The organism is uncultured Paraglaciecola sp., assembly GCF_963977085.1.
Taxonomy (GTDB): domain Bacteria; phylum Pseudomonadota; class Gammaproteobacteria; order Enterobacterales; family Alteromonadaceae; genus Paraglaciecola.
Genome location: NZ_CAXBNC010000007.1, coordinates 230,687 through 277,257 on the forward strand (window position 1 = coordinate 230,687; position 46,571 = coordinate 277,257).

The following is a 46,571-nucleotide window of genomic DNA, read 5'->3' on the forward strand; positions in this document are numbered from 1 at the left end:
CCCACACCCCAATTATTTGCACTTCGCAAACAATATAGCTGAACACTCAACCCCCAAACTTTTTGACCTTGTGTCAAAGCTTCTGGCTTAAAGCAAGATTTTGGAGCGATAATTAGTCGCATAGTGCCCAACACATCTTCATCTATCACTAAAGATAACGTGTGGTATCCCAATGGCAGTTCATTGGGGATATCAATGAGATACTCTTGAAATTCTATTTCTTCAATATGCACTACATTTATTAATTGACCATCTATGGGCACAAAGCGATGTTCAATCACCTCCCCAAGCTCGGTATCAATCTGAGCCACATATTCATCTGTTACGAGTTCAATTGGGAGACGAACCGTAATTTGCGAGAGCTCATCTGTACGCAAGACCTGGACCGGGTTTAAAACAGACAACCAAGTCTTAGTACTATTTTCTTGAACTTGTTTCAGCAACAAATCTGGCTCATTGACTTGATAACCCATAGCTGCCAACAACTTTCTTTTGGTTGCAGGTTCTATGGTTGTTGGGCGACCCCAAGCATCGTTGTAGTTAGATTCAATACCACGATATTCCACCAACTGCTCGAGTAACGAAGATGTCATTAAAATGTATTTCCTGTGCTGTGCTTTTTGACTAGTGCCCACTGACCTCAATGTTTACCACCAATTTAAGTGATAACATTTAACTATGGTATATCGCTCTACTAAAGCGAATTGACCTTGCAAATCATTATCAGCGAAAACCCATCTTTGGTGACTATGAATACGTTTGCAATGACCATATTGTAATTTAATAACATATTTTCGTGAATATTTTGCCTTATTCTGCTATTTAGTCCATAATTTTGTAATTATATTTCAGAAGGGTGTTGCCACCTTTCTTTATAACTTTTTGAACATTGGTTAAGAAAGCTAAGAGGATTAAGACATGACAATTAAAGTAGGTATCAATGGCTTCGGCCGAATAGGTCGATTTGTATTCCGTGCAGCATGTGAACGTAACGACATTGAAATAGTCGGTATTAACGACCTATTAGATGCAGACTACATGGCGTACATGCTTAAATATGACTCTACCCATGGGAAGTTTAACGGCACAGTTGATGTGCAAGACGGTCAATTAGTCGTTAATGGTAAAAACATCCGAGTCACTGCTGAACGTAACCCTGCAGATTTAGCTTGGGATGCAATTGGCGCTGAAGTTGTGGTTGAATCAACTGGCTTGTTTTTAACTGACGAGACAGCACGTAAGCATATTGAAGCTGGCGCTAAAAAAGTGGTACTTTCTGCTCCATCTAAAGATGCTACGCCTATGTTTGTTATGGGTGTTAACCACAGTGAGTATGCGGGTCAAGAGATTGTATCTAACGCATCTTGTACAACTAACTGTTTAGCCCCTTTAGCGAAAGTACTTAACGATAATTTCGGTATTGTTGACGGTTTGATGACAACTGTTCATGCCACTACTGCTACACAAAAAACGGTTGATAGCCCGTCAGCGAAAGACTGGCGTGGTGGACGTGGTGCTTCTCAAAACATCATCCCTTCCTCTACTGGCGCAGCTAAAGCAGTAGGTAAAGTTATTCCAGCATTAAATGGTAAATTAACAGGTATGGCATTCCGTGTGCCTACTGCAGACGTATCGGTTGTTGATTTGACTGTTAATCTTGCTAAACCCGCTACCTACGCAGAAATATGCGCAGTAATGAAAGCGGCTTCTGAAGGTGATATGCAAGGCATTATGGGTTACACCGAAGATGCAGTAGTATCACAAGACTTTATTGGCGATGTACGTACTTCAATATTTGATGCCACAGCCGGTATTGCATTAACTGATACATTCGTGAAATTAGTGTCTTGGTACGATAATGAAATCGGTTACTCAAATAAAGTATTAGATTTAGTCGCGCATATCAGCAAATAAATCTATTGGTGAATCATGAGATCGGCTGATCTTTAATTTGAGCACTAAGATATGATAAAAAGGCGGCTATCTAAGTCGCCTTTTTTGATCCTCAACACAGAAATAGAGTACCGACATGCTACTGACTGAATCCACAAAGATCGTAACAAAAGAGAATATCCAGCTAATTCAAATTGAAAATGACTTTGCCACTGCTGAAGTCGCTTTATTTGGTGGGCATATAATAAGTTTCAAACCCAAACATGATAATCGTGAACGTCTATGGGTCAGTAAAGAAGCCATTTTTGACGGCAAAAAAGCGCTCCGTGGTGGCATTCCTATTTGTTGGCCATGGTTTGGGCCTCATGCAACTCAACCTAATTTAGCCGCTCACGGTTATGTGCGCACCCAAATATGGACAATCCTTAGCACCGAAGAAACAGAATTAGGTACACATATCTCTCTGCAACCCCAATCAAGTATTGATGAAGGATTAGACGGCAAGGCGCAACTCACCTTAACTGTTGTTGTGGGCCAAGAACTAAAAATCCAATTACACACCACTAATATTGGTAATACACCTTTAACCTACAATTGCGCATTGCATAGCTATTTTGCTATTTCAGATATCAAGCAATGCGAGTTGTTAGGATTGTCTGAACAATATTCTGATAAAACTCGAGACTTTCAATTATTTGAAACGCCACACCCCTACAAATTTAATGAAGAAACAGACAGAGTACATCTGCAACAACCAAAGCGACTCAGTATCATCGACAAGCAAATTAAAACCGACATTTTGTCATCTGGTCATGACAGCATAGTGGTTTGGAATCCATGGCAAGACAAGTGCATTAGCATGGATGATATGGCAAGTAATAGCTATTTAACAATGTTATGTGTGGAAACTGCCGTCACTCAAAACCAAGTAGTTAACGCTGGCGACACTCACATACTAGAACAAATCATCATCTAATGAGGGAGAAAATATGATCCGTGCGGTCAAGTATACAGATGCCTCACAACTTGCTGATATCTATAACTATTACGTTATGTTTGGTACTGCGACATTTGAAACTGAAGCCGTTTCAGCAGACGAAATGGCAAATCGGATCCAAAAGATAGAAGGAAATTCACTGCCTTGGATTGTTGCTGAAGATCAAAGAGGTAGCATTATTGGCTATGCGTATGCAAGTAAGTGGAAGGAAAGACATGCCTATAGGCATTCTGTAGAGATAACCGTTTACTTAGACAAAAATCACAGGTCTCAGGGGTTAGGTTCAAAATTATATGCCGCATTATTTGCCCATTTAAAAAGTATCTCTGTTCATGTTGCTATAGCAGGCATTGCTCTACCAAATGAAACCAGTATTGCTTTGCATGAAAAATTTGCAATGAAAAAAGTAGCACATTTTGCAGAAGTAGGTAATAAATTTGGTAAATGGGTAGATGTAGGTTATTGGCAGCTTGTGCTGAATACCATGAAATAATGTTTAAAAAATCAAAAGTAACACTTCATAAGGTTTCCAGAGTCAAGCCAAATATTTTTGGCACACACTGTTCTTTTTACCCCTTATGATGTTGGATTTCAGTGTCTAAAAAGCTCCGCAATAGCTTGTATCGCTAGCTTTGGGCTTGGACTTTTTATGCGGCATTTAAAAATTAACTGTTTAAGCTAGGTAAAATTAGGCTAGACTGAAGTAACTTGAGGCGAAAAAAGACTCTTCTATGTCTAGGTTAATATTTGCTTTGTTTTGTTTTTGGCAATTACCTGTTGCTGCAGAAAAATATATTGTTGCCTCACAACATTTCAATTATTACCCACACTACAATTTCCTGTCAGAAACGGATAAAGGTTTCATTTGGGCTGTTTTACAAGAGTTTAGTAAATTCAGCGGTCACCAATTTACCTATCAAACCTTACCCGTTCTTAGATTACAAAGGGAGTTAGAGAAAGGCAGCATAGATTTCGTTTATCCAGATAACCCACTATTTAACCATGACCAAACCTTCGCTAAAGGTAAGTATTATAGTGATACCATTGCACGAACTTTAGGCGGTACTATGGTAAAGTCATCAAGCTTGGGTGAAAATATCAACACTATTAAACGCTTAGCTATCCCATTGGGTTTTACGCCCCAGTTAGAATGGGCAACGTTGGTAGAAAAAAAGAAAATAAAGCTTATTCCTGTCGCTACCCCTTTAGCAGAGCTACAACTTTTAGCCATAGGTAGGGTGGATGCAGTTGAAGTTGACTACTTTGTCAGCCAATATCAACTGCAAAATAATCCAGAATTTAAGCAGTTTAAATTTGATCCAAGTTTACCTAAATCAGAAGTGGAATTTAAATTATCAACCATAAATAAAACATGGTTAATTGATGAAATTAACCATTTCATACACTCTCACCCCGAATTGATACAGCAATTAAAGCTACAATATGGTATTTCCGAGCCAGAGTTAATTTTACAACAATTAAACCAAGTTAAGCCTCAGGAATAACTTGGTACAAAGTGACCGCAATGAGTCATTGCTATGACCTAACAGGCGATTCAGTAGAAGCGCTAAGATAAGCGACACATAAGTAACATTTAGTCCCGCCAACATAGCATTGAATGCCTTAAACACTTTGTTAACCTCAGCTATCAAAAACCGCCCCATTTTAAGTATTTAGAGGGGCATCACATGACGTTTTTTTAGTGATTATATCATCTTTGTTGTCGCCATCCGCGACGTCGATAACCTCTTCATCATGTATTGTTGTTGCCTCAGCATATTCCGTATAGACACTCTCAGCTTCATGTAAATTTGATTCTGGCGCGCCATCAGGAAAATCCTTAAACGGAAATGGCATGTCGTCAGTATTGAAGGTTAAAAACAAAGTGATCTGATAAATATAGGTACTTAGGTTTTGCCCAAAAGGTCCCATGGCTTCATTAGTTTGACCTTTAAAGAGCACAGTAATAAATTGGAATATGGCCACTAAAGTAACGAGCAACTTTGCCACGCCAGAAATGATGGCAAATACCACCATGAATAAACCTCTTTTCCACGTTTCTAGGTTAGTTAAGCTTGCTTTGGTTTTATCGTCCATTTGCTTCTCCTTAATTAAGGGTTGAGTTGTAGGTTTCCACTTAACTAGAGCAAATATAAAGCCAATATTTTTTATTTTAAAATCAATAGCTTAAGAAAACAAATCAACTTTAGAATATATTAATAACGATATATTGAGTTAAACCACTAAATAATGACGAAAATCACTAAACACTGAATAAACAAGATAATAGCAACTAGAGGTTTAAGGTTATTGCCCATTTAAAAGGGCGTCAGGCTAACTAGTAGCCTCTTTGTTATTGCATACTATTGGGTTTAGTAATAGTAAAGCTTGGCTGACTACAACACGTCTTTTAGTTTTGTGGTCTCTGTTTTTTGCTGTGCTAGAAACAGTTCAGCGGTAGCAATAGCATCATTAAGGGCGTTGTGCGCATAGTAGCTTGGTAACTCATGGGTGTGCCTTAACGCTGCAAGTCTTAAATTTTGTGGATCGTAAGCAATGTCTCTTTGATCTAACTTACGTTTTGCCATCGCTAGGGTATCTAAGATCATTAAAGGGGGTGAAACACCGTATAATTCTAGACAAGCTTGCTTCAAAAATTGTTTCTCAATTCGGGCGTAATGCACCAACATCACCTTCCCTGCCAATGCTTGTAACAACGCTTCGACAACGATGCGTAATGGTTTGCCTTGAGATTTTTGTTGATCAGTAATTTGGTGAATTATCACATTGTCTGCATCAAGGCGCAGTTCAGTGTTAATGATTTGATGGTAACAACTGTTTAGTTTAATTTGTTGTTTATCAATGCTAACAAAACCAACGCTAAGTAGTTTGTCTGTCACGGCATTTAGTCCTGTGGTCTCAAAATCTACAGACACTATGTCCAGATCTGATAAAAAGCTATCTTCACTTGGAAAGGGTACAGACAAAAAATCATAGAGCGCCCCTTTAGGTACTTTTTTTAATAGCCGTTTTCTGCGCGCTTCAAAACCAAAGAAACTACTGAGAAACAAAAAACACCTCCTCAAATAACCGCTGACTGGCGATAGTCTTGCATCGCTTTAATGACCTTAAATGCATCTTTTAAATGTTCTCTTTCTAACTTCGAAATTTGTTTAGGATCAATATAACTATCGACAGATTGTTCCTTACGCAACTGCCTAGCTTGATGCACTAAACGCACAGAAGTCAAAAACTCATAGGCGTCAATTAAGTTTTCAGCTGAGGCTTTAGTCAATGAACGAGTACCTGAACATTGCTTTAATCGCTCTATAGTATTGACCGCGGCAATGCCTTCGCTTAATGCGTAAATACGGGCTAAGTCAACTATCGGGGCAATACCATTGTGTTTTAAGTCTAACGTTGCATTGTGTTTGCCGTCTTGAATTAACACAAAGTCCCTGAAAAACCCCAAAGGTGGCCTTGACCTTAAAGCGTTTGCCGACATATGTGCAATAAATAAGGTACTGCTTTTGGTTTTTACGAGCATCTGCTGACGTACTTTTTCTAGTAAACTAACATCACCATGAATCGTACTTAAATCAAAAAAAACGCTGCTATTTAGCAAGGATTTTGGACTAGGAGTATCAACCCATTTATCAAAATATTGTTGCCATATCTTCTGTGGTTGACGCCATTTTTTGTTGGTCGCCATGATATCGCCAGGGCAGTAGATAAATCCACATTCGGCTAACCCATCACTCACAAAGGTTGCAAGACTCATAAACCATTCATCATCTATTGGTTTCATGGTGTCACAAATAATTAAGGCGTTATCTTGATCAGAGTGGGCAAGTTGTTCCTGCCTTGCTTGAGAGCCGGCAGCTAACCAAGCATAGGGAACAGGTGCCGGACCCAATTTTTGTTCTGCCATCTCAATTAAACGTATGGTAAATGCCATAGTAATTGCACTGATACTTTTGCCAACATGATCGGCATTTGCGCCAAGTTTGGTGAGCTTTACTTGCAATTTATTTAACAACTTACTGACACTAACTAACTCGGCAATAGAGCTCGCTTTATGAATAATGCTGATCATGTTAACGGCGTTGTGTTCTTCGTTATTCACCAAATCAGTTACGCTTACCATGCCAGCCAGCTTACCGAATTGGGTTACTGGTAAATGGTGAATATGTTTACTTGTCATGGCCATCAAAGCGTCGTAGGCATTGCACTTTATATCTATGGTGGCGACGTCTTTAGTCATTATGTCACTTACTAGGTTAAAGATAGGCAAACCGACTGCAACACAACGTCGCCTGATATCTTTGTCAGTCACTATGCCTAATTGCACGTCAGACAAGGGCTCTGCTAGAGCGTTTTCATCAACAACCACTAGGCAAGAATATCCCTGTTCAGTCATTTTAATGGCGGCGTCTTGAATAGTGGCGTTATGAGATATGGTTGCCACAGGATAATGATAAAAGTCGGCCACTGAAGTATGACTTATTGAAGAGGATATAATAGCGTCGTCACTGAGTTTGTTTTTTTTGTCATGAAGTCTTTGTTCAGATGAACTTTCCAAAAACTCAATTACTTGTGGTACATCGGTGAGTAGTGTTTTTAGTGCGATAAAATCTAAGCTGTAAATTAACGCATCTTCATCCACTATGATGGTAAAGGAGGTATTAAATGCAGTTCTTTTTTGGCAGAAAACGTTGCAAACATCACCTTCGCTATATTTTCCAACCAGCACTTCATCTGCCGCTACATAGCGTAAGGCACCTTTACGTAAAACGTACAGTTGAGGGTGGGCCATATCAACAGGAGATAAGTGTTCCCCTACCCGCAAATAACGAATACCTATTTCTCTTACAACTTTGTCGAGTAATGGGTCAGGTAATAAATCAAAGGGGGGAATGCTTCCTACAAAAGCGATAATTTCAGCTAATTCATTATCCATATCAAGACCTTTTGGTAACCTTTCTAAAACTACTTTTAACCCGTATATCGCTAATTTGGGACGGCTCAACCATTAAGTCAACTGCTAAAACGTCGTATAAGACCAAGGTGGTATATCTGAAAAAAAAAAAGCTTGGTAGTGTTGTTGTTAGTTAAAGTTGTATATGAATTGTTATAAGTTGTTTTCAAGTTTGTTATAGAAAGCATTTAACGGCATTTCTCTAAACACTTTTTCTCGAAAATAAAGTTATTACAACAAAAAACGGCGTGTGTAATAAATAAAATAGCATGCAGTGCTAGGAGAATAATATGCAAAAGAAGACCACATATTGGCAGGAAAACCTGCGCCTAATAGCAATCTGTCTGGTCATTTGGTTTATCGTATCATTTGGCTTTGGTTTGTTATTAGTAGAACCACTGAACGAGTTTCGTCTCGGTGGATATAAGCTCGGATTCTGGTTTGCTCAGCAGGGTTCAATATACATTTTTGTAGCTTTGATTTTTTGGTATGGCTATAAAATGAACAAACTTGATAAGAAATACCAGTCTGAGGATGAATCATAATGGATGAGTTAAAACTTTATACCTATATCGCAGTCTTTGGTACGTTCACCTTATATTTCGCTATAGCATGGTGGGCTCGCGCCGCTTCAACCAGTGACTTTTATGTTGCCGGTGGTGGGGTCACTCCGATGCAAAACGGCATGGCAATTGGTGCCGATTGGATGAGTGCAGCGTCATTTATATCCATGGCAGGTTTGATTGCCTTTTTAGGGTACGGAGGGTCTGTATTCTTAATGGGTTGGACAGGTGGTTATGTATTATTAGCCATGTTGCTCGCCCCTTATATGCGTAAACACGGTAAGTTTACCGTTCCTGAATTTATTTCTGATCGTTATTATTCGAAAACCGCGCGTATTGTTGCCGTTGTTTGTCTAATTCTCGCATCGTTAACCTATATCATAGGGCAAATGAAAGGCGTGGGTGTTGCCTTCTCTCGCTTCTTGGAAGTCGACTATGGTTTAGGTTTAGGCATAGGCATGGCTGTTGTATGGTTCTACGCTGTGCTCGGTGGTATGAAAGGCATTACTTATACACAAATAGCGCAATACGTTGTGATGATCTTTGCTTATACCATTCCTGCGGTTTTCATCTCTTTCCAATTAACCGGTAATCCCATTCCACAACTTGGCTTAGGCTCGACACTGGCTGATGGCAGTGGCATTTATTTGCTTGATAAGTTGGACTTGGTGGTAACTGAATTGGGCTTCAAAGAATACACCACAAGCAACATGAATGGTTCATTAGATATGTTCGCCTACACCATGTCGCTAATGATTGGTACTGCAGGTTTACCTCATGTCATCATGCGTTTCTTTACTGTTCCTTCAGCACAAGCAGCCCGTTCATCAGCAGGTTATGCATTAGTTTTCATCGCATTGTTATATACAGTGGCTCCCGCTGTTGGCGCAATGGCGCGTCTTAATTTGATGAATACAATTGAACCTACTGCTGGTCAACATTTAGAATATGAAAAGCGTCCTCAATGGTTTAAAGACTGGGAAAAAACAGGCTTATTAGAATTTGAAGATAAAAATGGTGACGGAAAAATTCAATACTCTGCTGACAAAACAACCAATGAAATGGTGAAAGTGGATAATGACATTATGGTATTGGCCAACCCTGCTATTGCTAACTTACCTAATTGGGTCATTGCATTAGTGGCTGCCGGTGGTTTAGCTGCGGCGTTGTCTACAGCAGCCGGTTTATTACTGGCGATTTCATCCTCCATTTCTCATGATTTAATGAAAGGTGTATTAACCCCAGATTTGTCTGAGAAAAACGAGTTACTGGCTGGGCGAATAGTGATGACACTGGCCATTTTAGTATCGGGTTACTTGGGACTGCATCCCCCAGGGTTTGCCGCAGGAACGGTGGCGCTGGCCTTTGGTTTGGCCGCTGCATCAATATTCCCAGCGCTAATGATGGGGATCTTCTCTAAGAAAATGAGTGGCACAGCAGCAGTAGCGGGTATGTGTTCTGGTATTGGTATAACCATGCTATATGTATTCCAACACAAAGGTATTATGTTTGTTCCAGGCACATCCTTCTTGGGTGATATGGCGCCAAACTGGTTCTTTGGGATATCACCCAATGCATTTGGTGTAGTGGGCGCAATAGTTAACTTTGGTGTCGCATTTGTGGTACTTCAGTTTACAGGACCCGCACCTAAATATGTGCAAGACTTGGTTGAAAACATGCGTAGCCCAGGAGGCACCGCTGCAGTCAGCCACCACTAAGTATTTTCAATAAACATCAAAGGCTAAAGAGTTGTGCTCTTTAGCCTTTGTTTTTAAACTAAAAGTGTTCAGTCAGAACCTGTTAACATAGTTTAAAACTCAAATTGAAACCCTGTTAATTAGTGTGCGACCTTCACAATTTTTTAAAGCATTAAAAAAGATAAAACAATGAATAAACATACAAGAACTGCATTTATGGTGGCGCCAATTTTAGCTGTAATTGGATATATTGCGGCAGATTACTATGAAGAAGGCTTAGCTGAAGAAGAGAAAGTGATCCAGTTAGTTCCTTTTGAAGACTGTGATGTCATTAATCAAAAGTGCATCCTGCGCGCCGGTGATTTCGAAGTAAATGTGTTTGATAAAAACAATTATACAACGGTCAACTCAACGTTTCCCTTAGACAGCGCAACACTGTTTCTTGTAGATGCAAATAATACGCCCACGCCCTATCCATTAGGGATGATACAAAGTCCTTATTATTGGCATTCGGAAACCAATTTGAGAGAGTTAATCGGTCAATCAGGACAAAGTTACACACTTCGCCTTGTAGCAAATATTAAGGGTGGAAGGTATATCTCAGAGTTTTATACAAAAACGAAATAGTTTCTTTGAATTTCCCTCATACCCAGAGCGTCCAAATAAATAACTTGAAGCTAATTATGTATGGCCTAGTTTTTGTTCAAAAATTGGATCAATAATGGCTAAAATATTCTCTTCGAAAGTAGGGCTTGTTGTTTTAGCTGAATCAATTTAATTTCTCCAGATAGTTTCATACTGACTAATACCTGATTTAGCTTTGGCAGAATATGTTGATTTTTTTTATGTAAATAAGAGTAAAACTCATGATGTTCAATTGCAGGCTCTAACATTATGATGTTTTCTGACTTTTTAACATCGGCATCTATCTGAAAAAGTTGTTTGGTGCTTACCATTAAATCTATTCTGCCCGCTTTTAATAAACCAAACACTTGTTTTAAATTGACTAGAGGGTACAGGGAAATATCATGTTTTTGTGCTGCCTGCTCAATATACTGAACGCCTTTTCTGTAGCCAAGTACATAATCTCGGGGAATACTCCCCCAACCACTGACATTAAAGTCCTTGCCAGCCCTAACATATAAATACACATCATGAGAGAAACAAGAAACAGCCACTTTAGATAGATTGGGGAACTTAACTTCTATGCCTGCAATCCTAGCCACCTCACCATCAATTTTGCCACTATTAGACATAATTAATGAACGACCTGCAGGCATATTGTTTACTGCCAAATTTATGTTCAGGCGATTAAATGCCGTTTCGAGTACTTTTACACATATTGAACGAACATGATCATTTTCGATAGTAGAAGAAGAAAAAAACAATGTATCTGCTGCATAAGTGGGACTAAAAAAAACACATGAAAATAAAACTAAAATCCGCTTTTTCAATGATATTCCTCTACATGTCTTTATTACTGAATAAGGCTGAAAGTCAGATGATTACTCTAACACCTTAATAATTGTTTCTCATGCAATAGCAAGATTTGAAATTCAGATAATAAGAACTTTACTATTGTAATGATAATCTACTTAAGCGCTATCTATTCACAAGTGCTGACCTTTTAGTATATCCGGGCCAACTACAACTTTTTAATAGTGACCGACTGGGGGAACAATATGCTCGGTAATTGGTACGACTCTATGATTACACTAGATGCCACCTGAATGCATTGCATAAATCCGTACAATATTATTACCTACTATCCACATATAAAAAAGAGCCGTCATAGTGCTGCAAGCGCCTTGGTTAGGTGCGCTTTCAAGATCGATGATTTAGTTATTATCCTTGTTTGAATATAAAGCTATTTAGAGACAACTGACACGGATTCTCGATAATTGGCATACTGACGCTCAATCCCAGAATGAGCTAGATATTCTGGTTCAGAAACGTCGATGACTCTAGGTACAAACTAACTGGCAAGTACTTTTACATGAGCCACCACACTCCGCGCCAATGCACTAAGGGCATAACCGCCTTCTAACACTGATATTATTTTACCGTTACAATGTTTCTCAGCCAGAGTTTTAAGCTGTTCCGTAATCCAGATGTAATCATCTTCAACCAGACAAAGTTGCCCCATTTCGTCTTCAGCATGGGAGTCAAAACCGGCGGAGATAAAAATCATTTGTGGTTTAAACTCATCGATGGCAGTAAACCAATGTTTGACCATTTCACGGTAATCTGTGCCTTTAATGCCCGCAGGAATAGGCACATTAATGATGCCGTCTCGGCTAGGTTCAGTGCCACTAAAAGGGTAAAATGGATGTTGAAAGGACGAGCAAAATAAAATTCGATTGTCGTCTTTTACAATGTCCTGTGTACCATCACCATGGTGTACGTCAAAATCAACAATAGCAATGCGCTCTAAGCCATATTTTTCTAACGCATGCATAACCCCAACTGCAACATTATTAAAAATACAAAATCCTGATGATTTGCTACGACCAGCATGATGACCCGGTGGCCTTACAGCACAAAATGCCCTTTTGGTTTGGTTATTCATGACTAAGTCGACAGCATCAACAACCGCACCAGCGGCGTATAATGCGGCATCTAAGGTTTTGTCCATCATTATGGTGTCATCGTCTAACCATACCCTCTCTCCTTTTTCCTTAGGCGCACGGTCAAATACACTTTTAACAAAAGTTTTATCATGAGCTCGTTCTAACGCCGATATAGGAACTGGTTTTGAGTCACAAAAGTGCAACACATATTCCAGTCCTGAAGAAATAAACTGGTCATTAATTTTATACATTCTCGCGGCTTGTTCAGGGTGCTCGTCACCCATGTTGTGCAAATTGCACTTATGACTGCCTATTATCGTGACTGTCATTACAATTCTCCGTTATTAAGGCCAGATTCATTCGCCTTGGTGTTATTGTTTAAGTATTTAATTAATTCAATTTCACCAGGTTCTGAATTTAACGAACGCACAAAGCCAAATTGTTCAAACACCGAAATCATCGGAAGATTGTTAGTTTTCACTAAGGCAAACATAGACTTAAGCCCACGTTGTTCGGCAATGTTTATCATGGTTTTTAACAAACGACTCGCCATACCCTTGCCTTGATTAGTCTCACGGGTAACAAAGGCGACTTCACATGCATTTTGTTGTGGATATAAATAATACCGACCAACCGCTTCAAGGCGCACCTTTGAACCGTCTTGCCGCACAATGGTTAAAGCAACATCTTTGCTTTGATCCACACTGACCAGATCACATGACTTCTCGCGCGTCATGGGTCCGGGCACAAAGTTATAGCGTAAATTGATGGTTTCTTTGGTATGGGAATAAAAAAACTCTTGTAAGCGACGTTCATCTGAAGGGTTCAGAGGGCGTAAATAAAACCGTTGATTTTGAATTTGAATACGGGAAATTTGCATTTCCCCTAATTCAGGGATATCAGTCGGGGTTTGCTTTTGGTAATCAGGTACCCAGAATTGTTTACGGATCTGTGCAAGTAGTTCATCTCTAAACTTAGGGTGGGCAACGCGAATTAATTCGAGGGCGCGCTCCCGAACACTTTTGCCTTGTAAACTCGCAATACCGAACTCAGTCACAACAAAGTGTACATTACCACGGGATGTCACCACCCCCGCTCCTTCGGATAAAGTCGCCACAATACGTGATACTTCACCATTTTTCGCCGTCGAAGGTAAAACAATGACAGGTTTTCCGTTTTTACTTTTGGAGGCGCCAGTCACAAAATCAACTTGACCTCCAATACCACTGTAAAATCGGTATCCAATAGAATCGGCCACCACTTGCCCGCTTAGATCGACCTCAAGTGCACTGTTGATAGCGACCATATTGTCGTTTTTAGCAATGTTTGTAGGTTTATTGACATAGGCAGAAGGGTAGAATTCAACATGTGGATTCATGTTGACAAAATCATATAGTTTTTGAGTACCAAAACAAAAACTGACGACCGTTTTCCCCGGATGAAAAGTCTTGTATCTGTTATTCACAATACCCCGTTGAATTAAATCAACCACACCGTCACTTATCATTTCAGAATGAATACCTAAATTTTTATGCTGATACAAATAACGGGTGACGGCATCAGGAATTTTTCCTATGCCCAATTGCAAGGTAGCACCATCGTCTATTAGCATGGCTGAGTATTGACCAATACGGTCAACAATTTTTGATTCTACTGGCAAGTCTACTTCGGGCAGCTTCTGCTCATATTCAATAAATGCGCTAAATTCGCTTATGTGTAAAAATGAATGCCCACATGTTCTGGGCATCAGTGGATTCACTTGGGCAATAATATGCTTTGCTGCCCTAGCAGCCGACATCACTACATCAACCGATACACCCAATGAGCAATAACCTAACTCGTCCGGTGGCGAGACCATAATTAAAGCCGCATCAAGGGGTAAGGTGTCATCGGTAAACAAACTGGAAATTTCTGACAAAAAACACGGCGTATAATCAGCTCTGCCTTCATCCACCGCTTTCCTAATCAGGCTTCCGTGAATAAAAAAGGTATTTATTTTGAATCGTGCAGCATATTCGGGCAAAGCCCATTTATTATCCGATAAGGTACTTATGTGAGTAAGTTCAATATCGTTTAAGTGTTTAGCGTCTTCAATTAGGCTATCAATTAATGCGTTAGGCACCCCCGCATTTGAGCCAATAAAAACTCGATTACCTGAATTGAGTAAGCTCTGCCAATCAACTTTTTTTGTGCACTGATATTTGGACAATTGCATGAAAAACGACTCTAGCAAAAAGTGATAGTGATTATCTTATCAATAACAGCGCCAATTTATTTGATCTAGGGCAGTTATTTTATATATTCTGGCTTACAAAAAACCAGTGATAAGGGCGAAGCGATTTCAACTTTAACTTAATCGCGGTTACTATGGATACTGGCCCAAAGCGAGTACTGATAACTGCAAAAGTTAAACATATAGGTAAATATAATCCAGCGTTCTAAATACCTAACCAATGCCAGTCTAGTTTCATTTCGCAAAGACAAAAGTCAATGAGACCAAGGTCTTAGTAAGGAAGTGAATAAAGCTATGGTAAAGTCATGAAAATTAGTTTTTATTTGTTGAAAGGATGGGTATGGCGTTAGGTTGGGTCGTACTGGCAATTGTGTACTTAGCATGTTTGTTTTGGTTGGCACAATGGGGTGACAGTCACTCTGCTAGAGCTAAAAAACTCACATCTCACCCGGCTATTTATTCTTTAGCCCTAGCGATTTACTGCACCGCTTGGACTTTTTTTGGTTCGGTTGGCGAAGCAACAAGGGATACTTGGAGCTATCTGCCGATTTTGCTTGGCCCAATTTTACTGTACTTATTTGGCTATCGTTTTTTATTGAAACTTACACAGGTCAGTAAAAAACAACATATTACCACCATTGCCGATTTTATCTCTTCACGATACGGCAAGAGACAAACAGTCGCCTTACTGGTTACCATTATTGCTTTGTTAGCCACCATTCCCTATATCGCTTTGCAACTCAAAGCCATAGGTTCGGCATTTGTATTGGTTTCTGGTCAAAAAGACACCGAAAGCGTGGTGCTCGGAGCCACCTTATTTATTGCCTTGTTTTCCATTTATTTTGGCACTAAGCGCACCGATGTAACAGAATACCGACGTGGTTTAATACTGGCCATTTCATTCGAGTCGATCATCAAACTCACGGCTTTGATCGGCGTCGCACTTTATGGGTATTACTGGTGGCAACAACAAAACGACGGCCTAATGTTGGCGTCATTTGTCAGTTATGATGCATTAGATAATTTTCAATCAACCGCCTTTTGGGCGCAAACATTAATGGCTGCTGCTGCAGTCATTTGTTTACCCCGTCAATTCCACGTTGCAGTCATTGATAATCTCAATCTGAATCACCTCAAAACTGCACGTTGGCTTTTTCCACTTTATTTACTATTTATTGCTGCAGTCATCCCTGTTATTGCCGTTGCTGGCCAATCAATGTTAGGCAGCAATGGTAATGAACCTGACACTTTTGTATTGGGTTTAGCCATTATGTCTGAATCCTTGTTACTCAAAATATTGGTTTTTATTGGTGGGTTATCAGCTGCCACAGCAATGATTGTTGTCGCTACATTGACCTTAAGCACTATGTTGACCAATGATGTAATTTTACCCAAGTTTTTAGCAGCCCGCGCGCACCAACAACCCAGTACTGATTACACTCGCACTATTTTGCTGATCCGCCGTATTGTGATTGGTGTGTTGCTATTATTGGCCTATATATACCAACAACAAATGACCAATAGTCGCTCGCTAGCCTCAATCGGTCTGATTGCATTTTCTCTAGTGATCCAGTTATTACCAGCAATTGTTGGAGGTTTGTATTGGAAACGAGGTCATGCTCACGGGGTATATGCGGGACTCATTGTGGGGGTATTTGTTTGGGTTTTGTGGTTAATTTTACCGATAATTAACGATAATTCAGGCTTGATATTGCAAAGCGCGGTCATTAGCGAAGGCGCGATCTTAAGTTTAGTGGCTAACATTGTGGCCTATGTCATCTTCTCTTTCTTTTCACAAACTCGATTGATTGATCGCATCCAAGCTGAGGCATATGTCACATCGGTTGATACTAGGGGGGGACATTATGATAAGTACCCTTTAAGTACTACAGTGCAAGATTTAATCACCTTGTTATCAACCTTTTTAGGGGAAAGTCGCTGCCAGATGTTAGTAGAGGAATATCAACAACGACAAGGTGTCACACTTACCTTAACGCAGCCCCCACACAAAGATTTTGTGGTCTTCAGTGAACGGGCTCTAGGTGGTGTCATAGGTGCTTCGAGTGCAAAAGCGCTGGTTGAAAGTGCCTTAAGTGGTAAACGACTCAACTTCGAAGAAGTGGTTAACTTTTTTGATGAAACCACCCAGGCAATTCAATTTAATATCAGTGCTTTATTTACGTCATTGGAAAGCCTTGAACAAGGTATCAGCGTGATCGATAAAAACCTTGATCTAGTTGCCTGGAATAAAAGTTATATCGCTTTATTCAATTACCCTGATGATTTGGTGACGGTAGGTACTCCTATTGAGACTTTGATTCGTTATAACGCAGAAAATGGCGACTGCGGCGTAGGAAACGTTGACACTTTAGTACAAAAACGCCTCGACCACATGCGCAGTGGTACCAGCCATAAATTTTTAAGACAACGAAGTGATGGACGCGTAATTGAAATGGTCGGTAATCCATTACCTGGGGGTGGCTTTGTGACGAGTTTTAATGACGTCACACAACATATTGAAATTCAGCAAGCATTAAAAGAAGCGAATATAGATCTGCAAAATCGAGTTCAAAAACGCTCGGAAGAAGTGCAGACCATCAACGCCGAACTACACCTAGAAATTCAGCGTCGTGGCGAAGCCGAAAAAGAACTTGTTAGAGCTCGCAAAATTGCCGAAGAAGCGAACTCGAATAAAACTCACCTCCTCGCCCTAGCTAGCCATGACATATTGCAGCCACTTAATGCCGCAAAGCTTTATTTGAGTGCTCTACAAGAAGTGTCTTTGGAAACAAACGCCAGTCAAATTGTACAAAAATTGGGGGACAGCCTTAACGCCAGCGAAGTATTAATTGCCACTTTATTAGATATTGCACGTATAGACCAAGGTGATATGAAACCACGTTATAGCGCAGTATCCATCAAGGCATTAGTGACGCCTTTGATCGGAGAACTCAATATGCAAGCCGAAGAAAAAGGTTTGCAATTAAAGTACAGAATTCAGGACTTATGGGTTAAAACGGACCGAACCTATTTGTATAGAATTTTACAAAACCTGTTATCTAACGCGATAAAATACACTCCACAAGGACGGGTATTACTGAGTGTACGCAAACGAGGTAACAAGGTGTTATTGCAAATTTGGGATACCGGGTCAGGTATTAGTAAAGAAGAGCTAAACAATATTTTCGGGGATTTTTATCGAGCAGGCGATCACAGTCAACATGGTGTGGGCTTAGGTTTAGGGGTTGTGGCTCGTCTTAGCCAACAGCTAAATGCTCCGGTGCAAGTACGCTCAATTTTGGGAAAAGGAAGTTGTTTTTCAATCGAATTACCAAGTTGTGCCGAACAAAAGTCAGTCACTACGGGCAAGATAAGTGCGAATAAAGTAGGCTTAGCCGGTTTGCGAGTTTTATGTGTTGATGATAAGCAAGAAAACCTTGATGCCATGCTGACGTTTTTAGCGAAATGGCAAGTCAATGTCACAACCGCCCTCACCCCAGACGCAGCAATGGCAGAATTGAAAATCTGTGAACCTCAAGTCATTTTGATGGATTATCATTTAGAAAGTGAAGAAAACGGCCTGCAACTTATTGCAAAAATGCGTAAATTTCTAGGCTACCCGATCCCCGCTATTTTAGTCACAGCTAATCAAGATGATGAGATTGTGACTGAAGCATTTAACGCAAATTGCAATTATTTAAGTAAGCCTTTAAAACCCGCTAAGCTCAGAGCTCTGCTTCAGGCGGTACAAGCTGAAGGTGTGAGGCGATAAGCACAGCTTGAGTACGATTGTTAATGTGTAATTTTTTGAAGATGGCGGTGACATGTGCTTTGACAGTAGCAGTGGCAATATCCAAATTATAAGCAATTTGTTTATTCAATAATCCGTCACGCATAAAGCACAAAACCTTATATTGTGAGGGAGTCAGGCTGGCCACTTTCATGGCGAGTTCTGCAAATTCACTATCCAATTCAACATCATCTGTTGCATAACTTTCTGGTAGCCACAGGTCTCCTTCAAGCATGCTCGTTACTGCTAGTGCAATTTGTGCCGCGCTTGTGGTTTTGGGTACAAAACCCATAGCACCTAAATTAATAACTTTGGTGATAATGTCCGCATCGTCCAGACCTGATATCACTGCAACGGGTAATTCAGGAAAGAGTTTACGAATATGTATCAAGCCGAATAGATCGCCACTACCAGGCATGTGAAGGTCAAGGAGTAATAAATCGATATGATTATTTTGATGTAGCATTTCGACCGTTTCATTTAGGTCGGCAGCCTCAAGCAATGTGAGTTGCTTGAAACTGCTAATTAATGCTCCTCGTATAGCGTCTCGATATAATGGATGATCATCTGCAATTAACAAGGTTGCCATATTGTTACTTTGTTGTTATCTATTTGCTCTTTGTGCAATTAGTGTATCAACAACTGATGGATCTGCCAATGTAGATGTGTCACCTAACTGTTCATATTCGTTAGCGGCAATTTTACGCAAGATTCTACGCATGATTTTCCCTGATCGCGTTTTAGGCAAAGCATGGGTCCACTGGATTAGATCAGGTGTCGCAATTGGGCTAAGTTCTTTTCGAATCCAATTTTTCACATCTTTAGTTAAGGCGTCATCACACACTATGCCCTCAATTGGCGTGACATAAACGTATATCCCTTGGCCTTTGATATCATGTGGATAACCCACAACTGCCGCTTCTGCAATGGCAGGGTGTGATACTAAAGCACTTTCAATTTCGGCCGTGCCAAGGCGATGGCCTGATACGTTCAACACATCGTCTACGCGGCCAGTAATCCAAAAGTAACCGTCTTCATCTCGCCTTGCCCCATCACCAGTGAAATAGTTGCCTTTATAGGTAGTGAAATAAGTTTGCACAAAACGTTCGTGATCACCATAAACGGTGCGGGCTTGGGCAGGCCAACTGTCTTTAATGATCAAATTACCTTCTGTTGCACCATTGAGTTCAGTCCCCTCGCTATCAACCAATGCTGGTTGAATACCGAATAAAGGACGTGTAGCTGAACCTGGTTTTAAAGGTGTGATACTTGGCAAAGGTGAAATCATCATCCCACCTGTTTCAGTTTGCCACCAAGTATCTACAATGGGGCAACGTGCTTTACCGACTTTTTCGTGATACCAACTCCAAGCTTCGGGATTAATAGGCTCGCCCACAGATCCCAATAAACGTAATGATTCTCCGTTGAACCCTTCTACCGCGCGATCACCTTGCGCCATTAATGCTCGAATTGCAGTCGGGGCTGTGTATAAAATTTCAATCTTATGTTTATCCACAACTTGGCCAATTCGGCGTACATCGGGATAGGTTGGCACGCCTTCAAACAGTACAGTTGTGGCTCCATTAGCCAATGGTCCGTAAACCATGTAACTGTGACCCGTTATCCAACCAACATCAGCCGCGCACCAGAACACTTCATCTTTTTGATAATCGAAGACATATTCGTGAGTCATGGCGACATATAACAAATAACCACCTGTGGTGTGCACCACACCTTTGGGTTGTCCGGTTGAACCTGAGGTATACAAAATAAACAAAGGATCTTCTGCATTCATGACTTCTGGTTCACATTCAGCAGGACAATCTGCAACAAGTTCATGCCACCATAAATCTTTTGCGTGCCACTCCACTTCCTGATCAACATGTTTTAACACTACAACATGTTCCAAAGTCGCACATTCATGCTCAGCAAGTGCGATATCCACATTGGCTTTTAGTGGTACCGTTTTCCCAGCACGCAAACCTTGGTCTGCAGTTATGATGACTTTGGCACCACAGTTTTCGATACGATCTGCAATAGCATTAGGTGAAAATCCACCAAAGATAACTGAATGCACCGCGCCAATTCTTGCACAAGCAAGCATTGCATAGGCAGCTTGAGGAACCATAGGCATGTAAATGGCTACGCGATCTCCCTTCACTACTCCCAATTTTTTTAATCCATTTGCTAGTTTTGCCACTTCGTCATGTAAGCGTTGATAGCTAATTAAATCGTCAGTCTGAGGATCATCTCCTTCCCAAATTATGGCGGTAACATCACCACGTTCTGCTAAGTGACGGTCTATACAGTTATAAGATACGTTGAGTTCACCATCTTCAAACCACTTGATGGATAAGTTATTTGGGTCGAAAGAAGTGTTTTTGATAACAGTGGGCGTTTTGTACCAATCTAATCTTTTGGCCTGCTCAGCCCAAAAAACATCAGGAGAATCGACTGACTGCTTGTAGAGTTCAAGATAACTTTGCTCAGTTAAATGGCTATTTTTCTTTGCCTGTTCAGGCACCGGGTATACTTTATCGACCATGGTTACACTCCATATTCTGTAATAATTTCATCGAGATACTTTATTCTCCTCTGAAAACTTAGAAATAAGACTTTAGTCTTAAGAGGTATGTTTTGTCATTAGTTTTTATGCGACTTTGGTCTTATAGACCATGAGCTTATATAAAATTAAATGATTGTGGTTCAGAGTTTACAAAGTTTTAACACTCTGGGACAAACAGATGAATAACATTATAAAGAAAACCTCAGCACTGAGTATATTGCTTGTGGGTACAAGCCTTGTTAGTTCAATGGCAATGGCAGATGCATTCGAAGTAGACTTCAAAAATGGTGACAAGATGAAGTTTGGTGGTTATTTAAAAGCAGATGCTCGATATGTTAATGGTGACTTAAATTATCAGGATTATTGGATTGGTAATAACCCAGGAGCAGTAGAAACCTCCAAGCTTGGTTTAAATATAAAAGAAAGCCGATTCAATATTTCTTATGTACATGGTGATTGGACTGGCTTTATTGAAATGGATTTTTATGGAGGCGGTGGTAACGAAATCATCAGTAATTCAGTCAACCCGCGCTTACGTCATGGGTTTGTCAAAAATAAAAACTGGTTAATCGGCCAAACATGGTCAACATTTATGCCCCTTGCTGCATTGGTTGAAACCTTAGATTTTGGTGGACCTATGGTCGCAGAAGTATTTATCAGACAAGTACAAATTCGCTATTCAATTGGAAACTGGCAATTTGCGATAGAAAACTCGCAAACCTATGGAGACGGCGACGACAACGGTGGCTCGGGTAATGTAGGGGTAACAGGCTCCAATAATGACCCTGACAGCAAGATCCCGGATTTTGTGGCCAGATATAACTTTAAAGGCGATTGGGGACAAGCCAGCGTGGCTGGATTATTGAGGAAAGTTGACCAAGGAGGTATCGATGCCACTGCAACAGCCCTTAGTCTTTCCGGTAAGATAAATGCCATTGGCAATGATGATATCCGTTTTCAGGTTACCTTAGGTGAATCTGGTCGTTATGCAGGGATAACCTTAGCCACTGATATTGTTGTTGACCCTATAACCGATGAAACAAAAGCAGAAAAGACCACAGCTTGGTATTTAGGTTATAGAAGAATGTGGAATGACACCTATCGTAGTACAGTATTTTACGGCAATGGCGAAACCGACATTCTTGGACATGATCGTTCTCATTACGCTATTAACCTTATAAAACAATACACCCCCAACATGATAATCGGTGTTGAACTTGGCAAATATGTGGTTGATGACGGAGGTTTAGATCTGGATTCAAGTTATTTACAAACGTCTGTTAAGTTCACTTTATAGGGTTGACTCAATAGCCACAACAAATTGCGACACATAAAATAGGTGGTTGCATAAGTCAGCAGCTAATGCAAAGTGTTATGTAACGCAAATGTGCTGTTAGTTTTGCAGCAAATAAAAAAGGAGCCATAAGGCTCCTTTTTTGACAGTCAATTATAAATTAACTGATTATTCGTTACCTTCGGCTGCTGCTTCTGGAGCCGCTGGTTTTTCAGTCAAATCTTTGATACTTAAACGAACACGATTTTGACGGTCGATTTCAACAACCTTAACGTCTAACACTTGTCCTTCTTCTAAGAAGTCAGACACCTTGTTAACACGTTCGTGAGCAATTTGTGAAATATGCACTAGGCCTTCTTTGCCAGGTAGGATTTCAACAAAAGCACCAAAATCAACGATACGGGTCACTTTACCAGAGTACGTTTTACCTGATTCAACTTCAGCAGTCACTTGCTCAATCTTAGAGATGGCAATTTGTGCTTTAGCGAGTTCAGTAGCAAAGATCTTAATAGTACCGTCATCTTCGATTTCGATATTACATTCAGACTCTTCAGTAATCGCACGGATCATCGCGCCGCCTTTACCGATAACGTCACGGATTTTGTCTTTATCAACTTGCATTTTGTATATGCGAGGAGCAAATTCAGACATTTCTTCACGGTGACCAGAAATCGCTTGGTCCATCACACCTAGAATATGCAAACGAGCTTCTTTAGCTTGTTTTAAAGCCACTTGCATGATTTCTTGAGTGATACCTTCGATTTTGATATCCATTTGTAGTGCAGTGATACCGCCAGTTGTACCGGCTACTTTAAAGTCCATGTCACCTAAGTGATCTTCATCACCCAAGATGTCAGAAAGAACCACAAAGTTGTCGTCACTTTTCACTAAGCCCATTGCGATACCCGCAACAGAAGCTTTAATAGGTACACCGGCATCCATAAGAGCCAAAGACGTACCACAAACAGACGCCATTGAAGACGAACCATTTGATTCAGTGATTTCAGACACAACACGTACTACGTACGGGAATTCTTTTTCAGTTGGCATAACCGCTTGAATACCACGTTTTGCCAAACGACCATGGCCGATTTCACGACGCTTAGGTGAACCAACAAAACCAGTCTCACCCACACAATATGGAGGGAAGTTATAATGCAACATGAAACGGCTGTCTGTTTTTCCACTTAGGCCATCAATCATCTGCGCATCACGCTCTGTACCTAAAGTAGCAGCAACGATTGCTTGCGTTTCACCACGAGTGAACAAAGCAGAACCGTGAGTACGTGGCAACAAACCAGTAGCAACGTTTAGAGCACGGATCATCGCAGGATCACGACCATCAATACGTGGCTGACCAGCAAGAATTCGTGAACGTACTACATCACTTTCAAGCTCGTGCATCATTTCTGATACTTCTTTAGCGTTTTGCTCTTCGTCAGCTGCAACAATTTCTTCAACTGTTTTACTAGTTAAAGCGTTGATGGCGTCTTTACGCTCCATCTTGTCAGAGATCTGATAGGCTTCTGTCATGCCCGCTTCAGCTAATTCTTTCACCTTAGTTTTAAGGGCAGTGTTTTCTTCCACTGCTTGCCAATTCCACGAAGGGGTATTCACTTCAGCAGCAAACTCAGTAACTGCACCAATTACAGTTTGTAATTGCTCGTGACCATACATCACCGCGCCAAGCATCACTTCTTCAGATAAAATATCTGCTTCAGATTCAACCATCAATACGGCGTTTTTAGTACCAGCAACCACTAGGTCTAGTTGGCTGTCTTCAAGCTCAGAAGTACGCGTATTTAAAAGATACTGTTCATCTTTATATCCAACGCGCGCTGCGCCTATAGGTCCATTAAATGGCATACCAGAGATTGCAAGAGCTGCAGAAGTACCAATAAGTGAAATAATATCAGTAGGGATTTCAGGGTTAGCTGAAACAACAGTCACAATAATTTGCACTTCGTTCATAAACCCATTTGGGAATAATGGACGAATTGGACGGTCAATCAAACGAGACGTAAGAGTTTCGTATTCAGAAGGACGGCCTTCACGCTTGAAAAAACCACCTGGAATTTTACCAGCTGCGTAAGTTTTTTCTTGATAGTTAACAGTCAATGGGAAGAAGTCTTGACCAGGTTTAGTATCTTTTTTACCAACAACAGAAACCAATACACAAGTATCATCCATACTTGCCATTACAGCTGCGGTGGCTTGACGAGCAATTACGCCCGTTTCTAGAGTAACAGTATGCTGACCATACTGAAAAGTTTTAGTAATAGGAGTCATTTTTTTCCTTTAAATTATTTAAAATTGTCCCTCTTAGGACAATACACTTTTTGCTTTCTTTATATCGCTTTCAAATGCGGCGCATAGTGTATACCCAAATCCTTTAGAAATACACATTTCACCGCGAATTTTCAGGGATTTGAGTAAGCTGTAAAATTGTCGATGGTGATTAAATCACTCATTGCCATTTTAACGCTGGATGGCAGCAATACCCTCTTGTAAAGGGTTCAAACCAGTTAATCAAACTATTGCGAGTGTCTTTTGTCATGGCGGTGTTTGTTGAGCAAAAATTAATCTTAGATTTTTATGAAAAATGCTGCTTGTTTTACTTATACTCCTACAAAGCGAAATTCAGTAGTATGTTCAAATAACAACCAGTATAAAAATGCGCTATAAAGGTCATTAGCTTAGCTAAACGCGACCTGAATTTAGAAATATAGTCTGTATAGGTAGTACGCGGAAATAGTGAATTGGGTTCCCAAAGAGCAACAATGAAGTAGGGTAAGTAAAGAAACAGTATATTTCAGACGATCTAATAGAATAATGGAGCAATGCTTGAAAAAGCTATTTTAGGAGAATTTAATGAGCAAGTTAGTGACAGCAAAAGAGGGTGAGAGTTTATGCAGTATTGCAATGGAGCACGGCTTTAAAAATTGTGACACTTTACGCGCTGAGGCAAAAAATTCAGATTTTCTGGAACGCCCATTGCGAGATGGTGATTCTGTAACAGTCCCTGATATAGTCACAAAGACCCACCCAAGTGCCACTGAAAAAAAGCATGAATTCAAACGTTTCGGTCACCCTACTCCTAAAATTCGTTTTGTACACGGTTCGGCAAGTGCACCCTATACTGATGATCCTACTCTGAGTCACCTTGATATCAGCAATTATCGCACCAATAAGGGCGGCATCAATGGTACTGGTTCTTTTCCAGCTGGATTTGGTTTTCATGCTAATGGCGATGCAGATCCCGATACCTTCAAAGTAGAAGTGTGTGATTTGAAAAAACCGGGTTCAGTGGATGTTCTTTTGACCGCGCTAAAGCCAAGTGTTGCCGGAGGAATTACCAGCCATAGCAAATTTCAAGGAGCAGAGGCGACACGAAGAAAGCTTGAAGTCTCATGCGACCCTGTTAGTGGGGGAAACCCACATATTTTTCGCTCGGCTTATCTGCGTATTGTTTCAGATGAAGAAGATCAAAAAACCCTACCAGATCAAACTCTGTTAGTGACTGACATGGCGGATGGAAAAGGAGGGGAAGCAGATAACTTAGAAATTCTTGATCAAAAAGTCAGAGCCTCTGTGCAACTTAAATCTTGCCAAGCAGCAGATCCTCATAAATGCGTGACCGTAACTGAGTTACCCGTTGGAAGTAATAAAAAGCGCTTAAAATTATGTTTGCATGCTTTTCGACAAACCCCGGGAGATGATTCAACAATTGTTGGGGGTATTTCAGAAGAAATGTTGCGTTTGCGCACTATGAAGTGGTTCCGACGAGCGTATGCACAGGCCAACTTAGCACCTAAGTTAGTAGGCCCGGAAGTAGACTTTGTTGATCCTCCCGCGCCTAACATGCTAGTCATTTGTCAGGATCATGGAAGAACGGCAAGTGGAGTTGATGGTTCAGCTAATGCGTCAACCTTGTCTTTTAAATTAGGCTCTCCGCCAGGTACAGGTTTAGTTGGCACTATTTTATCTCTGCTAAGAACAACAACCGATCCAGAAGTAAAAGTGACTCTAACTGCAGGCATGACTCCGCTACAAATTAGTCAAGCAATAGTGACGGCATTGCCTTCAGGATTTGGTGCGCAAGTAGCCGAAAATGCCCGGGCATTTAACGCAGCAACGGCGTCATGCGATATTATTATTACTGCAACTGATGGCCACAGAGTCGTTATCTACAACGAGTCAACCTCTGATACCCGATTAACAATTGATGTGGCAAGGGTTGATATTAATAAAGTGATGTCAAGTGATACTAGTGGGGCTGTGATCCCAACAACTATAGATTTCAGGCGTGTTCTTAGATCAGTTACTGGTGCAGACGATAGATTAGATTGTTTTGTTGTGGGAGGGTTTGATAGAGCCGGTTTAAGAGGACGCGCTTTTGTACCTGCTACAGATTTAAAGGCGCCATTTCGACCGGCAGCATCATTAAGATGGGCCGCTATTATGGGGGCAACATCTTCCAGTGGAGCAGTAATGGATGGCTCTGATAACTTGCCATTTACCTTTCCTCATGAAGCAGGCCATGTACTTTGTGATGCTTTCCACACTGACAACACTGATCCAAATGGCCCCTCTGAATTAATGTCTGGTACTGGGACATCTCAAAGCAACTCAGTGGATGCCACTAAAAGGATCTGTGGGGGGGCCTATAAAGTGCGCTACGCGCATTTTGATCCGGCACAAAATAATGATGGTGACGCACTTTTCGAAGCGGTTGATGCTGTTGACCGTTTTAGAACCCGCGGTGCAAACGTAATAGAGGATTGGTAAAATGGATTTAACAACACTTAGTGATGTTCGTCATCGCGACGAAGATGCCCATCGCCTGCTTAGCGAATATATATACGGCGGACTCTATACTCCCCCATTAGTGCCTAGAGGCATTGCACATCAAGATGTGAGCAACTATATATTAGCGAATCTCAAGTTAAATGACAGCGTAACGGCATATAGAAATACCCTTGAAGTCATGAAGTTTTATGAAAAAGGAGAAGTTCTCGATATTTTACTTAGAGTAATAAAGCAAGAAATACACACAGCCGAAGACGTGGCTCGAGCTGCCTATGTTCTTCAAGCGACTGCCGAATTTAGCGCTGGAGAGATAGTCGAAAGAGCGAATAAATATTTTGATGATGTACTTGTTACGCATTCGCAAGCACTAGATGTATTGCCTATATTGCTAGAAACTAAAGTAGTGTTAGCCCCTATTGGAAATTTGGATAAATTAGCAAGTAGGATCAATACAGAAGTAAAAAAAGCAGAATCGGCTGTTAGCAATGAAAATACTATGGCCTATTATGACAAATTATCCGCAATCCAAAGAAATAACTTACCTCGCACACAACATAGGTTACAGCGTAAAGTTGAAATTTTGGCGATGGATAAACCCCAACAACAATCAGAGCTGATAGCTGTATATTTAGGGCAAGCGGATATCAGTGATTTTTATTCAGAAATCTGGGCGGCTAGACGATTACGGTTTGACCATATCAATGACATAAGTCTTCCTATAATTTCGCAACTGTCTAAAGTGTTGCAAAATACTCAAATAGAAGATCCCATTGGTAGTTTTATTTACGAAAGGTCTGCCAGAGCGATTATCTATTTAGAAGCCGAATTGAGCATTGAACAGCAACAAAAGTTCGATGCAATGGAAAAGGCCGGAGCGCACTTTTTAAGTGATAGTGTCACGATTTAAGCTGTGTTATGGGATAAGCCAAAGATTAGCTACCCTGCTAAACTTGGTTGTGAAAGTGGCTAGCCCTCACTGTTAAGCACAACCAAAAGGTTTCTATTAGACACTTTGTCCACAAAAGCCGATACACCACCGCTAAACATGCTTTGGTATTGAATTAACCAACACTCATTAGCGTTTTCTAGTGCTTCTAAAGAACCATATAAGGTCAAGGCATCAATACTTGGTTGTTCTATCTGTTTTAACAGTTGATTTGCTCCAGATTGACAATTGATTAATTCCACAGTGGCTGGAATCTGTGGTGATTGGATTAAATCCCCAATAAATTTTCTGTCTTGTTTTTTATCGGTTTCCAATAACACAGTGTTAAAATAAAATTCCTTAAAATTCGACAATATCAACTCTTTTTCCATCACAGGGGATCCCTCGTTGTTGCTCAACTTCTTATTATTTTTGATGCCAGCGTTATGGTTCGCTGCACATGCTGTCGACATCAGCAGTAGCAATAAAGTTGTGACTATATTTTGAAATAATTTCATTTGTTAATGATACCTGCGCCAGACTAAGCTGTTGTTTAATGACACTGTCCAAACATTATCAGCCTTTATCATGTGTCTGCAATTAACAAGGGAGGCCTAGACGGAAGCAGTAAACGGGTCCTCACTGTTTATTGTGGATCAAGGTTGTTTTACTGAGTAACAAGCTGCCCTGCTTTTGAGTCGTATATTCGTTAATTTTAAAAATAATATCTTTAAACTGAACTTCATCACCTTGATATAATCGCATAGGTTCGGAGATCCTATGGTTATTCACCACTGTACCATTGGAAGAATGTAAGTCTTTTATAAAAAGCATGTCTTCTTCAATGATGAACTTAGCGTGCATACGAGAAACATAGGAACGCAGCAGTGTTATTTCGCATTCGATTGCCCTTCCAATAGTGACACCGTTATCGATACGATATTCTAATCCTTCTACTGGGCCAGACAATGCTTTTGCATACCAACCATCTAAACGTACAGGAGCGCTAGTGTTTTTATCGAGTGAAATACGTTGGTCAACTAAGGGGGCAATATTGTTTAACATTCGCCGTTCTGAAAACGGTGCAATGCGCACAAACCCATTAATTGTAAAGTTGTAGAACCATGAAATACAAATGACCACAGGAAACAAAACAATAAAGATGCCAAGCAACCAATAGTAATAATCATTATGGATCTCAAAAATTGGAAAGGCGACAGTGCCAACTTGTAAAATAATCCAACAGGTGACTATGTACAGTACAAAAGTGTTAAGCACATTTCTGCGCCTGAGCTCTCCATAAAAGCGACTGATTTTACTTTTCTGATTTTCCATTGTAGTAATCCAACAATAAAAAGATTATAGGTACCACAATTTTTAGTTTTATCCTTATTTGAGCACAGTTCAAGTCTTTTCTACCCCTTATCACTGCTATTTTTTACCAGAAATGAAAAGAGCCAACACTTTTTAGCAAATTAAAGTGTGACTCGCCTTAAGATGTGAACTCAAACGGCCCTTAAAGTCTGAATCATTCTAGGGAAAAGTAAGGGGCATTTTTCTTTGTATAGGTATAGGACTAAACAAACATATCGCTCCAAAAACCTTTGGAATTTAAGACGCCTTTTTTCAGAATATAATGAATAAAATGCTGCACTTTTTTGCAGAACTTAAGGCCATAATGATCGAAACTCCAGAGTAAAGCCTGGTTGGAAATTGACTCATCAGCTTAATAAAGAATCAGGTGGACGATAACCCAGCCCTATTCACTTTAATCATTCAAATTAACTTGCCCGCCAAGCAACTCTGGATAAACTAAGCATTCAAACACAATAGTAAGGGATGTTATGAAGTTTATTTTTGGGTTAATGGTTTGCTGTACATTAATGGCTTGCCAGTCAACTATCGTCGACGCTAAAAACACAGTAAGCGTAGCTGAATCAGTAGGATTTTCCTCGGAACGCTTAGATAGAATAGCACCAGTCATGCAGTCTTATATTGACCAAGGTAAATTAGCCGGCACTTTAACATTAGTCGCCAAAGACGGAAAAATTGCCTATCTCAACGCTCAGGGCATGCAAGATAAAGAAGCCGGTATTCCTATGAGTGAAGATACCATTTTTAGAATTTACTCTATGACTAAACCCGTCACAGCAGTCGCCGCAATGACTTTATGGGAACAAGGTAAATTCCATATGTATGACCCCATTTCAAAATACCTACCTGAATTCAAAGAGATGAAGGTTTATGTCAGTGGGTCGGGTGAAGATATGGTGTTAGAAGACGCCAAAAGCCCTATTCGCATCATTGACTTATTTATGCATACATCGGGGCTAAGTTATGGTTTTTCTGCTAGTGAAGTAGACAAGATGTACCAACAAATGCAGTCTAAGCCGGATGAATTAAATCGCGCTAATATTTTATCTAAAATTGCTGCAATTCCCTTGGTCCATCAACCGGGAACTGCTTGGAACTATAGCGTATCCACCGACGTTATTGGTTTTTTAGTTGAAAAACTCAGTGGTAAAAAGCTCGGAGAATATATGCAAGAAACAATATTTTCGCCACTAGGAATGACAGATACTGGTTTTTATGTGTCGGCAGATAAACTTAGCAGATTGACGCAGATTTATACTGCAGATAAAAAAACTGGCAAAACAATCGTCATGAAGAATGAACCTTTGGGCGATTACAAAAGTGATCCTGAAATCCACAATGCGGGTGGCGGTTTAGTCTCTAGCATGCAAGATTATTTCACCTTCGCACAAATGCTGCTAAACGGTGGCGAAATCAATGGTGTCAGGATCTTAGGTAGAAAAACAGTTGAGTATATGAGCAGCAACCATTTACCAGAAAATTTAATTCCTTTTAATACAACCTCGCAAGGAGAAGGCTTTGGACTCGCTATGTCAGTTACAGTTGACCCAGGCTCCTCTGGATTTATGAGCTCAAAAGGCAACTTTGGTTGGGGAGGTATGGCATCTACTTATTTCAGAGTCGACCCAAAAGAAAAAATTGTTTTTATCTCTATGGCACAATTTGTCCCTATTGGTTTTCATCGCTATCATGATGATTTTAGAAACCTCGTTTACCAAGCATTAGTAGACTAAAAATGGCATGATGCGCCTTGCTAAGGCGCATCAAAGTCCCCAGTTCACACGCCATTATTTTTTAGCCAACTAATCATAGGCCCGTAAAGATCTATCACAGTTTGCCCCTGACGACGATTGGTATATAACCGCGTTAATTCTTGATTAAATGCCTTAAATTTAAAAAAGCCGCGTTTATTCAGCATAAAATTTTCCATATGGCTTTTAATCATTAAATACTCTTCATCTGAGTATGTTTCCATGGCATACAACAAAAATACTGACCATGTCATATATTCGTTAAATATTAGATAAGGTTTGTTGTAACCACCGCCTTTGTACCAGGGTGTTAGTAAAGGTAAAGCATCATTAATACTGTCAATGTAGTTATCTGAAACTGGATTGACGTAGGCATGATCTATTTCAGTAAACAATGTGCGACTCAATTTAATCGCCCTTGTCGAAGCTGAATCGACTTCATTTTCATAGCGATTAGGACCACTAATAAACATGATAGACTCTTTAAAACCGTTATTTTCGTACATTCGAGCACTATGTCTGCCCACCCCTAAGGGCGAAAAAAACACTTTATAACTCTGATACCTGGCAGGGAACTGCGACTCCAACCAAGTCCAAATAGTTTTAGGCTGAGTATCAGCCTGAAACTGTTTAATCAAACGTAAATAATACCCCTGCTGTTGTTGGTAAAACGTCCTAAAATCACTGGCTTTTGCAAAACTCTCGAGCAATGTTATGTTGGTTACTAATGCATCTTTTGCTCTAAAACCAACATAAATAGTAGAAGGTCGTATTTCATCATTAATAAACTCATAGGCAGGACCATTTTCAACAAGGGAATAATAATCGACATTGTTTAAAGCACTAAATAACGCATGTTCTTTGAAGGGTGCAAACCATTGCATCACCGCCTGATAATAATCACCTTCCACACGACTACCATAATTTGTTTGATGAAACTTATCTGCTACCGCCAATACAATATTAGTTAATTCGTACACTTCAGGGATCTCAGCCGTTACTTTACCTCTGTGCTGTTGAACATAATCAGAATCGTATTGAGCAGGTTTATCTTGGATCTTAAATGATATCGTTTTGACTATATTGTTTCGCGTTAAAACTATAGTTTCAGTCTCATTCCCTCGATAATTAATAGGTATAAGTTGTTGACCATACTGCAATTCAGCTTTTGGACTTGCTCCCCAATAGGTTAAATAAATGACTTGTTCATTTGGCAAAGAATCAAAATCCAACTCGCGACTAAAATATCCCTCAGTCACTAACACAAATTTATCGTCTTCTAAGGAAACGTAATGATGCTGAGCAGGAGAACTCGCACATCCCATTAAAAATAATATAAAAATAAATGACTTCATTTTGGTAATGCCCAATAAAATAACTCCAAAAGAAACGTGCTTGCAATACATACCGAAGCCATTGGAGAAAGGTGTAACACTGCCTTGATACTCAATAAGCTGCACAACCACCAATTCAACAATAATCCAGTTACAGCTTACCTAAAAGATGGAAATTTCCAAATTGGTCACTAAAAAACGAGTAATGATTATGCAAGGTCATTCAAAGTTGAAACCTATAACCCCCTTTGTTAACGACCTCAATTAGGTGTATTTCGCCACTTTTTAAGTCGCGTAACCAAAACAACAATGATCACTGGCCACAAAGAAGTATTAATAAAATCATGCAAACTGTTACCCCAACGACAGTAACCTAGTGAATTAAAATCATCATATAAATCCATAGCCTCCATCCCGGCCGCAACAATAAATACCGGAAGCAGACACTTAAAGGTTATTCTCCCTTTACTCAACACACAGACCGCAACGATAAATACACTCATACCAATGTGTATATGAATTGCATCTTTGGATAAACTTAACAATTCCACAATCTGAAGTTTTAAACCTTGAAAAGGTGATGTTTCCATAACTAATGGCCTATTCGATTGCAGGTAAAGGGTTTTAGAGACGTTTTGAACCAAGCCCAGTGCGTTAGCGTTTTCCTAACAATTACGAACTATCTTAAAAAGATCCAGCCATAATAAACTACCGAAAAAGCCGATTAACACTCGGCTCATCTAACCACTTTATGATTCAATAACGATAAGTTAGGGACAGAAAGTGCAACGGGCAAATTATCCATGTGAACAACCAGTTCTAATTCGCTGTGGTTTTAGCCATTGAGAACAATTATTCAAGCACCGATATAGGCTCTGACACCTTAGGTTTACCTTGATTAATGGAGATTTCAACACGACGATTGCGACTCCGAGCTTGTGAATCATCAGTATCAAGTAAAGGCGCCGTATCTGCCTTACCTACCACTGACATTCGGCTTTCGTCGAATCCTGGGGCCCGTCTGAGTTCTTCGGCTACAGCAACGGCTCGTTGTGAAGATAAATCCCAATTAGAACGATATAGCTCATTTGAAATTTGTTGGCTATCACTGTGCCCTGAGACTTCAATATCCCCAGGCATCTCAGCTAACAACGCACCTATTTTACGTATAATAGGTACAAACTGCGGTTGTAAGAAAGCTGACCCCGCAGAAAAAGAGCCATTTTCACGGATCCGAATAGTGATTTGCTGGCCCAAAGATTCCATTTCAATTGCACCGTCAATAATTTGTTTTTCTAACTGTTGCGCTACTTTACGCATGCGCTCAGCCACTTCTTCATTGCTGGCACTTTGACTAGTAGTTTGCTGTTCTGTAGCCGTTTGCTGAGCTGCACCGCCTCGTTGCTCACCACGTTGTTTCTGGCGCCCACCAGCTGAATCTTCATTACCGGCTTGAAATTCGAGCATCTCTTGGGTCATGTCTATGGTTTGTTGTTGAATTGTATCGATTGGAGTAGGTTCTGGGCGACCTGGGCGAAACTCCATGGCGATAACACTGGTACCTTTTGGAATGTCTTTTACTTCAATTTTATTCTGCACCCCAAATGCAAACTTCATCGAACCTGCGATTTGTTTGAATTTGAGTACGTCCATCTCAGAAAAGGATAACAATAGCACAAAGAAACACATCAACAGCGACATCAAGTCTGCAAAAGTCCCCATCCAAGCGGGTAATCCCTCTGGTGGACATTTAGGGCATTCGTTTTCCATTAGTTATTCTGCATCTTCAGCAGAGCCACGTTTGCTGGCTGCCAAGTAATTTTTCAAAATGCCTTCGATCACCCGAGGATTTTGGCCATCGGCTATTCCAATAATGCCGTCTAACACTAAACTTTGGTTGAGTTTTTCTTCGTCAGCTCGGTTACCTAATTTGACAGATATAGGTAAACACACAAGGTTTGCTAACATTGCGCCATATAGCGTAGTTAGCAGTGCAACTGCCATCGCTGGACCAATTGACTTTGGATCGTCCATGTTTGACAACATAGCGACCAAACCAACCAAAGTCCCGATCATGCCCATAGCGGGCGCAACGTCACCTAAGCCTTTAAATATAGTTTTACCAAATTCGTGGCGTTCTGTGGTCATAGCAATATCCTTACCTAAGGTTGCTCTGACCACTTCCACATCATGACCATCCACCAGCATATCTACGCCTTTTTGCATAAAGGGGTTTTCAATTTCAGCTTCTTCTAAAGCTAAAAAGCCGCCTTTACGGGCTGCATCGGCCATTTCTACAATTTTTTCTATTTGTGATTCTGGCGTATCGATTTTAAACATAAAGGCCTTGCCTGCGATTTTACCGGCACCAAAAAATTGCCCTAAGGTATATTGAGATAAAACCACAAATAAGCTGCCACAAAATACAATCAATATTGAAGGTACGTTAACGAACATCGCAATGTCACCACCTTGGATCATCGCCATCACAACAAAACCAATGGCACCAAGAATACCGATTATGGTTGCTAAATCCACATTATGCTCCCAATAGAATTAAAGGTATAAAGACTAAATAACAAAGACCAATAACTTAGTTAATTCTTTCACTAAGCTGCCCACAATAAACTAAAAAAGGTAAACAAATTTAACTGTTTTCACCTCATTTTATCGACAATCTTAAATAATTCTATAGTAACCATTTGGGTAATTAGTTCGACACTGATATTTTTGAACTTAATTATCCTAATTGTTTGTGTTTTTAAGACCTCATTGAAAAGTATTTGAAAGTCTTTTTTTGCTCAGGTAAGGTGCGTGCCACTTCAGAAATCGGTTGAAGAATAATATGACAACGCGAAAAAAACCAGAATCACTAAGCTTTGAACAATCTATGCAGGAATTAGAAGCATTAGTATCTAAGATGGAACAAGGCGATTTGCCATTAGAAGATGCATTACAAAGCTTTGAGCGTGGAATTAAGTTGGCTCGGCACAGTCAACAAAAATTAAAAGATGCAGAACAAAAAGTACAAATTCTCACCAATCAAAATGGTCAACAAAGCTTAGACGTATTTGAAGCAGATAAGTAACCATATGAATTTAAGTGCTTTTCAACAAACTTGCCGCGATAGAGTGAACGCCACTCTCAGTGACACAATCAATGCATTGCCTGAACATTCAGAAACACTTAAGCAAGCCATGGAGTACGCTTTATTAATTGGCGGCAAAAGAATGCGCCCGTTTTTAGTGTATGCCACAGGTGAAATGCTTTCAGTAGCAGAAACAGATCTCGATGGCCCTGCGGCGTCAATCGAAGCGATTCATGCCTACTCACTGATCCATGATGACTTACCTGCCATGGATGACGATGATTTGAGGCGAGGACATCCTACTTGTCACATTCAATTTGATGAAGCCACTGCCATTTTGGCTGGTGATGCCCTGCAAACCCTCGCATTTGAAATACTCTGTGATTATCCAATTACAACTGAATTAACAGTAAAACGTATTGAGCTGGTTAAAATTGTCAGTCATGCGGCAGGTTACAATGGTATGTGTGGTGGCCAAGCGATGGACTTAGCAGCGACCGACCAAGAAATCAGTCAACAACAATTAGAAGCGCTGCACAGCAAAAAAACCGGAGCTCTGCTCAGTGCTTGTGTGGAGATGGCTATTGCTTTGGCTGCAGACATCACCCCACAAAACAAACAACATTTGATGAATTTTGCTAGGACTATTGGCCTTGCCTTTCAAGTTCAGGACGATATTTTAGATGTGGTAGGCGATTCTGCAGTACTAGGAAAACCTCAAGGTTCTGACCAACAACAGAACAAAAGTACCTACCCTGCCATGCTTGGATTAGCAGAAGCACAAGCTTATCTCGATGATCTTCATCAACAAGCGCTTCAAGCTTTGCGCGCTTTGCCTTACAATACCCAGATGTTGGTGTCTTTTACCGACTTTGTTATCCACCGAACTTACTAAAATGAATAGGTAAGAAAGGCGTGATAAAATGAAATTTAATTAATTGATACCCATTTAATGACCTTAGAAATTGCACACTACCCTATCCTCGCTCAAGCTGATACACCAGAACAGTTAAGAGAATTGTCACAAGATAAGTTACAACAACTGAGTGTTGAATTACGCCAATATTTATTAACCAGCGTAAGCCAAAGCAGTGGGCATTTTGCCTCGGGTTTAGGCACAGTAGAACTAACTGTTGCTTTGCATTATGTGTACAACACCCCTTTTGACCGACTGTTGTGGGACGTGGGCCATCAAGCCTATCCACACAAAATTTTAACTGGTCGCCGCGAACAAATGCCGACCATCCGTAAAAAGGGCGGTTTACATCCCTTCCCATGGCCGCCAGAAAGTGAATATGACACTTTTGCTGTAGGACACTCTTCTACTTCTATCAGCGCAGCATTAGGCATGGCTGTTGCCGCTGAAAAAGAAGCTTTAGGCCGCAAAGTAGTGGCTGTTATTGGTGATGGTGCTATGACAGCTGGCATGGCATTTGAAGCCCTTAACCATGGCGGTGATATCAGTAAAGATTTACTCATAGTGTTAAATGACAATGAAATGTCCATATCTGAAAATGTCGGTGCACTCAACAGTCACTTAGCCAGATTATTAACAGGTAACTTCTTTAACTCTATTCGAGACGGAGGTAAAAAGTTACTGAGCAACGTGCCACCCATAAAAGAATTTGCTAGCCGAGCTGAAGAACATATTAAAGGTATGGTGGTACCGGGCACTATTTTTGAAGAACTTGGTTTTAAATATATTGGCCCGATAGACGGACATGATGTCAATGGCGTAGTGGATACGCTACGTAATATGCGCAACATCAAAGGCCCACAAATATTACATGTGGTGACCAAAAAAGGTAAGGGTTACGAATCAGCGGAACAAGACCCGATTAAGTTCCATGCGGTGCCTAAGTTCAATCCTAAAGATCAAGCATTGCCCAAATCAGCGCCTAGCGACCCTACTTTTTCTGCAGTATTTGGTGAGTGGTTATGCGATATGGCTGAACAAGATCCTAAATTGATGGCAGTTACACCAGCCATGCGTGAAGGTTCTGGTATGGTTAAGTTTTCTCAGCAGTATCCTTCCCAATATTTTGACGTTGCCATTGCCGAGCAACATGCAGTTACTTTTGCGGCAGGTTTAGCCAAAGAAGGCTTGAATGCCGTTGTAGCCATTTATTCTACTTTTTTACAACGTGCTTACGACCAGCTTATTCATGATGTGGCGATACAAAATCTACCGGTTTTATTCGCCATAGACCGAGCAGGCTTAGTGGGTGCTGATGGCCCCACTCACCAAGGCGCCTTCGATATTCCCTTTTTACGTTGTATACCCAATATGATCATTATGGCGCCAGCCGACGAAAACGAATGTCGTCAAATGTTGTACACAGGTCATAAATTACAAAAACCAGCAGCGGTCAGATACCCAAGAGGTTCTGCAACTGGAGTATCACCCGTACAAAAAATGGCGACCTTGGAGCTAGGCAAAAGCCGCACCATAAGAAACGGTGCAAAGGTCGCTATTCTTAACTTTGGAGTGTTATTGCCCTTTGCCGAAGAAGCAGCAGAAAAGATCAATGCCACTGTCATCGATATGCGTTTCGTCAAACCCTTAGATACCGAGATTATTAATCAACTCGCTGCCCATCATGAGTTATTTGTTAGCATTGAAGACGGTGCCATCATAGGCGGCGCAGGCAGTGCAGTAGCTGAATACTTAATGTCTTCTAAACATAGCAGTAAGCTATTACAACTAGGCCTACCTGATGAATTTATCATGCAAGGTACCCAACAAGAAATGTATGCAGAACTAGGGTTAGATGCAGCGGGGATATTGGGTAGAATCGAAGCGTTTTATGGGTAAAACAGTAGCTAGTGAATAGTAGATAGTAGATAGTAGATAGTAGATAGATTAAAGCTATTCACCACAGAGGTCACGGAGAACACAGAAGAAAAGCGCGCAAAAAGGTTTAGTTTATGGGCGCCAACCGCGTTGTCGTTACAAATGTCCTTTTCCTACCCGATGCAATCGCTTTAACTTAGTCACTTGTACGTCCATGTTAATCGGCAAAGCCGATTTTCTTGCTCTCTTTTAATGGGGGTACATAATGCCGCCCCCTTCATTACTGCTAAAGAAAACTTTAGTGAGCATCTCGTTCCATCCTCCATATTAACTTGCCAATGTAATATGCCATTTGGCGCACGGTATAGAAAAAGACGCTTTGATATAAACAAAAAGCTGACGAGATGAACTACAAACTTTACTATGGTTTCACAAGCTTAGAACGGCTTTTGATATTTTCGCGCATTGAAATCCCTGGCACTTGAATATATTGGGTAATAGTATCTGCGTACTGACCCACTTTTCCTAAATTTTTGCGGTAGGGCTTAAAAATAAGTTCAGACAAATTTAAACTAATACCAATAAAAGCTTCTGTGGTTTTAAAGTCTGTATATGGTCGGTCATCTTTTTTAAAACCTCGGCTATAATAACCAGCTTGAAGTTCTAAGTATTTTAACGGTGTGTTTTTGAAAATATCAATGCCACTTAGTTTTGCCACCGCCAAGTATTTCATACCGGAGTAATCTGTAATAGGATGAAATCCTTTCATGCCTTTTGATGGAGAATACTCAATTCTTAAATCTAACGTATCTCCCAAAACATCTGGATATTTAGTTTTCAAATACGACACCCCAATGCCTGTAGTATTGGCAATTAAGTCTTCATAACTGAAGCCATGATCTGCAGAGTAGCCGTCGAATATCTCAACGTATAACATTAAACCCCAGCTTAAATATGCACTATATTTGGCTGAAGAATCAACACTGTATCCTTTTTGACTCATACGATGCGTTAGAAACTCAGTCATCAAATAAGATGAGTATAAATGACCTAATTTATCTGCGCCGCCACTGCCTGCATTCATATCGAACCAGCCTTCTTCGTTAAACTTAAAGCTTGAGCTACCCCATTCCCACTCTTTGGCTCCTAAGTAAGTAATGCCTCCAAACACCCCGACAATCTCCAGCCAATTCTCGGCACTCGCTTCAGTTATATTTGCATATACAGGCAGCGCAACGGTTCTTTGGGTTTCTTCGGCTTGTAAACACTGAAAACAAAAAATAAAAATAACTAGTAAATAGATACTTTTTTTCACGAACGATAGACCTTTTTAGGGGAAGAGAAGGAATGTAATAATAACTAATATATAACCAGCAAATCGCAACGAAATGTAAACGTCGTATTTTACAGCTAAATTAAGTAACAAATAATTATTCAATCATTTGTTATAAAGGGGTAGCGTCTATACTTTTGGTATTCCCTTCGACACAAATCCCGTCGTTGATTCATTCCATTTTTAGGGTCAAAAAAACGCTCACAATTAACAAGCCAGCCACGATAATTACAACTGTGATTGATATGCGTTTTGTTAAACCCTTAAATACCGACATTATTAATCAACTCGCAGTAAAACATGATTTGTTTGTGAGCATTGAAGACGGCGCCATAATGGGCAGCGCAGTAGCGGAATATTTAACGTCTTCTAAACATAGCAGCAAGTTGTTGCAGTTAGGGCTACCCGATGAATTTATCATGCAAAGTACCCAGGGCTAAATTAACGTGACTGTCCAGTTTGAGTTGATTTTTAAGGAATACGATCCCTTTATCTTTATTGTAAAAATACGGTGCCTTCTTTCATCACAAACGCAACATTTTCTAACAAACTAATATCCGTAAGTGGGTTGCCTTTAACGGCAATAATGTCGGCCATTTTACCTTCCTCTAAGCTACCGAATATTCCTCTTGCTTAAGTAAGATAGCAGGATCAATGGTAGCGGCTTGAATGGCTTGTAGTGGTGTCATTCCAAATTCAACCATACGTGAAAATTGCTTGGCATTGTCGCCATGAGGGTAAACACCGGCGTCACTTCCAAATACCATTTTCACACCTGCTTTAACGGCTTTCCTAAAGTTTTCCCGCTGTATTTTACCTACCCTACGTTCTTTGGCTAAACTTTCTTCTAATATGCCTGCGGCCTCGCCTTCATTTAGAATATATTCCGTAACGTACACATCCATTGAAAAATAGGTGCCATTCTTCTTGGCTAAGGAAATGGCTTCGTCATTTAAAAAACTGACATGCTCTACCGAGTCTACCCCTGCCTTTATTGCAGTAACAATACCTTCAGTACCGTGGGCATGGGCCGCAACCGTTAATCCTCGCATATGAGCTTCATCGACGATGGCTTGCATTTCTTCATAGGTATATTGCTGAACGCCTACTTTTGTGCCTTTAGATAACACCCCACCTGTGGCGCAAAACTTAATGACTGTTGCGCCATATTTAATATTTTCACGTACTTTGGTTCGCACAGCCCACGGACCATCTGCCACACCACCGGCTATTGCATCATATTCAGCAGGTAATAAATTATTATCACAATGACCACCCGTAACACCCAATGAACGCCCAGCCGTAAACATGCGCGGCCCAGTAATATCACCATCGTTTATGGCATCCCGTAATGCAACATCAGCAAACCCAGGTGCGCCTAGATTTCGTACTGTGGTAAAACCTGCCATCAAGGTAAGGTTTGCCTGTTTTACTCCAGTTAACGTGGCACGGGGCAAAGATGCAGCAAGACCCGCATAACCATGTTGATGTGCGTCTGATGTTAGATGAACATGCATATCGGTTAAGCCAGGTAACAGCGTATGCCCAGTTAAATCAAGGGAATTTTGCGGTAAAGGTGTAGCAAAATTGGCAGTGATTTTAACAATTTTTCCATCTGCCACTTCTAATAAAGGGCGTTTTACTAATTTACCTGTTTTAACATTAATAAAGGCGTCTGCATAAACGAATTGAGTTTCTGCCATAGCTTGAGTGCTTGCCATAGATGCGACAAACATAATAATTAGTGCGTTACGAATGAACTGCAATACTTTCATGAAACTGACTTACTCAGATGTGATTAGTGATTTTTAATATACTGTTTTTTATAACTATCGTCACTGAAAAAGGCATGGCCATTTATCACAGTCGACACCGAGCATTAGGGCTGTTTATCACATATAAACATCTGCGTAGATTGTAGCCTTTGTGTTCCTGAATGCCCAGTTGAAGCGATATTTCAAACGTATTTACCAAGCCATATATGGCTTGGTAAATTTACTATGAGCTAGGAGCTGACATTGCCGTCATAAGGACTTAGAATTTCACAGATGTGTTATTACTAATAAAACCCATATTCAGAAACGTCCTCTATCCATCGGCCATGTACCAAAAGCCCACAGACATGGCTCGCTGGCCGACTTAGCGGTTATAGCAGATTGCAGGCGGTGCAATTAACTTTGTTACGACCCCAATTAATTTTGTTACGACCCCAATTAATTTATAATCTAGTTTGAGCAAGCCAGTTTCTTTGTTCTGTGATAGTTCACCGATAACGTTTTCCGCAAATTTTACATTTAGACTGTAAGCATCTAATTTGTCATTCATCAGTTAAACCCATTCATTATCTGCTAAAGAATTAGAGTCAGGGGTTAATAATTCTTTTGTCGTTAATTTTATTCCTATCCCTTGTAAAACTGAAAAAACTGCGGACAAAGTACAATTAGCATTGCCGTTTTCAATACGTGATAGAGTATTTATGCCGACTCCACATAGCGCTGCGCAGTCTGCCAGTTTCATATTCAATTTTGTTCGTTTTGCTTTGACAAGCATACCTAGCACTTATGCATTTTCTATATATGCAGAGCTGGGCATGTCTGAAACTTTAACTCGATTAGCCATATTAATAGCACTCTATTATTCACCACTATTAGTGAATATTTAAAGTGGTAGTGATAATAGAATATATATTCACCGCTACTGGTGAACAATCATTAAAACTAACAGGAAAATCACTTAAAGTAGTGGAGATAAATAGTGGTTGATACTAATAAAGAAGGCTCAGCAGGTTTAAAGGAGTGTAGGCGATCAAAATAGACCGTTCTTAAAATCCTAATCCAATCCATTAAAATCGCGGCTTAAAGACTCTACTGGATTAATTGACCATTACACTAGCGGTAAAAGAAATCAGAGGGGTCAAATCACTTGTCTAATTAAACTTTTTTAGACCTTGTAGAATACGAGTTGAGGAATTGATCAAAAGTATTGTGAAGCAAGCAACTTGCCCCCTTTTCCTAACGCTTACTGGCATCCATGCCAGTTTTGCCTCGAATCCCTTCGAATCAGTTACTTCTTTTATAAAGTGCATCCTTGCACTTTACCTTTCAGGCCAGCTAAAGCTGTTCCATATTTATCCTATAAATATGGTCAACAGCCAAAAGAAGTAACCAAGAAAGGTCGCTCGCTGCCAAAGTTTTTAACCGCACAAAAAGGCTTATTTTAGGGGCGCTACAAATGTATCTTTTCCTACCCGATGTGAACGCTTAAACCGAGTCAATCATACGTCCATGATAATCGGCACCCAATCTCGACTTCCCTGTCGAGCTGTTCAACTGGGCGAAGCCGTGCTACTAAAGCAACCAGTTTCCCCCATGCCATTTGCCCCTAAAATAAGTCTTTTTGTGCTGAAACTTTAAATGCGGGAAATGCAGTGGCGGAGCCACCAAAACGACTATCGGTAAAGCCGATTTTATTGCTCTCTTACAATAGGTGTCCACATAATGCCCTACAGCCTCAACGCCCGTATAACCGGCAAATAAAAAACGGGGCAGAAAGCCCCGTTTTTTATTTGTCCGAGTTAATGCGCTTGTTAGGCTTTTGTTTTTCTGCGGGAAAAACCCAACCCAGCCAAACCTAAACCAAGCAAAGCTAATGATGCTGGTTCTGGTACAGATTCAACAACTGAGCTTGTTGTTACAACAGCCCACGTAGAATTAACACTGTTATCTCTATTATTCCAAGTAAACCACGCATTATCAGGCTGACCAATCCAGCTTACTGCATTATTTGACCAAGTATTAGTAAATAAATTAAAGTCGCCTACATCAAACAAAGTGGTTAAATCAACCGTTGCTCCTTCTATATTATTGGAGCCTTCAAATGAAGTTAATTCATCAAATGTTAACAAGCTGTCCAAATTAGTATCAGTACCAATAAATGTACCCCCCCCCAAAAACCACCATTATTAGTAACTTCATAATCCACTGATATAATGGCAGCGTTTGATATTCCGGAGAACAACAAACAAACAAACATAAAACCGATTTTTTTCATTTCTTCATCCTGTAGCTAAATAGGTTATTGAGATACCGTATTTTTAAAAGCAAATTATGCGCCAGATTGTTATCTTATTGTATTTTAGTTGTTTTATTGGGTTTCGATGTGCTACTTGCAAAACAAGTGTAAATATTATTGACACATATCTGCGACCATTTGTTAAAATATTATACAGCTGGTTGTTGCTGCTCGTTTTAATGCCTCAACGCTTGCCATAACCGGCGCGGTGAAGTGGAGCGCAGCGTAGCTTTATGGCGACCGAGTTTATGGCATTGTTATGTGATCTTGCGATGAACTTTGAGCCTTTTATTATCATAATGCATGTATTTTAATTGTTCTACATGACTGATAATAACATTTTTGCGCTCAACAATAGCGAAACAACAGCGAATATTTTTTTCAATAATGACGCTGGTAAATTGTGTGACAGGCGTACGCCAATTGGAGCAGCGATTATACTCGCTACAGATATTACGATACACGCGGGAAGGTATACGTAGCCGACCGCATAAGGAATATTCAAAGTTTCCGACCACCCACCCACCATATAACCCGCCGCGCCCGAGATCGCAATCGGAAATCCAATGGCTGCTGAAGTACCAATCGCCTTTCTTATTTCTATACTCTTATAACTCAGATACAAAATCATAAGAAAGCCGCCACCCACGGCAGCCAACGCGGAAACAGCACCGATACCAAAGCCAACACCGACCAGTCTTCGTTGTGTCATTGGTTTTCTACTGGGATTGGGTTGCCAACCAATAAACATTTGAATTGCCACGAGTGCCATGAACATGGCAAAAAATAGTGCGATATACACAGCGTTAACTTTGCTGGCGATTTGGGTGGAGGCATATGCACCCATAATTATGCCCAAAGCCATGCCGCCAACCACTTTCCATTCCACCGCCCCTCTGGCGTTATGAGCACGGGTACTCGCCGCAGAGGTTATAATCATACACGTCAATGCAGTTCCCAACGCTACATGCACTTGCTGCTCAATGCCCTGATATGCGAACGTAGACGCCAGTAGTGGAACGAGGATTCCGCCACCGCCAACACCCAATAAGCCTGCCATAAAGCCAACGAATGCACCGAGAACTGCATAGAACAGAAGCCACTCCATACTTAACATAGAAACAGTAATCATGGTGCCCCCCCCCACAAAAGCCATGTGGTGATTGCCGCCTCCACCTTCCCCTTGAATCCACCGGCAATTTTCTCCTGTGCCATATGCTTCAGCAGGTAGTTTTCGCCATAGTACCGCTTCAATTCTTTTTCACGTACTGAAAAAGGCGGGCCATCATATAAACGTTGGTCGTATTCATAGCTGATCAGCAACTGTGGAGCCCCATGAGTAAGCGCTGTCAAATGAAACGCATAGCGTTGACGCATTTCCTCAGGGAGTGCCACCAAAGCAGCTCTGTCATAGACAGCATCAACCGCGCCTAGCATGTTGCTGGACACGTCGAATATGTCACCAACCCAAATATCAATATTTGTTGCGCTGTAACAAAGCAGCTTTCCAACCGGATTAATATCCGGCGTCAAATCCATTGATTGAAATAGTTCGTTTACTGCAAGTGAACTCAGCTCTGCGCCAACGATGCGATAACCCTGCGAGAGCAACCAGGCAATATCGAGCGTCTTACCGCACAAAGGCAGGAAGAGCCGCGAGCCCTTTGCCAGATCAAGTATTCCGAGATGCTCGATCAATGCTGGATTGACCTGATTTTCATGAAAGCCGATCTCACCCCGTTCCCATCTCAGGTGCCAAAAACCTGTATCCATAGCCATGTCCTCATATTATCAATAAGATAACTAGCCTAAAAACAACTTCTAAGGTTGCCTTCAGTAGTGTTCTTGAATAGGATACAAGTTAAAGTCAACTTTAAGTCAAGGGGTTTCATAGAAAACTTCATGGACATTGCAGAAGTTAGCAAGGCATCGGGAGTGCCAGCCTCGACCTTGCGGTATTACGAAGAAAAAGGGCTTATTCAGTCTTATGGCCGTAGTGGATTGCGACGGCTATTCCATAGCGATGTGTTACGGAGTCTTGCGCTGATTTCTTTGGGTCGCAGTGCCGGTTTCTCACTTGACGAGATTGCGGAAATGTTTACACCCAAAGGGCCTCAAATTAACAGGGAAGTGCTCCTAGAAAAAGCCAACGAGCTGGATCGAAAAATAAAAGAACTCACTTCCATGCGTAATGGTCTTCGTCACGCGGCAGTCTGTAGCGCACCCAGTCATTTCGAGTGCCCAAAGTTCCTTCGCCTACTGAAAATTTCGGGGAAAAGTCGTCACAGGCCATTAAATAAACTAACGAAAAAACCTGCTGGTAAAAAGCAGAAAACCTGAAACAGGCAGACTATGGATCTTTTGGTGGCACATAACGCCTCGCTAAGAGGCAAAAAATAGTTGGTTAAAATGTACGAGGAACGAGTGCTAGCCAACTGTTTAGCGTCCGTTTGAGTAACTTGTATGGATAATACACCTACCCATTAACCCCTTTTAAAACAGTTTACGGTA

39 protein-coding genes and 2 pseudogenes (1 of these 41 cut by a window edge) are annotated in these 46,571 nt (G+C 40.6%); 18 read left to right on the top strand and 23 right to left on the bottom strand.

What is annotated here, in order from left to right; translation table 11 throughout:
• A protein-coding gene (gene malQ / locus AAC000_RS10910; RefSeq protein ID WP_339722623.1) for a 4-alpha-glucanotransferase crosses the window boundary here: on the bottom strand, positions 1 to 593 show its 5' end (the start). It extends 1,603 nt beyond the left edge of the window; only the first 593 of its 2,196 coding nucleotides appear in the window; it begins with the start codon at positions 591 to 593; its stop codon lies beyond the left edge, outside the window.
• Positions 594 to 918: 325 nt separating this feature from the next.
• On the opposite strand from malQ, the gene gap reads away from it, so the two are divergent.
• The 4 genes from gap (at position 919) to AAC000_RS10930 (ending at position 4,395) form a co-directional block, all read left to right on the top strand.
• Positions 919 to 1,914, top strand: coding sequence for a type I glyceraldehyde-3-phosphate dehydrogenase (gene gap / locus AAC000_RS10915; protein ID WP_339722625.1), 996 nt, complete (start codon positions 919 to 921; stop codon positions 1,912 to 1,914).
• Between the two features lie 115 nt (positions 1,915 to 2,029).
• Positions 2,030 to 2,869: a D-hexose-6-phosphate mutarotase gene (locus AAC000_RS10920; protein WP_339722627.1), complete on the top strand. Its 840-nt coding sequence runs from the start codon at positions 2,030 to 2,032 to the stop codon at positions 2,867 to 2,869.
• Positions 2,870 to 2,882: 13 nt separating this feature from the next.
• Entirely contained in the window at positions 2,883 to 3,383 is a 501-nt protein-coding gene (locus tag AAC000_RS10925) for an N-acetyltransferase family protein (protein WP_339722629.1), read from the top strand.
• 238 nt (positions 3,384 to 3,621) lie between these two features.
• Positions 3,622 to 4,395, top strand: a complete 774-nt coding sequence (locus tag AAC000_RS10930; RefSeq protein WP_339722631.1) for a transporter substrate-binding domain-containing protein — start codon at positions 3,622 to 3,624, stop codon at positions 4,393 to 4,395.
• A gap of 160 nt (positions 4,396 to 4,555) precedes the next feature.
• Here the strand turns inward: AAC000_RS10930 and AAC000_RS10935 are convergent, their stop codons facing one another.
• From AAC000_RS10935 to AAC000_RS10945, 3 genes are all read right to left on the bottom strand, one after another.
• Positions 4,556 to 4,987, bottom strand: coding sequence for a DUF4389 domain-containing protein (locus AAC000_RS10935; protein ID WP_339722633.1), 432 nt, complete (start codon positions 4,985 to 4,987; stop codon positions 4,556 to 4,558).
• A 299-nt stretch (positions 4,988 to 5,286) separates the two neighbouring features.
• Positions 5,287 to 5,961 (bottom strand): exonuclease domain-containing protein, encoded by a 675-nt coding sequence (locus tag AAC000_RS10940; protein ID WP_339722634.1) that lies wholly within the window; start codon positions 5,959 to 5,961, stop codon positions 5,287 to 5,289.
• Between the two features lie 11 nt (positions 5,962 to 5,972).
• Positions 5,973 to 7,850, bottom strand: coding sequence for a putative nucleotidyltransferase substrate binding domain-containing protein (locus AAC000_RS10945; RefSeq protein WP_339722636.1), 1,878 nt, complete (start codon positions 7,848 to 7,850; stop codon positions 5,973 to 5,975).
• A 308-nt stretch (positions 7,851 to 8,158) separates the two neighbouring features.
• On the opposite strand from AAC000_RS10945, the gene AAC000_RS10950 reads away from it, so the two are divergent.
• The 3 genes from AAC000_RS10950 (at position 8,159) to AAC000_RS10960 (ending at position 10,755) form a co-directional block, all read left to right on the top strand.
• Positions 8,159 to 8,413: a DUF4212 domain-containing protein gene (locus tag AAC000_RS10950; RefSeq protein WP_339722637.1), complete on the top strand. Its 255-nt coding sequence runs from the start codon at positions 8,159 to 8,161 to the stop codon at positions 8,411 to 8,413.
• Complete coding sequence (locus AAC000_RS10955) at positions 8,413 to 10,149, top strand: sodium:solute symporter family protein (RefSeq protein WP_339722639.1); 1,737 nt, start codon at positions 8,413 to 8,415, stop codon at positions 10,147 to 10,149. The genes AAC000_RS10950 and AAC000_RS10955 overlap by 1 nt, the downstream gene beginning before the upstream one ends.
• A 168-nt stretch (positions 10,150 to 10,317) precedes the next feature.
• On the top strand, positions 10,318 to 10,755 hold the full coding sequence (locus AAC000_RS10960; RefSeq protein ID WP_339722641.1) for a hypothetical protein: 438 nt from the start codon (positions 10,318 to 10,320) through the stop codon (positions 10,753 to 10,755).
• 98 nt (positions 10,756 to 10,853) lie between these two features.
• On the opposite strand, the gene AAC000_RS10965 is transcribed toward AAC000_RS10960, so the two are convergent.
• The 3 genes from AAC000_RS10965 to AAC000_RS10975 all read right to left on the bottom strand — a co-directional run bounded on the left by AAC000_RS10965 (position 10,854) and on the right by AAC000_RS10975 (position 14,913).
• The gene (locus tag AAC000_RS10965; RefSeq protein WP_339722643.1) at positions 10,854 to 11,582 is read right to left on the bottom strand and encodes a transporter substrate-binding domain-containing protein; all 729 of its coding nucleotides are present in this window, start codon (positions 11,580 to 11,582) and stop codon (positions 10,854 to 10,856) included.
• A gap of 521 nt (positions 11,583 to 12,103) precedes the next feature.
• Positions 12,104 to 13,027 (bottom strand): histone deacetylase family protein, encoded by a 924-nt coding sequence (locus AAC000_RS10970; RefSeq protein WP_339722645.1) that lies wholly within the window; start codon positions 13,025 to 13,027, stop codon positions 12,104 to 12,106.
• Complete coding sequence (locus tag AAC000_RS10975) at positions 13,027 to 14,913, bottom strand: GNAT family N-acetyltransferase (protein ID WP_339722647.1); 1,887 nt, start codon at positions 14,911 to 14,913, stop codon at positions 13,027 to 13,029. Before AAC000_RS10975 ends, AAC000_RS10970 begins: the two co-directional genes overlap by 1 nt.
• Before the next feature lie 358 nt (positions 14,914 to 15,271).
• On the opposite strand from AAC000_RS10975, the gene AAC000_RS10980 reads away from it, so the two are divergent.
• On the top strand, positions 15,272 to 18,703 hold the full coding sequence (locus AAC000_RS10980; RefSeq protein ID WP_339722649.1) for a PAS domain-containing hybrid sensor histidine kinase/response regulator: 3,432 nt from the start codon (positions 15,272 to 15,274) through the stop codon (positions 18,701 to 18,703).
• Here AAC000_RS10980 and AAC000_RS10985 read toward each other — a convergent pair.
• Together AAC000_RS10985 and acs are read right to left on the bottom strand one after the other, a co-directional pair.
• Entirely contained in the window at positions 18,657 to 19,310 is a 654-nt protein-coding gene (locus AAC000_RS10985; protein ID WP_339722651.1) for a response regulator transcription factor, read from the bottom strand. The two genes, AAC000_RS10980 and AAC000_RS10985, sit on opposite strands and share 47 nt — an antisense overlap.
• A 15-nt stretch (positions 19,311 to 19,325) precedes the next feature.
• Complete coding sequence (gene acs / locus AAC000_RS10990) at positions 19,326 to 21,266, bottom strand: acetate--CoA ligase (RefSeq protein WP_339722652.1); 1,941 nt, start codon at positions 21,264 to 21,266, stop codon at positions 19,326 to 19,328.
• Between the two features lie 199 nt (positions 21,267 to 21,465).
• On the opposite strand from acs, the gene AAC000_RS10995 reads away from it, so the two are divergent.
• Positions 21,466 to 22,584 (top strand): DcaP family trimeric outer membrane transporter, encoded by a 1,119-nt coding sequence (locus AAC000_RS10995; RefSeq protein ID WP_339722653.1) that lies wholly within the window; start codon positions 21,466 to 21,468, stop codon positions 22,582 to 22,584.
• Between the two features lie 165 nt (positions 22,585 to 22,749).
• Here AAC000_RS10995 and pnp read toward each other — a convergent pair whose 3' ends face one another.
• Entirely contained in the window at positions 22,750 to 24,870 is a 2,121-nt protein-coding gene (gene pnp / locus AAC000_RS11000) for a polyribonucleotide nucleotidyltransferase (RefSeq protein ID WP_339722655.1), read from the bottom strand.
• A 582-nt stretch (positions 24,871 to 25,452) separates the two neighbouring features.
• On the opposite strand from pnp, the gene AAC000_RS11005 reads away from it, so the two are divergent.
• Positions 25,453 to 27,369 carry a hypothetical protein gene (locus AAC000_RS11005; RefSeq protein ID WP_339722657.1) on the top strand — a complete coding sequence of 639 codons (1,917 nt, stop codon included), beginning with the start codon at positions 25,453 to 25,455 and terminating at the stop codon, positions 27,367 to 27,369.
• A gap of 1 nt (position 27,370) precedes the next feature.
• On the top strand, positions 27,371 to 28,297 hold the full coding sequence (locus AAC000_RS11010) for a hypothetical protein (protein ID WP_339722658.1): 927 nt from the start codon (positions 27,371 to 27,373) through the stop codon (positions 28,295 to 28,297).
• Between the two features lie 59 nt (positions 28,298 to 28,356).
• Here the strand turns inward: AAC000_RS11010 and AAC000_RS11015 are convergent, their stop codons facing one another.
• Both AAC000_RS11015 and AAC000_RS11020 read right to left on the bottom strand, forming a co-directional pair.
• On the bottom strand, positions 28,357 to 28,833 hold the full coding sequence (locus tag AAC000_RS11015; RefSeq protein WP_339722660.1) for a hypothetical protein: 477 nt from the start codon (positions 28,831 to 28,833) through the stop codon (positions 28,357 to 28,359).
• A 121-nt stretch (positions 28,834 to 28,954) separates the two neighbouring features.
• Positions 28,955 to 29,650 (bottom strand): FHA domain-containing protein, encoded by a 696-nt coding sequence (locus AAC000_RS11020; RefSeq protein WP_339722661.1) that lies wholly within the window; start codon positions 29,648 to 29,650, stop codon positions 28,955 to 28,957.
• Positions 29,651 to 30,159: 509 nt separating this feature from the next.
• On the opposite strand from AAC000_RS11020, the gene AAC000_RS11025 reads away from it, so the two are divergent.
• Positions 30,160 to 31,422, top strand: coding sequence for a serine hydrolase domain-containing protein (locus tag AAC000_RS11025; protein ID WP_339722662.1), 1,263 nt, complete (start codon positions 30,160 to 30,162; stop codon positions 31,420 to 31,422).
• A gap of 44 nt (positions 31,423 to 31,466) precedes the next feature.
• Here AAC000_RS11025 and AAC000_RS11030 read toward each other — a convergent pair whose 3' ends face one another.
• The 4 genes from AAC000_RS11030 to pomA form a co-directional block, all read right to left on the bottom strand.
• Positions 31,467 to 32,795 (bottom strand): DUF4932 domain-containing protein, encoded by a 1,329-nt coding sequence (locus AAC000_RS11030; protein ID WP_339722664.1) that lies wholly within the window; start codon positions 32,793 to 32,795, stop codon positions 31,467 to 31,469.
• Positions 32,796 to 33,034: 239 nt separating this feature from the next.
• On the bottom strand, positions 33,035 to 33,364 hold the full coding sequence (locus tag AAC000_RS11035) for a hypothetical protein (RefSeq protein ID WP_339722666.1): 330 nt from the start codon (positions 33,362 to 33,364) through the stop codon (positions 33,035 to 33,037).
• Between the two features lie 262 nt (positions 33,365 to 33,626).
• Positions 33,627 to 34,544, bottom strand: a complete 918-nt coding sequence (locus tag AAC000_RS11040; protein ID WP_339722668.1) for a flagellar motor protein MotB — start codon at positions 34,542 to 34,544, stop codon at positions 33,627 to 33,629.
• A 3-nt stretch (positions 34,545 to 34,547) separates the two neighbouring features.
• The gene (gene pomA, locus AAC000_RS11045) at positions 34,548 to 35,312 is read right to left on the bottom strand and encodes a flagellar motor protein PomA (RefSeq protein WP_339722670.1); all 765 of its coding nucleotides are present in this window, start codon (positions 35,310 to 35,312) and stop codon (positions 34,548 to 34,550) included.
• Between the two features lie 307 nt (positions 35,313 to 35,619).
• On the opposite strand from pomA, the gene xseB reads away from it, so the two are divergent.
• From xseB to dxs, 3 genes are read left to right on the top strand one after another with little or no spacing between them, the layout of a single operon-like run.
• Positions 35,620 to 35,862: an exodeoxyribonuclease VII small subunit gene (gene xseB / locus AAC000_RS11050; RefSeq protein ID WP_339722672.1), complete on the top strand. Its 243-nt coding sequence runs from the start codon at positions 35,620 to 35,622 to the stop codon at positions 35,860 to 35,862.
• A gap of 4 nt (positions 35,863 to 35,866) precedes the next feature.
• A complete protein-coding gene (ispA, locus tag AAC000_RS11055) occupies positions 35,867 to 36,757 on the top strand; it encodes a (2E,6E)-farnesyl diphosphate synthase (RefSeq protein ID WP_339722674.1) in 891 nt (296 codons plus the stop codon).
• Between the two features lie 57 nt (positions 36,758 to 36,814).
• Entirely contained in the window at positions 36,815 to 38,677 is a 1,863-nt protein-coding gene (dxs, locus tag AAC000_RS11060) for a 1-deoxy-D-xylulose-5-phosphate synthase (RefSeq protein ID WP_339722676.1), read from the top strand.
• A 400-nt stretch (positions 38,678 to 39,077) separates the two neighbouring features.
• On the opposite strand, the gene AAC000_RS11065 is transcribed toward dxs, so the two are convergent.
• The gene (locus AAC000_RS11065; RefSeq protein ID WP_339722678.1) at positions 39,078 to 39,971 is read right to left on the bottom strand and encodes a DUF2279 domain-containing protein; all 894 of its coding nucleotides are present in this window, start codon (positions 39,969 to 39,971) and stop codon (positions 39,078 to 39,080) included.
• A gap of 251 nt (positions 39,972 to 40,222) precedes the next feature.
• Between AAC000_RS11065 and AAC000_RS11070 the strand changes: the two are divergent.
• Positions 40,223 to 40,423: pseudogene (locus tag AAC000_RS11070) on the top strand (transketolase C-terminal domain-containing protein); the annotation flags it as partial.
• A 61-nt stretch (positions 40,424 to 40,484) separates the two neighbouring features.
• Here the strand turns inward: AAC000_RS11070 and AAC000_RS11075 are convergent.
• Positions 40,485 to 41,725 (bottom strand): annotated as a pseudogene (locus AAC000_RS11075) (amidohydrolase family protein).
• 168 nt (positions 41,726 to 41,893) lie between these two features.
• Between AAC000_RS11075 and AAC000_RS11080 the strand changes: the two are divergent.
• The gene (locus AAC000_RS11080; protein WP_339722688.1) at positions 41,894 to 41,998 is read left to right on the top strand and encodes a 4Fe-4S binding protein; all 105 of its coding nucleotides are present in this window, start codon (positions 41,894 to 41,896) and stop codon (positions 41,996 to 41,998) included.
• A gap of 130 nt (positions 41,999 to 42,128) precedes the next feature.
• Here AAC000_RS11080 and AAC000_RS11085 read toward each other — a convergent pair whose 3' ends face one another.
• The 5 genes from AAC000_RS11085 to tmpT form a co-directional block, all read right to left on the bottom strand.
• Complete coding sequence (locus AAC000_RS11085; RefSeq protein ID WP_339722679.1) at positions 42,129 to 42,314, bottom strand: hypothetical protein; 186 nt, start codon at positions 42,312 to 42,314, stop codon at positions 42,129 to 42,131.
• Positions 42,315 to 42,317: 3 nt separating this feature from the next.
• Complete coding sequence (locus AAC000_RS11090; RefSeq protein ID WP_339722680.1) at positions 42,318 to 42,539, bottom strand: helix-turn-helix transcriptional regulator; 222 nt, start codon at positions 42,537 to 42,539, stop codon at positions 42,318 to 42,320.
• 1,036 nt (positions 42,540 to 43,575) lie between these two features.
• On the bottom strand, positions 43,576 to 43,938 hold the full coding sequence (locus tag AAC000_RS11095; RefSeq protein WP_339722681.1) for a PEP-CTERM sorting domain-containing protein: 363 nt from the start codon (positions 43,936 to 43,938) through the stop codon (positions 43,576 to 43,578).
• A 441-nt stretch (positions 43,939 to 44,379) separates the two neighbouring features.
• Positions 44,380 to 45,192, bottom strand: coding sequence for a sulfite exporter TauE/SafE family protein (locus AAC000_RS11100; RefSeq protein WP_339722683.1), 813 nt, complete (start codon positions 45,190 to 45,192; stop codon positions 44,380 to 44,382).
• Entirely contained in the window at positions 45,189 to 45,833 is a 645-nt protein-coding gene (tmpT, locus tag AAC000_RS11105) for a thiopurine S-methyltransferase (protein ID WP_339722685.1), read from the bottom strand. The genes AAC000_RS11100 and tmpT overlap by 4 nt, the downstream gene beginning before the upstream one ends.
• A 129-nt stretch (positions 45,834 to 45,962) precedes the next feature.
• On the opposite strand from tmpT, the gene AAC000_RS11110 reads away from it, so the two are divergent.
• A complete protein-coding gene (locus tag AAC000_RS11110) occupies positions 45,963 to 46,400 on the top strand; it encodes a helix-turn-helix domain-containing protein (RefSeq protein ID WP_339722687.1) in 438 nt (145 codons plus the stop codon).
• Positions 46,401 to 46,571: the final 171 nt, after the last annotated feature.

What these genes read in the sequence shown, in the direction of transcription:
- gap (WP_339722625.1), top strand. Translation starts at nt 919, where the DNA reads ATGACAATTAAAGTAGGTATCAATGGCTTCGGCCGAATAGGTCGATTT.
- AAC000_RS10920 (WP_339722627.1), top strand. Translation starts at nt 2,030, where the DNA reads ATGCTACTGACTGAATCCACAAAGATCGTAACAAAAGAGAATATCCAG.
- AAC000_RS10925 (WP_339722629.1), top strand. Translation starts at nt 2,883, where the DNA reads ATGATCCGTGCGGTCAAGTATACAGATGCCTCACAACTTGCTGATATC.
- AAC000_RS10930 (WP_339722631.1), top strand. Translation starts at nt 3,622, where the DNA reads ATGTCTAGGTTAATATTTGCTTTGTTTTGTTTTTGGCAATTACCTGTT.
- AAC000_RS10935 (WP_339722633.1), bottom strand. Translation starts at nt 4,987, where the DNA reads ATGGACGATAAAACCAAAGCAAGCTTAACTAACCTAGAAACGTGGAAA.
- AAC000_RS10945 (WP_339722636.1), bottom strand. Translation starts at nt 7,850, where the DNA reads ATGGATAATGAATTAGCTGAAATTATCGCTTTTGTAGGAAGCATTCCC.
- AAC000_RS10950 (WP_339722637.1), top strand. Translation starts at nt 8,159, where the DNA reads ATGCAAAAGAAGACCACATATTGGCAGGAAAACCTGCGCCTAATAGCA.
- AAC000_RS10955 (WP_339722639.1), top strand. Translation starts at nt 8,413, where the DNA reads ATGGATGAGTTAAAACTTTATACCTATATCGCAGTCTTTGGTACGTTC.
- AAC000_RS10960 (WP_339722641.1), top strand. Translation starts at nt 10,318, where the DNA reads ATGAATAAACATACAAGAACTGCATTTATGGTGGCGCCAATTTTAGCT.
- AAC000_RS10970 (WP_339722645.1), bottom strand. Translation starts at nt 13,027, where the DNA reads ATGACAGTCACGATAATAGGCAGTCATAAGTGCAATTTGCACAACATG.
- AAC000_RS10975 (WP_339722647.1), bottom strand. Translation starts at nt 14,913, where the DNA reads ATGCAATTGTCCAAATATCAGTGCACAAAAAAAGTTGATTGGCAGAGC.
- AAC000_RS10980 (WP_339722649.1), top strand. Translation starts at nt 15,272, where the DNA reads ATGGCGTTAGGTTGGGTCGTACTGGCAATTGTGTACTTAGCATGTTTG.
- AAC000_RS10985 (WP_339722651.1), bottom strand. Translation starts at nt 19,310, where the DNA reads ATGGCAACCTTGTTAATTGCAGATGATCATCCATTATATCGAGACGCT.
- acs (WP_339722652.1), bottom strand. Translation starts at nt 21,266, where the DNA reads ATGGTCGATAAAGTATACCCGGTGCCTGAACAGGCAAAGAAAAATAGC.
- AAC000_RS10995 (WP_339722653.1), top strand. Translation starts at nt 21,466, where the DNA reads ATGAATAACATTATAAAGAAAACCTCAGCACTGAGTATATTGCTTGTG.
- pnp (WP_339722655.1), bottom strand. Translation starts at nt 24,870, where the DNA reads ATGACTCCTATTACTAAAACTTTTCAGTATGGTCAGCATACTGTTACT.
- AAC000_RS11005 (WP_339722657.1), top strand. Translation starts at nt 25,453, where the DNA reads ATGAGCAAGTTAGTGACAGCAAAAGAGGGTGAGAGTTTATGCAGTATT.
- AAC000_RS11010 (WP_339722658.1), top strand. Translation starts at nt 27,371, where the DNA reads ATGGATTTAACAACACTTAGTGATGTTCGTCATCGCGACGAAGATGCC.
- AAC000_RS11015 (WP_339722660.1), bottom strand. Translation starts at nt 28,833, where the DNA reads ATGAAATTATTTCAAAATATAGTCACAACTTTATTGCTACTGCTGATG.
- AAC000_RS11020 (WP_339722661.1), bottom strand. Translation starts at nt 29,650, where the DNA reads ATGGAAAATCAGAAAAGTAAAATCAGTCGCTTTTATGGAGAGCTCAGG.
- AAC000_RS11025 (WP_339722662.1), top strand. Translation starts at nt 30,160, where the DNA reads ATGAAGTTTATTTTTGGGTTAATGGTTTGCTGTACATTAATGGCTTGC.
- AAC000_RS11030 (WP_339722664.1), bottom strand. Translation starts at nt 32,795, where the DNA reads ATGAAGTCATTTATTTTTATATTATTTTTAATGGGATGTGCGAGTTCT.
- AAC000_RS11035 (WP_339722666.1), bottom strand. Translation starts at nt 33,364, where the DNA reads ATGGAAACATCACCTTTTCAAGGTTTAAAACTTCAGATTGTGGAATTG.
- AAC000_RS11040 (WP_339722668.1), bottom strand. Translation starts at nt 34,544, where the DNA reads ATGGAAAACGAATGCCCTAAATGTCCACCAGAGGGATTACCCGCTTGG.
- xseB (WP_339722672.1), top strand. Translation starts at nt 35,620, where the DNA reads ATGACAACGCGAAAAAAACCAGAATCACTAAGCTTTGAACAATCTATG.
- ispA (WP_339722674.1), top strand. Translation starts at nt 35,867, where the DNA reads ATGAATTTAAGTGCTTTTCAACAAACTTGCCGCGATAGAGTGAACGCC.
- dxs (WP_339722676.1), top strand. Translation starts at nt 36,815, where the DNA reads ATGACCTTAGAAATTGCACACTACCCTATCCTCGCTCAAGCTGATACA.
- AAC000_RS11085 (WP_339722679.1), bottom strand. Translation starts at nt 42,314, where the DNA reads ATGAATGACAAATTAGATGCTTACAGTCTAAATGTAAAATTTGCGGAA.
- AAC000_RS11090 (WP_339722680.1), bottom strand. Translation starts at nt 42,539, where the DNA reads ATGCTTGTCAAAGCAAAACGAACAAAATTGAATATGAAACTGGCAGAC.
- AAC000_RS11100 (WP_339722683.1), bottom strand. Translation starts at nt 45,192, where the DNA reads ATGATTACTGTTTCTATGTTAAGTATGGAGTGGCTTCTGTTCTATGCA.
- tmpT (WP_339722685.1), bottom strand. Translation starts at nt 45,833, where the DNA reads ATGGATACAGGTTTTTGGCACCTGAGATGGGAACGGGGTGAGATCGGC.
- AAC000_RS11110 (WP_339722687.1), top strand. Translation starts at nt 45,963, where the DNA reads ATGGACATTGCAGAAGTTAGCAAGGCATCGGGAGTGCCAGCCTCGACC.